Origin of the sequence: Mesorhizobium sp. WSM1293 (assembly GCF_000513875.1) — a bacterium.
In the GTDB taxonomy this organism is placed as follows: Bacteria; Pseudomonadota; Alphaproteobacteria; order Rhizobiales; family Rhizobiaceae; genus Mesorhizobium; species Mesorhizobium ciceri.
Map to the genome: position 1 here is coordinate 1 of NZ_AZUV01000038.1, position 41,107 is coordinate 41,107.

28 protein-coding genes and 5 pseudogenes are annotated in these 41,107 nt (G+C 58.3%); 17 read left to right on the top strand and 16 right to left on the bottom strand.

Translation table 11 applies throughout. From position 1 onward, the window contains the following. The 3 genes from M729_RS1000000139520 to M729_RS0129020 all read left to right on the top strand — a co-directional run. On the top strand, positions 1-372 hold a 372-nt coding region (locus tag M729_RS1000000139520), incomplete at its 5' end, for a zincin-like metallopeptidase domain-containing protein (RefSeq protein ID WP_245267660.1). Positions 373-1,235: 863 nt separating this feature from the next. Further along, the gene (locus M729_RS1000000137995; protein WP_084652754.1) at positions 1,236-1,655 is read left to right on the top strand and encodes an SET domain-containing protein-lysine N-methyltransferase; all 420 of its coding nucleotides are present in this window, start codon (positions 1,236-1,238) and stop codon (positions 1,653-1,655) included. Positions 1,656-1,734: 79 nt separating this feature from the next. Continuing rightward, positions 1,735-2,472 (top strand): class I SAM-dependent methyltransferase, encoded by a 738-nt coding sequence (locus tag M729_RS0129020; RefSeq protein ID WP_027163627.1) that lies wholly within the window; start codon positions 1,735-1,737, stop codon positions 2,470-2,472. A 1,051-nt stretch (positions 2,473-3,523) separates the two neighbouring features. Here the strand turns inward: M729_RS0129020 and M729_RS0129025 are convergent. The 3 genes and pseudogenes from M729_RS0129025 to M729_RS0129035 all read right to left on the bottom strand — a co-directional run bounded on the left by M729_RS0129025 (position 3,524) and on the right by M729_RS0129035 (position 8,432). Beyond that, positions 3,524-5,968, bottom strand: coding sequence for an FAD-dependent oxidoreductase (locus tag M729_RS0129025; RefSeq protein ID WP_027163628.1), 2,445 nt, complete (start codon positions 5,966-5,968; stop codon positions 3,524-3,526). A gap of 567 nt (positions 5,969-6,535) precedes the next feature. Then, positions 6,536-7,176 (bottom strand): annotated as a pseudogene (locus M729_RS1000000138000) (IS481 family transposase); the annotation flags it as partial. Positions 7,177-7,361: 185 nt separating this feature from the next. Continuing rightward, positions 7,362-8,432: an IS630 family transposase gene (locus M729_RS0129035; protein ID WP_027163629.1), complete on the bottom strand. Its 1,071-nt coding sequence runs from the start codon at positions 8,430-8,432 to the stop codon at positions 7,362-7,364. A 353-nt stretch (positions 8,433-8,785) separates the two neighbouring features. Between M729_RS0129035 and M729_RS0129040 the strand changes: the two genes are divergently transcribed. Further along, positions 8,786-9,505, top strand: a complete 720-nt coding sequence (locus M729_RS0129040; protein WP_027163630.1) for a LuxR family transcriptional regulator — start codon at positions 8,786-8,788, stop codon at positions 9,503-9,505. 321 nt (positions 9,506-9,826) lie between these two features. Here M729_RS0129040 and M729_RS0129045 read toward each other — a convergent pair whose 3' ends face one another. After that, positions 9,827-10,108 carry a DUF2285 domain-containing protein gene (locus tag M729_RS0129045; RefSeq protein ID WP_050596373.1) on the bottom strand — a complete coding sequence of 94 codons (282 nt, stop codon included), beginning with the start codon at positions 10,106-10,108 and terminating at the stop codon, positions 9,827-9,829. A gap of 115 nt (positions 10,109-10,223) precedes the next feature. Between M729_RS0129045 and M729_RS1000000138005 the strand changes: the two genes are divergently transcribed. Further along, a complete protein-coding gene (locus M729_RS1000000138005) occupies positions 10,224-10,457 on the top strand; it encodes a helix-turn-helix transcriptional regulator (RefSeq protein ID WP_084652755.1) in 234 nt (77 codons plus the stop codon). A 526-nt stretch (positions 10,458-10,983) separates the two neighbouring features. On the opposite strand, the gene M729_RS0129055 is transcribed toward M729_RS1000000138005, so the two are convergent. Both M729_RS0129055 and M729_RS01000000136120 read right to left on the bottom strand, forming a co-directional pair. Next, on the bottom strand, positions 10,984-11,676 hold the full coding sequence (locus M729_RS0129055) for an OmpW family protein (protein WP_027163633.1): 693 nt from the start codon (positions 11,674-11,676) through the stop codon (positions 10,984-10,986). A 146-nt stretch (positions 11,677-11,822) separates the two neighbouring features. Next, positions 11,823-13,946 carry a prolyl oligopeptidase family serine peptidase gene (locus M729_RS01000000136120; RefSeq protein WP_050596374.1) on the bottom strand — a complete coding sequence of 708 codons (2,124 nt, stop codon included), beginning with the start codon at positions 13,944-13,946 and terminating at the stop codon, positions 11,823-11,825. A 1,035-nt stretch (positions 13,947-14,981) separates the two neighbouring features. Here M729_RS01000000136120 and M729_RS1000000139525 point away from each other — a divergent pair. Both M729_RS1000000139525 and M729_RS0129065 read left to right on the top strand, forming a co-directional pair. After that, positions 14,982-15,161, top strand: a pseudogene (locus M729_RS1000000139525) (DUF6499 domain-containing protein); the annotation flags it as partial. A 112-nt stretch (positions 15,162-15,273) separates the two neighbouring features. Continuing rightward, positions 15,274-15,789, top strand: coding sequence for a DUF2285 domain-containing protein (locus tag M729_RS0129065; RefSeq protein ID WP_027163634.1), 516 nt, complete (start codon positions 15,274-15,276; stop codon positions 15,787-15,789). Between the two features lie 1,412 nt (positions 15,790-17,201). On the opposite strand, the gene M729_RS0129070 is transcribed toward M729_RS0129065, so the two are convergent. From M729_RS0129070 to M729_RS0129085, 4 genes are all read right to left on the bottom strand, one after another. Continuing rightward, entirely contained in the window at positions 17,202-17,996 is a 795-nt protein-coding gene (locus M729_RS0129070) for an HAD-IIA family hydrolase (protein ID WP_027163635.1), read from the bottom strand. A 507-nt stretch (positions 17,997-18,503) separates the two neighbouring features. Next, positions 18,504-19,979 carry an NAD-dependent succinate-semialdehyde dehydrogenase gene (locus M729_RS0129075; RefSeq protein WP_027163636.1) on the bottom strand — a complete coding sequence of 492 codons (1,476 nt, stop codon included), beginning with the start codon at positions 19,977-19,979 and terminating at the stop codon, positions 18,504-18,506. A 973-nt stretch (positions 19,980-20,952) separates the two neighbouring features. Further along, a complete protein-coding gene (locus M729_RS0129080) occupies positions 20,953-22,338 on the bottom strand; it encodes a pitrilysin family protein (RefSeq protein WP_084652756.1) in 1,386 nt (461 codons plus the stop codon). A 1-nt stretch (position 22,339) separates the two neighbouring features. Continuing rightward, positions 22,340-23,644, bottom strand: coding sequence for a pitrilysin family protein (locus M729_RS0129085; RefSeq protein WP_050596375.1), 1,305 nt, complete (start codon positions 23,642-23,644; stop codon positions 22,340-22,342). A 766-nt stretch (positions 23,645-24,410) separates the two neighbouring features. Between M729_RS0129085 and M729_RS0129095 the strand changes: the two genes are divergently transcribed. Beyond that, positions 24,411-24,623 carry a cold-shock protein gene (locus M729_RS0129095; RefSeq protein WP_008874821.1) on the top strand — a complete coding sequence of 71 codons (213 nt, stop codon included), beginning with the start codon at positions 24,411-24,413 and terminating at the stop codon, positions 24,621-24,623. Here the strand turns inward: M729_RS0129095 and M729_RS1000000138010 are convergent. Continuing rightward, complete coding sequence (locus M729_RS1000000138010; RefSeq protein ID WP_084652757.1) at positions 24,594-24,929, bottom strand: transposase; 336 nt, start codon at positions 24,927-24,929, stop codon at positions 24,594-24,596. The two genes, M729_RS0129095 and M729_RS1000000138010, sit on opposite strands and share 30 nt — an antisense overlap. Positions 24,930-25,650: 721 nt before the next feature. On the opposite strand from M729_RS1000000138010, the gene M729_RS0129105 reads away from it, so the two are divergent. The 6 genes from M729_RS0129105 (at position 25,651) to M729_RS01000000136130 (ending at position 33,017) form a co-directional block, all read left to right on the top strand. Then, positions 25,651-27,231 carry an ABC transporter substrate-binding protein gene (locus M729_RS0129105; RefSeq protein WP_027163639.1) on the top strand — a complete coding sequence of 527 codons (1,581 nt, stop codon included), beginning with the start codon at positions 25,651-25,653 and terminating at the stop codon, positions 27,229-27,231. A 20-nt stretch (positions 27,232-27,251) separates the two neighbouring features. Then, positions 27,252-28,190 carry an ABC transporter permease gene (locus M729_RS0129110; RefSeq protein ID WP_027163640.1) on the top strand — a complete coding sequence of 313 codons (939 nt, stop codon included), beginning with the start codon at positions 27,252-27,254 and terminating at the stop codon, positions 28,188-28,190. A gap of 1 nt (position 28,191) precedes the next feature. Then, positions 28,192-29,085, top strand: coding sequence for an ABC transporter permease (locus M729_RS0129115; RefSeq protein ID WP_027163641.1), 894 nt, complete (start codon positions 28,192-28,194; stop codon positions 29,083-29,085). Then, the gene (locus M729_RS0129120; protein WP_027163642.1) at positions 29,082-30,101 is read left to right on the top strand and encodes an ABC transporter ATP-binding protein; all 1,020 of its coding nucleotides are present in this window, start codon (positions 29,082-29,084) and stop codon (positions 30,099-30,101) included. Before M729_RS0129115 ends, M729_RS0129120 begins: the two co-directional genes overlap by 4 nt. Further along, positions 30,098-31,096, top strand: coding sequence for an ABC transporter ATP-binding protein (locus tag M729_RS01000000136125; protein ID WP_032809533.1), 999 nt, complete (start codon positions 30,098-30,100; stop codon positions 31,094-31,096). The genes M729_RS0129120 and M729_RS01000000136125 overlap by 4 nt, the downstream gene beginning before the upstream one ends. A 169-nt stretch (positions 31,097-31,265) precedes the next feature. Continuing rightward, positions 31,266-33,017 carry a CocE/NonD family hydrolase gene (locus M729_RS01000000136130; RefSeq protein ID WP_032809535.1) on the top strand — a complete coding sequence of 584 codons (1,752 nt, stop codon included), beginning with the start codon at positions 31,266-31,268 and terminating at the stop codon, positions 33,015-33,017. Between the two features lie 210 nt (positions 33,018-33,227). Here M729_RS01000000136130 and M729_RS0129135 read toward each other — a convergent pair whose 3' ends face one another. Next, positions 33,228-34,451 (bottom strand): acetyl-CoA carboxylase biotin carboxylase subunit family protein, encoded by a 1,224-nt coding sequence (locus M729_RS0129135; RefSeq protein ID WP_027163643.1) that lies wholly within the window; start codon positions 34,449-34,451, stop codon positions 33,228-33,230. Positions 34,452-34,679: 228 nt separating this feature from the next. Here M729_RS0129135 and M729_RS1000000138645 point away from each other — a divergent pair. Next, a pseudogene (locus M729_RS1000000138645) lies at positions 34,680-34,899 on the top strand (ISNCY family transposase); the annotation flags it as partial. A 66-nt stretch (positions 34,900-34,965) separates the two neighbouring features. On the opposite strand, the pseudogene M729_RS1000000139530 reads toward M729_RS1000000138645, so the two are convergent. Next, positions 34,966-35,900: pseudogene (locus M729_RS1000000139530) on the bottom strand (transposase); the annotation flags it as partial. Between the two features lie 10 nt (positions 35,901-35,910). On the opposite strand from M729_RS1000000139530, the pseudogene M729_RS01000000136145 reads away from it, so the two are divergent. Continuing rightward, positions 35,911-36,307: pseudogene (locus tag M729_RS01000000136145) on the top strand (transposase); the annotation flags it as partial. Positions 36,308-36,885: 578 nt separating this feature from the next. Here the strand turns inward: M729_RS01000000136145 and hemN are convergent. Together hemN and M729_RS0129160 are read right to left on the bottom strand one after the other, a co-directional pair. Then, the gene (hemN, locus tag M729_RS0129155; RefSeq protein ID WP_027163646.1) at positions 36,886-38,223 is read right to left on the bottom strand and encodes an oxygen-independent coproporphyrinogen III oxidase; all 1,338 of its coding nucleotides are present in this window, start codon (positions 38,221-38,223) and stop codon (positions 36,886-36,888) included. Positions 38,224-38,429: 206 nt separating this feature from the next. Beyond that, the gene (locus tag M729_RS0129160) at positions 38,430-38,897 is read right to left on the bottom strand and encodes a MucR family transcriptional regulator (RefSeq protein ID WP_027163647.1); all 468 of its coding nucleotides are present in this window, start codon (positions 38,895-38,897) and stop codon (positions 38,430-38,432) included. Positions 38,898-39,416: 519 nt separating this feature from the next. Here M729_RS0129160 and M729_RS0129165 point away from each other — a divergent pair. Beyond that, on the top strand, positions 39,417-40,454 hold the full coding sequence (locus M729_RS0129165) for a cytochrome-c peroxidase (RefSeq protein WP_027163648.1): 1,038 nt from the start codon (positions 39,417-39,419) through the stop codon (positions 40,452-40,454). A gap of 221 nt (positions 40,455-40,675) precedes the next feature. Here the strand turns inward: M729_RS0129165 and M729_RS0129170 are convergent. Next, positions 40,676-41,107: zinc-binding dehydrogenase (locus M729_RS0129170; RefSeq protein WP_027163649.1), on the bottom strand; the 432-nt coding region annotated here is incomplete at its 5' end.

The following is a 41,107-nucleotide window of genomic DNA, read 5'->3' on the forward strand; positions in this document are numbered from 1 at the left end:
CACCCGACGCGCCTTGCGCGCGACCTCTCCGGCTCGTTCGGCTGCAAGGCCTATGCGCGCGAGGAACTGGTCGCTGAAATCTGCGCAGCCTTCGTCTGCAGCACGATCGGCATCGAGCCGACCGTGCGACATGCCGATTATATCGGCTCATGGCTGACAGTGCTGCGCGAGGACAATCGCGCCATCTTCCGCGCCGCCAGCCTTGCCTCGAAGGCCTTGACCATCGAAGCGATGCGCACAGCTGAGATGTATCCAGCAGGCAGCGTTGGCGGCGAAGTCGGGTACGTGGTTCATATGCTCGCCTCCAAACGAAAGGTGGATCCGAACATGAAGATAGCACCTCCTCGCAAAGCCCAGGGGCTATCTCGTTGATCAAGAAAAACGTTCACATTGTAGTGCCCAGCCGAGCTGTGGCCGGGGCTATGCTCTCAACTTATACGGCGGAGCGCATTCTATTTGGCCGGTAGGCCGGATAGCCAGACGACTTTGCTGGAGGCTTTTGAACAGCACCAATTGCTGGCCAGGAGCAGCGGTGCCGGCGAGTATGAGCATTTGTCCGGAATCCGACGATCGCACCTAAACCGACTTTCTGCGCCGCGGCAGGCGTGCGTCGAGCCGACCGCCCCTTGACAAGGGCTCGCCTACCTCGCCAGAGCACGGTGGCATCGCCAGGCACCGGGGCTGAGCATCGTGCGATCGGCAGCTGTAAGGTCCGGGAACTCGCCTGGTTCGATAGGGCCAATCGATCGCCGTTTGGCCCGGATGCTGAAAAATGCCCGTTTCCGTACCAAAGCTCGCACTCGTATTGGGAGGGGGTCTTTCACGCGTTGCCGATCAGTTCCCATTCGAGCATCCGGTCATGGCTTTGAGAAAGACACGTGAGCCGGTTGGTTAGTCTAGAACGAAACGTAAGAGAAGAGCCGAGCAGCTAACGTCACCCACTCACCTTGGTAGGTATGACGGGGTTGAGGATAAGCTATGTTCGCCCACTGAAAAGTAATTCTGGAACGAACTGTTAGAGTCCGTCCCTTCGAAGCGCGTGCCGATCTAACCGATGTGCCTTGGGGGAAGGGATGCCTTGCCAGCGATGGGGTGCGAAGCGGCTAGGTTGTACTTCGGTCTGCATTAAGCCGCGCTCGATGGACAAGCCCGCCGCCGACCTCTTCGAAGTTAGTACGCTGGTGACAACTCAACGAGTGCCATAATTCAAGCTCAGCATCAAGAAGGTACACACTATGCTCGATAGGGTTTTTGATCGTAGCGACGCTTTATATGTCAAAAAAGTCCCCCAAAAAGGTCGTGGTTTATTCGCCAATATTCCGTTCAAGGCCGGAGATTTAATTGAGCGTGCCCCTACATGGGAATTTGATGATAAGCAAGCAAGTCTCATAGATCTTACAGGAATACTAGAATACTATTTCGTGCGAGGAGGGAGAAGTCAAAAAGGTGACGCCACAGCACGTTACGTCGTGTTTGGGCTTGCCTCGTTGGTCAATCATTCCTTGAGCCCTAATGCAAAAACGGTTTGGGCTGACGAAGAATCCGGCGCGTGGGCCACCTTAGTGGCAATCGATGACATAGAGGTCGACGAAGAAATAACGCAGAAATACACAAATCTGTCCGATTATCCTAAGTCTATAAATTTTGTTGAATGACGATCGAGATAGTCTGTCGAAAAGACAGTTGGAAAAAGGGGGGCTTGAATGGCAGCTTCAACTCATAATCGGAGATTCAATGACTGAAAATTTTGCTTATGATGAGAATGTGGCTTCCACATACGAAAAGTTTACCAAATTATTAGGGAAGGTTGCGGAGGCGGACGAAACGGTTGCCTTCCTCGGGCAACTTTCCAAAGGAGGCGTTGCCCTTGAGCTCGGTATTGGCAATGGGCGCGTGGCGGTGCCGTTGAGCGAGCGCGGGGTCAAGGTCGAAGGCATCGACAATTCGGACCACATGCTGAAACTACTCGCGGAACGTACTGATCTGGTTAAAGGCTGGAAGGGCGACATTGCCCATTTCAATGCAGAAAAACGCTACGATCTGGTCTATTGTGTTTATAGCACATTCACTTTGCTCTCCAAACGTGAAGAGCAAATAGCTTGCCTTCGGTCGGCTGCCGAGGCGCTAGAGGAAAATGGTCTTGTTGTGTTAGAAGTTCGTGTTCCACCCTTGGACGGTGTTATCGGCGGTCAGAAAACGACCACTACGTTCGTTGATCATGAGAATACCTTTATTAATGCGGTAATCCATGACCCTGTAAATCAGAATTTGACGTCAACAATCCTCTGGTTTTCTGGTGCGTCGGTCAGTCGTTTACCACAACGCGTTCGGTACGTTTATCACCAGGAACTCGATACCATGGCCGAATGTGTTGGGCTTCAGCTAGCGGAGCGTTGGGGGGATTGGGCGAGGGGAGCGTTCACCAACGAATCCAAAAGTCATATCTCTGTCTACCGTCGAACCAACGTATAGTCCCTGCCCCTTGCCTCTGAAGCCTCGCCGGGCAGCTTTTGCGCCCAGACACCGGTTGGTCGGAGCTGCCTGCGGCATGGCTGGAGTTGCGAGCAAGACCACCCAAGTCAAGCGCAACTCCAGAGAAAGTGAAGCTTTTTTGCATCCGGAGTGCTTCAAAACAAAGAGTTAGAGTGGTTCGCCGTTCCGTGAAACGGTGAACTGCGCCACGTCCGCGCCTCGCTCAACCGAACACGTCTGATGAGTTCACCCCTGCCATAATCTAAGAGACCTGGCCAAGACCGACACAATGCCTATCACGCCGGGTGCGACCTGGCGAAGACAGATTTCCCGAAATGCAGAACTCTCTAGCAGCCGGCGAAGTCGATTTCGATGCTCATGTCTAACCGTGGCGATCTTAGGTCAGGGGCAGCTCATTATCTGACGGGCAGTCGGGCTGAGACACAGCGGGGCTGAACCGGGCGAAAAGGTCGGCTTCAAGCGGGCACCTTTCAATCTGGCCCTGTAGCGATGCTGAACCGGGCGAGTTGTGTGACCCGGGAGATAGAAACGCACTCTGCTGATCCCACTACAACTTCCAATGCTCCACTGCCAGACGTATTGGTGCTGCAGTCTGGCCGGACGAGGGCTGATTCATAGGCTGTCTAATTTGCTCCGGTTGCCGTACAGCGCGCGAGATTTGCTGCTTTTCAAGCGTGGAAAGCTCATCCTTCTAAAAGCCTATATCCGGCGGCCTCACGTCGAGCCGCTGTCGACCGCGCACCCGGTAACCATGCCAACCAACCTTCGCATCGTCAGTCGGCTAGATGAGTGATACGATGGAGTTCTTCTCGACTTTGGATGGGAGGCCAGCATTTCGACGTGCCTGGAATTAGCCCGATCCCTGGCGTGTGTTTCGGCCGGCGTCGATTGACACCCAGCGGCGCTTGAGCTGGATTCAGGCAACAGATGACACTCCGTGCGCGCCTGCGCCTTCGACGTTCAGACGGGGCGGGGTGCGAGTTTGATACCTGGAATGCCGCGGTGGATGCCGAACGGCTCCGTTCGTAAGTCACGCCCGCATCCGCTCGCCCTTGGGGTCATACATGGGTTTGAGGGAGACTTCCGCAGCATAGCGCTCGCCGGCGATTTCAATCTCGTATGAAGAGGAGAGTAGAGTTGCCTCGCTTTCGTCCTTGCACGGTATATAGCCAAGGCCGATGGCTCCCCCGAGCGTGTGTCCATAGTCTCCGGAAGTGATTGTTCCAGCCATCCGACCGTTTCGAAAAATGACTTCGTTCTTATGAAGCAGGGGGACAGGATCTTTAAGGCGGAACTGAACCAACCGGCGGTTGACGCCCGCCTTGCGTTTTCTCAGAACCGCATCTCGGCCGATGTATCCGGGCTTTGCCGTATTCACAGCGAAGCCCAGCCCCGCTTCGAGCACATGATCGCCGCTGCCAAGATCATCGGGAAGCTGACGATGTGCCTTCTCGATGCGGCACGATCCGATGGCATGACCTCCACACAGCTTGAGTCCGACATCGGCGCCCTTCGCCTCGATTGCTTCGAAGACATGCGCGGCTTGATCAGTCGGAATGTAGATCTCCCAACCCAGTTCGCCGACACAGCTCAGTCTGTGGGCCCGTGCCAGCGACATGCCGATCTCAATCTCTTGCCACGTGCCGTAAGGATTGCTTTGGTTGGAAAAGTCATTGGGACTCACTCTGCTGAGCAGTTCGCGGGAGTTCGGTCCCATCACTGCCAGGACGCTTTCCGAGGCCGACATATCATTGATAACGACGAACTCGTCGCCTAAATGCCGCCTTAACCACGAGAGACTGGGTTGTAATGAGGGGGCCGATAAGACCAGCAGGAAAGCACTGTCCGCGAGACGACTCACCGTGAGATCGCTCTCGACGCCGCCCCGATCGTTCAGCATCTGCGTATAGACGATCCGGCCAACCGGCACGTCGATATCGTTGGAGCAAAGCCGCTGGAGGAAGCTGATAGCGTCTCGGCCTTCCACTCGAATTTTTCCGAATGAAGTCAAGTCAGAAAGAGCGACCCGTTCACGAACCGCTATATGCTCGTTGCGCTGGTTCTCAAACCAGTTTTGGCGGAACCAGGAGTATCGGTATTCGCGCTCCTGGCCCTCCCATGCAAACCAGTTGGCGCGCTCCCAGCCTGCTATCTCACCGAACACCGCCCCGCGTGAATTTAGATGTTCATGAAAGGGCGAGCGTCGAATGCCTCGTGCTGTGGTCATTTGACGAGCGGGGAAGTGGTCGGCAAAGGAAAGTGCCACTACCTCTGAAACCCGCTCCCTTAGATACGACCGGTTCTTTTGGAACGGCATCATCCGACGGATGTCCACACCCGACAAGTGGAAGGGCGGCTCGTCGTCATTCATCCACTGTGCCAGCGCTAAACCCGCACCTCCTGCGGCAGCTATCCCTGTACTGTTGTAACCACACGCTACCCAATAGCCCCTGACGTTAGGAGCCTCACCCAAATGGTATTGGTCGTCCGGAGTGAAGCTCTCTGGCCCGTTAAAGAAGGTACGAATCCCGGCTGACGCCAACATCGGAATTCGCTTCACAGCCTTCTCCATAATAGGTTCGAAATGCCCAAAGTCCTCGGGCAACTCATCGAAACAGAAGCTTTCCGGTATTCCGGTCATGCCCCAAGGTTTGGCCTCAGGTTCCACCGCGCCTAAAAGAATTTTTCCTGCATCTTCTTTATAGTATGTATGTTCGTCAAGAACGCGTAGGACCGGTAACCGAGTGAGCCCCTCGATCGGTTCTGTGACCAGGTAGAAATGTTCGCACGCGTGTAACTGAACCCCGACGTTGCTTTTGGCGCCGAATTCACGTGCCCACATCCCAGCACAGTTTACGGCAAATTCAGTTTCAATCAGCCCTCGCTGCCCTTCCTTCTCCCATGTTACGCTTGAGACCCGACCGTCCCTCACCTGAACACCGGTTACCTTCACTCCTTCAAAGATTGCGGCGCCGCGCTGACGTGCGCCTTTGGCAAGCGCCATGGCAACGTTGGCTGGATCACATTGTCCATCATTAGGGAAATGAAGGGCAGCAGTGACATCAGACACGTCGACGTGAGGGTACATGCTCTCGACTTCTCGCGCCGAGATTTTTCGCGCCTCCACGCCGTAGGCGGCTGCGAGAGAGAGTTGCCTGTATAGCTCGTGCTTGCGCTCCTGGGTCAGCGCGATGGACAATGAGCCTACGCGGCGAAGTCCGGTTGAAATCCCCGTCTCTTCCTCGAGGCCCGAGTAGAGTTGCATTGAATACTTGGTCAAGTTTGTCATATCGCTAGACGGGCGAAGCTCGCTGAGCAATCCGGCGGCGTGCCAGGTCGTGCCGCACGTAAGTTGCTTACGCTCAAGCAGGATCACGTCCGTCCATCCCAGCTTCACTAAATGATATGCGGCTGAGCATCCTGACACACCGCCTCCGATTATGACAGCTCGCGCTTTGGAGGGCAGTGGCTTCATTTCGCATACCCCAACCCGGCAAACTCTGTTGCGACCATGATGTAAGCTCCTGTTCAGTGTCTATAGGGCAGCGCGCCTACAGACGTTCCGGATGAGTGGTGAGCCTGGCGAGACCACGAGGCCACCGCAGACGGCTATCCCTTGTTGCCCCGCGAAGAGTGCCCAGCCAGAGCCGCATCGCGGGTAGAAAGGGGTTGCTGTCGGATTTACGTTCGTGCTCAAGGTTTTCCGGCACTGTCTAGCTATGGCAAAGCTCGCGATGTGAGGTGGCCGCGTTATTCCATGCAGATTGGAGAGCAAACGCACATTCTTGCGTCGAGGGAACGCTCAGTGTCGCGGCGGCGAACGCATCTTCGGCGAGCATGATCATAGGATGGGTCCATCGGGTGGCGGTGCTTTAGCAGAGCGACAGCACGTGTCATGCCAACCGAGAAAATCATGTCCGAACACGAGTCACTCTGACCGGACTTGTCTCATGTACGACATCTGCAGAGATCCGACGACAGTGCAACTTAGCTCCTCTGATTAGTCTCCTGTGCGAGCCCGCATGTACTCAATAGCCGTGCGATCCTGGTCACGGTTCTTGAACTGGACGCAGTTGTCGGTGAGGGTCGTGTGAATTTTGTATGGAACCGGCTGGATGAGGTGGAACACGAACCCGGCTGCGACCATTTTCGCGGCTCGCTTGTGTAGCTCGACATAGGCGAAATTTCTGGCCCGATCGATGGCCACGAAGAGATAGAGCTTGCCTTCAGCCGTCTTCACTTCGGCGATGTCAACATGGAAGTAGCCGATCGGGTAGTGCTTGATTTTTTCGCCGGCCTGTCGCCTTCCACTTCGGGCAAGCGGCTGATCATGGCGCCGCAGGATCGATGCAGGGACGAACGCGTCAGGGTTGGCATCGTCGGGTGCAGCGCGCGCAGGCAATCCTCAAGCGGCAGCAAGGTGTGCCGCCGGTAGGCGACGCTCACAGCCTCCTCCTCGGTCCTAAGCACCGTCGAGGAGGGGTTTCTCGGCCCCGTCGGCACATCGGCGACCGATGTCCGACCTTTCCACTTAACGGCGGTCTTCTGGTTAATCCCATAGCGCCTCGCCAGCACTCTCAGGCTCTCCCGACTATTTTGTATTGCGCGGCGGACTGCCTCTGTCGTCGTGGCGCTGCCGTGTAGAACCTGGCCAAGTGCCTCCTTCCATTCGGAGAAAAGAATGCACGATCAAAGCTTGGGATCAAACAGCTAGGCCCCTGCATTCGTCACCGTTGGCGTGCTGCTCCCAGTGAGTCGACTCGGCGCCTATTTCGGCCACTGCAGCCGCCCTCATAGGCCACGATGATGATGCAACTCAGGCGGCTGGTCTTTGAAGCGTCATGCCTGCGGGATCTAGTCATCTGAATCTAAAATTCGCTGCATAAGGTCTGTTCGGCCTTTTGGCAGAAGCGCTTGACTGATGAGAGGATGTCGTCGGCGGATTTGACCCAGCGATAGGGCTTTGGGTTCTCATTGTGCCGCTCAATGAAGGAGCGGATGTCGGCTTCGAGTTGGCTGGTCGAGGTGTGGACGCCGCGGCGCAGCTGCTTGCGGGTGAGTTCGGCAAACCAGCGTTCGACCTGGTTGATCCAGGATGCCGATGTCGGCGTGAAGTGGACATGGTAGTGCGGCCGTCGCGCCAGCCATGACCTGACCCGCGCGGTTTTATGAGTCGCGTAGTTATCCATGACGATGTGGACGTCGAGGTCCGGCGGAATACTGGCATCGACCTGCTTCAGGAAGTCCAGGAACTCTGTGGCCCGGTGCCGTTTGTAGCACTTGCCAATAACGAAGCCGGAGGCGACGTCGAGCGCTGCAAACAGCGAGGTCGTGCCGTGCCGGACATAGCTATGTGTCCGGCGCTCGGGGATGCCCGGCATCATCGGCAGCACGGGCTGCTCACGGTCGAGCGCCTGAATCTGGCTCTTCTCGTCGACGCTGAGCACGAGCGCCCTATTGGGTGGCGACAGGTAGAGCCCGACGAAGTCGCGCACCTTGTCGACGAACAGCGGATCGCTCGACAGCTTGAACGTCTCCGAGCGGTGCGGTTGCAGCCCGAAGGCGGTCCAGATCCTGCAGATCGTCGTGTGCGAGAAGCCGGTCGCACCGGCCATCGATCGGATCGACCAATGGGTGGCATCGCTGGGCGTGGAGCGCAACGTCCGCTCGATCACGGCGGCGACCTGATCGTCATCGATCGTCCGGGGCCTGCCTGGCCGGGCTTCGTCCAGCAGACCCTCCACGCGATCCTTGAGGAAGCGGCGCCTCCACTTGCCGACCGTATGCTCATGCACCCCCAGCTCAGCCGCGACGGCCTTGCTGGGAATGCCGTCGGCGCAACGAAGAATGATCCGGCACCGCTCGGACATGGATCGCGCCACACGCTGCCGACGCACCTGTCGTTCCAGATACTCGCGCTCTTCCCGCCCCAGAACCAGAGGCGCCGTCGCTGCGGTTCAGAGTCGTCACCTTAAACTAAAGGATCAAATGTACATTGAGCTTTCGACCGAATGGAGCCCTTCAGGCGGGCGGTCGGATCCGCAAAGATTCCTCAGGTTGGGCTCGCAGCAGCGTCTACAACGAGGCTGCGGTCCGGTTGGGGAATACCATCCCGATTAGGTGCGGTGGGCAATATATGCAAGCAGTTCATTTGGGCGAAAGTCTGAGGCGCCGACGCGGGCTGCCGCAGTTTGCGGCAATGCTCTCGCACTGCGGCATGGACCCGTTCCGCTCGTAACCTTTCAAATGACACGTTGCCGGAGCGCCAGGGGAAGGACCTGAAAGGGCAGAGATGCAGACTGTCTTCGAGAGATTCTTGGAACGGCTTTCAGAAAGCGTCGATGAGGCTGATCTCCGCGGCGCCTTGGCCGATGTCGCCTCTGGACTCGAACTAAGCACGTTTGCCTATCTCTCATTACCACCGCGATCAGATGGCAAACCCACGCTGATCTCGAATTATCCGACGCGTTGGACAGCACATTATCTTCAGAACCGATATCAGAGTATTGACCCGGTCATAGTGCGCGCACGCAGTGGCGGATGTCCGTTTCGTTGGGGCCCCGATCTGAGCGGCAAGGAGGCTGCAGGGGCTCAGGTTTTCGAAGAAGCGGCGCAGTTTGGCATCTGCTGCGGCATGACCATCCCGATTATCGACCGCCGAGGGAATTTTGCTGCGATAACCTTTGCCGCAGATAAGCCCGACACTGCATTTTTCCATGCCACAGAACGCCACGTAGAAGGTCTCCCGTATATCGCGACCTGTTTTCACATGTTCGTTCGCTGCAAACTGTCTGCCGATCGAGCGATCGATGGTGTTTTGCTGACGCCGCGCGAATACGAGTGCCTGCAGTGGGCAGAACAAGGCAAGTCTGATTGGGAGATCGGCTGCATTCTGGGGATCACGCAACGAACGGCCGCCTTTCATCTGGGCAACGCTCGCCGGAAGCTTGGGGTGACGACCACCAAACAGGCAATTGGGCGCCTGGCCCGTTCCCTCTTTTCGGTTCACTGACAGGTTAGCTTCACGTGCGGCGGCGTTGAAGGTAGCCGTGGGCTCGAGTGCGCCTTTAATTGCTGCGAATTGCCTGCCCGCCTGTTCCCGCCGGAAAACGGCCGCCCGATTGACCGTCGTTCTGCGGCGCTCGAAGATCGCTCGCCGGACCTTGACATCGCGAGATCGTCGAAGTGCTGATCGGTAAGGCGTACCCCCCGTTGATTGGACGGATTGCGATCATCTCCGCGACCGCATTAGGCGCGTGTTTCTCGGCCCCTGCGCTCAGGAATGGGACCGTCGTGAGTTCCTTGGCTGGAAAGGTGACAGTTCAGCCGTGAGTCAGCCGCCGAACAGTTCCTTGTAGCCGGTCGTTATCATCCAGTTCGCCCGGTCGATATGGCTGCGAACAGCCTTGCGGGCGCGCACCGGTTCAAGGACGGGGTCGATGCCGAGAATGAGTTCGGCCATTTCGTCTACGCTCGCATTGTCGGCGCAGGCGTCCAGGACGCGCAGGTAAATGGCGGAATGTTCCCTGTCATAGCTCGTGATGCTGTCTGACCATGGGACCTCATCGTGCAGTGTTGAGCTTTGAGCCCCGTCCGTTCCCGTTGTTGGATTCATGTCTGCCGCGAACCTCGCATGTTGATCGCTGGTTTCAAGACAGAATATCCCAAAATGGGATTATCCGGAACCGGGATTAGTGGCTGAGCCGGTCTTTACCCGTCCGGTTCGCCTAATGCCAAAATCTCTTCGATCTCCCCGCCACCAGAGATTTCTGAATCAGCTGAGATCACTGCGCAAGGCGCAAGGCCTGACCCAGGAGCAGCTGGCCGAAAAGCTTGGCCGTCGCCAATCCTTCGTTGCCAAGTACGAGGGTGGAGAGCGGCGTCTCGATGTCATTGAGTTTCTCGACGTAACTGCAGCGCTTGACACTGACCCGTGCGAGATTCTGTTGAGCCTGCGAACGTAGCTGGGCCAGCGCGCCTCCCGGAGCCACCGGTTGCCGGGTCACCAACCCCGGTTTTCTTCGCAATTCCAGGCGTCCCAGCCATTCGCCTCCTTGGCGCGGATCTCAGGCGCGCGCAGCTCTTCTTTGTTGGCCTTCCGATGGCGCGTACCCTACCGAGCTGGAGCCCTTACTGTGTGCCGTGCGGAGGGCGAAGGGCGGCCGTGAGCTGCCGAGGTTCCCAGGCCAGCTACCGAGCCTGCAGAAAAGAACCGGCACCTCTTATCAGCGCTGAAGAAGGCACTTGGTGTCATCGAGGAGGTCCGTAGTCGCATTTGCGCAGACACATAACCTCAGAACCAACGTTCGAGGACACCGGTGCCGCAAAGAGTTGCCGCATTCGGGCGCCAGTTTCGGGCCACGTTAACCAGGAGTACGCTGGTGGAGGCCGGGTCCTCGACAACGGCTTCTTTAAAGTCGCCCGGGACGACCGCACAAAGGGCGCACGAGGCGCCCTTCATTCGCGGCTGTGATCGCCTTCGCCCCGTTGTCAGAAACGGTAGGTGACACCTGCGCCGATCAGCCAGGGATCAAGCGCCGCTTTCCCGGTCAGCTTGGCGCCGGCCACCGTAACTTCGAAGTCTGGCTTGAGAAAAAGCTTCTTCACGTCGAAGTTGACGCCCCAATGCTGGTCCACCATGTAGTCGAACCCGACCTGCAGTGCGGTGCCGAACGTGTTCTTGACCTTGAGATCATCGGCGCTGCCCGCCTGCTGATGATAGAAGATCGTGTAGTTCACCCCCGCCCCGACATAGGGTTTGAAGGCGCCGAAATGGGTAAAATGGTATTGCAATGTCAGCGTCGGCGGCAGCAGCCAAACCTTGCCGATATTCTCCAGGCCGCTGATCGAGCCCTGGCCTGCAATGTTGGCATAGGTGGTGCCAAGGATAAGCTCGGTGGCGATGTTGTCGCTGAAGAAATACGAAATATCAAGTTCAGGCGTCACCGTGTTCGAATAAGAAAGACCAGAGCCGGGCACCGCATCAACGTAGCCCGAATCCTCAGTGATGACCCCCAACGCACGCAGCCGAATCTGCCAGGGGCTTGGCCATTCCGTGACCGAGGGACCTTCGTCGGGGTCGCACGGTTCTGGAAGGTCTGCCGCGACCGCCTGCTGCCCGATCAGCATCAGGGCGACAGCCGCTGTTGCTGCCCGCGCCACTTTCATCCGCTTTATTAACATGATATCTCCTTTACTCTTCAGAAATGTAGACTGAACTCGTGTATGGTCAGGCTGTATTGACCGAGAGCGACAGAGCGATGACGCATTTTGCGCAAGCAGTGCTCGCATTTTAGCTTTGCCGCAGTCGTGAACCTGCACTCACTCGCTCACTGTAGTTTGCTCTTATCTGGCTCCCCGCCGTCTACGACGCTGTCAGCGTGCCAGCCAATCGCGCTGCGAAGAAAATTGATGCCAAGGCTGATGAACGCTGCGCGCTCGCGATTGTCCTTGCCGTAGCCGTGCCCACCGGCGCTGGGCTCGTAGAAGTAAGCGGGATAGCCAAGAGCTTGCAGTTTTGCTGCCATCTTACGCGCATGGCCCGGGTGGACGCGGTCGTCGCGTTTCATGGTGGCGAGCAGGATAGGCGGATAGGGCTGTCCCGGCGTGGCAGTGTGATAGGCGGAGATTTCCCTCAGGAAAGCCCAATCGTCAGCCTTGTCGGGATCGCCATATTCGTCGATCCAGCTCGCGCCTGCCAGGAGCTTGCTGTACCGTCGCATGTCGATAAGGGGAACTGTGCAGAACAGCGCGCCGAATTGCTCGGGATAGCGCGTTAGCATGTTGGCGATCAGAAGGCCGCCGTTCGAGCCGCCCTGCGCGGCAATCCGCCTCGACAGTGTAATGCCCCTCCGTACCAAGTCGGCGGCAACGGCGGCGAAATCGTCATGGGCGAGACGTTTGCCCTGCCTGCGCCCGGCATCGTGCCAGCGGGTGCCGAACTCGCCGCCCCCGCGGATGTTCGCCACCACACAGGTGCCGCCGCGTTCGAGCCACAGCTTGCCGAGCGAGGAGTTGTAGGAGGGCAGGAGCGATACGCCGAATCCACCATAGGCGGAAAGGTGAACCGGGGCATCACCCTTCCCGTTCCGTGGACCGACCTGCGTGTAGGGGATCATCTCGCCATCGATCGACACTGCCTCATGGCGCGTGACCACCAGTCCGGATGCGTCGAAATTCTCCGGGCTGCGCTTTAGGACTACCTGAGCGCTGAGAGGCGGCGCGGCTTCGAGATCGAACAGGAAAAGCTGGGGCGGAGTGGTCGGGTCCTGAGCCAAGACCAGAAGCTCTCCATTGCTCTCGTGAACTGCGGTATCGAGTGACCAAAGGTGAACAGTCCCTTGCGCTGGCACGGTGTCCAGCACTCGGCGCGTCCATTCCTGCGGGCCTGGGATAAACATCTCAAATTTTCGGGCGAGGTTCGCCAGGTAGGTGATGATGAGCTTTCCATCAGTCCAGAAGAATGATTGCAGGCTGCGCCGCTCGGCCGGTTCAAACAGGGTACGAAAACGTCGCTCGCCGGCGATGAAAGAGGAAAGCGACATGCCGATCAGCGCGTCGGCGCAATAGGTCGTCCCTGCAACCGTCCATGCTTTGCGCGGCCGCACCGCGAGCCAATCGCCAAAGTTAACCCACCTGGCATCCTTGGGAAGGTCGATCTCAATGTTCGGGCCGCTTCTGTCCCCAATGCGTACCAGCTTCTCGAAGCAGCCCAGTTGCTCGACGAACCATAGGCGCTCGGTCGCGGCGGTGCGGTCCAGATGGCCAGACACACCGAGGTTTTCGTAACCGGTCTTGAAGATTACCGGCGCGGTGAGGGGATCCGCGCCACGCTTCCACAGCCGCACGGTGCGCGCATAGCCGGAGCGAGTTGCCATGCCCTGACCAAGCGCACTGGAAAGCAGAAGGGTGTTGGGGTCGAGCCAATGAACGCCGCCCTTGGCTTCGGGAAGATTGAAGCCGTCGGCGACAAAGCTCAGAGAGCTCAGGTCGAATTCACGATGCACAACTGCGTCGCCGCCGCCGCGCGACAAGCGCAGAACGGCTCTTTCCCGTACCTCGGGCTCGATCGACGCGCCGCCCCAGATCCAGTCCTCTCCGTCGCTAGCAGCGAGGGCGTCAAGGTCGAGCAGCAGCTCCCATCGGGGATCCGCCTCCATATAGACAGAAAGGGTGGTCCGGCGCCACAGCCCGCGCGGATTTTCGGCATCCTGCCAAAAATTGTACAGGTACTGACCGCGGCGCGTGACCAGGGGCATCCGATCTGGGTGGTCGAAAATCACTGTCAGCGCCGCCCGGTCGCGCTCAAACTGCCGTCCACCGAAATGCTTCAGGGTCTTTGCCGACTGCCCCGCCGTCCACGCAAGTGCCCGTTCGCCTTCTACATCTTCAAGCCAAAGGTGCGGGTCATCGTCGGGTGCATTCACAGTTGGCCGGAAATCGAACTCGGTCATGTCCCGATAACCGGACGAGTGAAAGCGCAATGGTTTCGGTCTGCTCGGGAATACTCAGTGTTGGCGGGCGCGCCAGCATCTTCGAAAAGCGTGATCATCAGAGGGTTCTTCTCAGTTAAGGCGCCAAGTGCTCTGCGGACAGGGATTGCATCTGTCGTGCCAACTGTGAAATCGTTCAAAACAATGGGATGACTCTAGTAGCGCTGTGTCACATGGCCGACATAGTCAACAATCCGACAGGGAGCGCACCCGTAGTCGCCGCATCAAGCTCCGCCGGCGAGTTCGGCGACACAGTCAGAACTCAGGCACCTCAAAATGACTTGGCTGGACCGCTACATCTTCGCGCCGGACCGCTTAAACGCTTCCGGATCCAATTAGCGGACGACACCACGACTCGATGGCAGCCATGAAGGAACGAAGCGGCTGTGGGTCTAGACACCAGAGCGGGAAAAAAAATCGAGGCCGAGGGCCGTTCGGCGGCTTTGATGGTTAGGCAAGCCCCTGCCACCGCGCGCATCCCGACCGCGTGCTCCAGGTGCAAGAAGCTCCCAAAGGCCCGGCGTGAGCACCACCGCAAAGGAATTGCCCACCTCGCCGTTCGTGTTTTGAGGTCCGCTAAACAGTCGGCTTACCTGTACACCTATACAGGCTGCCATAGCCCGGAACTTGGCCTCCAATGGCGGGAGCTTCCCCTAGGAGACCTCCCATGACTACGCTTACAACGCCCGCGCTACGACGACCTGCGCACAATCAACGTACCCACCGCCGCAGCACGGGGTCTTCAAGGAACGTTAGGAACGTGGCAAAGGAGCCGACCACTGGCGTCCAACCAACTCACTTGGCCTGCTCGGGCCATGCTGGCTGCGCTGGTTCGATCAAGTCGCCGCTATTTGCCTGCGTGAACTGCCCCGAAGGGTGCCGACCCCACACGCTTCAACGAAACACATCCATCGGGGGCTGGTTGCTCGGGCGCCGGTGTTTCGCCAATCGGCCTGATGTTTCGACCTGCCTGGGGGCGGGCAGGGGAGCACAATAATGCCTGCAGTTCCAGCGAAAGGCGCGGACGAGGCGGATTGGCGCGATGAAAGATCATACGATTACACTCCTGGTCTGGCGCCGCGCGAGTGGGCCTGGGAGTTCTTACGTCGCAATCCAGCATTCCAGCGCGACGTGATCGCTGCAAGCCAGCACGCCAGTACCTTGTCCTTTGGACCCTCTCTCGACGTAGTCTCGTCGACCGGTAACCTGTCACGGTGGGGCGTCCTGTTTCGCCGAGTCTTACGGGCGCAATTCGGTCGTATTCTGGTCTCCGCTATGGTGCGCTCATGTGCTGCCGGTGATTGCAGAACAGCTGTCTGCTTGCTCGGCGACAGGGCCGTTCGAGCTCTCGGCATTGCCATGCCGTGCGACGGTCATGCTGGCGCCAGACAAGGGCCAGCATGTTCTTCTTCGCAAGGCGGAGCATACGCTTCAGATCGCCGTCTCCGGCGCGGATATCCTGCACCCCGTTTGCCTCCGGACCGAGGCCATTTGGCCCGCGACCCTTTCGAAGCACCGCCTGAGGGCGCTCAAGTGCCTCAATGCCCTAAACTTGGGTCAGCACCTGCCCGCCCGCTTGTTTCCGCCGGAAAAACGCGGTCCCCGTTTGACCTTCGTTCTTCGTGCGCTCGACGGATCGCTTGCTGGGGCGTCACATCGCGAGCTCGCTGAAGCGCTGATTGGTCAACGGCGCGTCCATGCCGACTGGAGGGATCCTCGCGATCATCTGCGCGACCGCATTCGCCGCGCTGTCACTCGTGGCCGCGCCCTCATGCATGGAGGGTACAGGGATTTCCTTCTTTGAAAAGGGATAGTCCGACTTGTACATCAGCCGGCGAACAGTTCGAAGCTACAACTGGTCACCGCCAGTTCGTCAGTCGACTTGGAGAGGAACGGCCTTAGAGGTGCGCTCTGGTTCAGGCGTCGGTCGATGCTGAGAGGCACGTTAGACATGTCCGATAGGTGACAATGTCGAGTACGCAACAGAGAAAAAAGCTATCGCGTCGGGTCTTTTAAAACGATTTTTTGCCTTGGCACGGAACATGCACGCTAGCAAAACGCGCGGACTGAGTGGTTCCCCCCTCCACGAAGGTCGCGGACTTACGCCACCTCCCAAGGCGTACCCGGCCCGGCAGCGAGCTCAGTCTCCTGCCGGGCATGCGGGTTCAGCCGTGCTTGCATTCAGGACTTTAAAATCAGAGACGCAATGTTTCGCTTCCGGCTATGCGGGCTTGGTGCCGAAAGTTGAGGTGGCGGAACTTGGCGCTGCGTCTGACATGATTACGTGAATGAAGCGCAAGGCCTAAATAAATTGTCAGACTTCGAGCGCGGTCGTTGTGGCTCCGTGTTCACGGCAGCGACTATTTTGGCCGTTGCCAACCCGAGATCCGCCTTTGAAGTAAATGCTGAAAGGCTCACTACGCAGCGTAGTCTTGGCACCTCATAGCTGATCCTCGTCAGCACACGCGACGGAGCGTGAGCGCGGCAGGCGAACCTGTGGAGAGACAGGTTTCGCGATCGCATCGGTGTCACACCATGAATTGGTCAAGGAGCACGTATTTCGAAGGCGCGATGCTTGAACCCAATACCTGCGGCAGGCGATTGCTCAATTGAAAGTTGTCTTGAAGCGCTTCGATGCCGCTCACTACCCGCAGCCGCCGAGCCGCCTATTCCTCGGCAGTCCGTCGGCTGCTGCGCTATTCAGCAGCCGCGCTGTTGCCCGTCCTGTTCACCACAAAAGCGAGGCGCAACCACTCCCTAATGAGCAACGCGCCCACGCCTGACGGGCTGTGGAATTTATGCGCCAATGGGTGAGCAGATCGACTTCGACAAACTCGTCTGTCAAAGCGATGCGCATACGACCAACAGCCTGCGTGGCGTCCACGTGTAGGATCGCCTCCGGAGTGATAAAACTCCAGTGGTTGAACGACACTCGTCGCGCTGTTCAAAGCCATGACAGAAACGGTCGGGCGTGAGTGTCACAGCGAACGCATCTGGGCTCGATCGAACCTGACGCATTCGCTGGACGCAGTCTACTTCTGCGCTCGAGAGTCTTTGGCCGAAGACTCTCGCTTCATAGAGGTCAGGACCGGCATGCATTGGACTACATGGGTGTACTTCGACTAAGTTGTCACGCTTATCACTTTCTTTGCGGCCAGCTGTTCCTCCAAAATTGCCCAGGTTCAACGGCCGACATTCGGAATGTAGCGGGAGCGTTCAGTCGTGGTGTCGTTCTGCTTGTTGAGTGACGATGATCTGGCCCAGATCGGCAAGGCGCTCGACCACGTAGCCGGGTCTGAATGGAAACCGCTCTATGTCTGCCAGTTTGGTCACCCCAGTGAGCACAAGGGCTGTTTTCAGGCCCGATTCCAGGCCTGCGAGCACGTCGGTGTCCATGCGGTCCCCGACCATGATGGTATCAACAGCTCGCACTCCTAGCCGGTCGAGCGCGTCGCGCATCATGAACGGGTTCGGCTTTCCGACGAAATAGGGCTGACGGCCGGTGGCCTTTTCGATTAGTGCCGCGACTGCCCCGCACGCCGGATGGGACCCCCGCTCGGTCGGGCCAGTCGCATCCGGATTGGTGGCGAGAAAACGCGCGCCCCTCGCCACAAGCTCGGCGCCAGTCGCGATCTGTTCATAGTGGTACGAAATTGTGTCCCCGAGGACCACGAATTCGGGGGCAACCTCCGTTATCCGGCAGCCTGCCTGCCGCAGGGCCTCGACGAGACCGTGGTCGCCGATGACATAGGCAGATGATCCCTGCTTTTGCAGTTCCATGAACCGCGCCGTGGCGAGCGCCGAGGTGTAGATGTGCTCTGGCTGCACGGCGAAGCCGACCGCTCTTAGACGCTCGGCATGATCTTCGGGCGTGAAGCGCGAGTTATTGGTGAAGATCTGAAACGGCTCACCCCTGGCGATTAGCCCGGCGACATAGCCGACGGAGCCAGCAATCGGTTGACCGCCCCGGACCAGGACCCCGTCCATGTCGAGCAGATGCGCTGTAATCATTGGATCTCAACCCTCAATGTCTTTCGTGCATGCACGGCCTGGGCACGTCTTGTGTCACTGAATCTTCTCCAGGCGAGAATGCCGGCGACTGTACCGATTGAGAGCGATGCGCGAAGGGCGCTCAGTTGGCCGTGCGGCAATAAGGAGGCTGCGGCGTAAACGTGTCGGTGGCACCCGCTGACCGTTCAGACGCCCTGCATCGTCGGCTTAACGACATTCGCTGCGTCAGCGCAGCTGATGGACGATCGCGTTCTATTTTCTGTGAACCACTAGCCTGGCGAGACGTGCCGCGCTTGGATAGGATGAGCAACCTGCAGTCTGCTAGCGGCGCCTTTGCCTCCTCGCCGTAGAGGCGGTTCAAGGTAGCTGCGCGTCTAGATCTCACTTAAGGCGCACAGGCCGCAGGTCGCGGTGAACGACCCCGAAACCAGCCGATAGAAGGTTCGCCAAAGCGCTCGATCATGCCTTTAGTTCATTTTGCGCCTGAGGTATTCATCCACATAGAGATCAGATGCCGCCCATGCAGAGGTATTTCATTTCGAGGTAGTCTTCGAGCCCGTGGCGGGATCCTTCTCGCCCAATGCCGGACTGCTTGATGCCGCCAAAGGGCGCCGCTTCCGAAGACATACGCCCGGTGTTGATGCCAACCATGCCGTATTCCAATGCCTCGGCAACGCGCCAGACACGCTTCAAATTCGAGGCATAGAAATACGCGGCGAGACCGTAGATCGTGTCGTTGGCCTCACGCACAACCTGATCCGCATCATGGAAGCGAATGATCGGGGCCAGCGGCCCGAAAGTCTCCTCTTGCGCAACCGCCATAATGCTGGTGATTTCAGTGAGGACTGTGGGTTTGAAGAAGGTCCCATCCTTGCCGATGCGTTGGCCACCGCATCGAATTGCGCCACCCTTGGCAACGGCATCTGCGATGTGGGACTCGATCTTGGCCAAAGCATGCACGTCGATGAGCGGTCCGACGTCCACTGCCGGAGCGAAGCCGTCGCCAACCGACAAAGACCGAACTTTCTCCACGAATTTTTCAACGAACTCATCGTGAACGCTCGATTGGACGTAAAGACGGTTCGCTGAAACACAGGTCTGCCCGGCGTTGCGGAACTTCGCCTGGATCGCGCCGTCAACCGCAGCGTCGATATCGGCGTCGTCAAAGACGATGAACGGCGCATTGCCGCCGAGCTCGAGGCTGACCTTCTTGATCTGGTCCGAACACTGGCGCATGAGCAGCCTGCCAACCTCGGTCGAGCCTGTAAAGCTGATCTTTCGGACCTTCGGGTTGGAGCAAAGTTCACGTCCGACGCCATCACCTTCAGACGCATAAATTAGGTTCACCACGCCGGCGGGAAAGCCGGCTTGGTGGGCGAGGGCGAACATTGCACCTGCCACGAGCGGCGTCTGTTCAGCAGGCTTAAGTACGATCGTGCAGCCCGCCGCCAGGGCCGGCGAGATCTTGCGCGCCACCATCGAGGCCGGGAAATTCCATGGCGTAATCGTGCCGACCACACCGATGGGCTGCTTGATCACCAGCATGCGACGGTCTGTCGACGGTGCGGAGATCGTCTCGCCATAGATGCGATTGGCTTCTTCGGCGTACCATTGCAGATACGCGGCCGCGTGCGAAACCTCCGACTTGGCTTCGGCAAACGGCTTGCCCATCTCTGCAGTGAGTATCGCGGCAAGATCATTGGCGTGGTCAATGATCAGCTCATGCCATCGCCACAAAACGTCACTGCGTTCTCGGGCGGTCAGCGCAGCCCAACCAGGCTGCGCTACATAGGCCTTGTCGATCGCAGCGCGTGTCTCCTCCACGCCCATGTCGGGAAGTGCCGCCAGGACCTCACCGCTCGACGGATTGAGGACCTCGAATGTCCGCTCGCTAATCGGCGTGCCGAGCGCCGGCAAGCGATCAATGGCGCCAAACAGGCCCGGGGATTTCAAGTGGCGGATCATCGGCAGGCACAAGGGCAATACCGGATTCCTCTCAAATTCGGCTGATATGACAGGGCGTCGATGGTACTCCGCACCTTCGGGTTGCTTATAGGGCCTCGGTCAGACGGCTGGTAGACCATTGCACTCAGCTCGCAGCGAGAATTTTCAATTCTTCTGTCGATGACTCGCGGTTCTCGACAGGTGCAACCTGAACAACAGGCATCGGCTTCCCCACCGCGGCCAGCGCTGCGGATCAAGATCGGAGTCCTCGGGTCAATGCGAAGGTGAGGTTGGACATCATAAATCACTGAGCAATAACTGGGGTCGGAGCTTCCTTCCAAAAGTTGCTCTGCACGGTTCCTCCAAGCTTCTCATCGGCACCGTTTGAGGCTCGTGTGGAAAGATCGATCGGTCCACCGGCCCTAGTAACTAGTAAAGTGGCGACTCCGAACGGAAGCCGGCGCCATCGTGGTTTGTGCGAACAGAGCACTGGCCTGCATCGCACATGACCTTGAACGAGTGAGAGAAGCGGCTTTCATACAATAAAGGCCCATAAATACCCAACGAAACGAACTGCCATGGTTGTGGGGCTGTGGGACGGCGGGCGAGCGCGATCCTTACGGACACCGAACCGCAAGGGTGCGCTTCGGCCACAGCAGGTGACGATCCCGAGTTGGAAAACAGCACTTCTCGTCGGGGGCCGTGGAGTCCCGTGTCCCGCCATCTGCGTGTGGCACTTCGCCGGCTGCCGTCTTGACCGATCTTGTCATTGCAGCCGGCCCGTGTCTCGGCCCTTTGCCTGGGCGCAAACGCTGACGCTCATTGGGCTACTTCTTTTCCCTGCCAAGAGCTCCTTCGATCTCCCGACCGGCTCCCACGTAAACAGAGATCCCAACTTCGCGTCTTACGGGAAAGTTGGAATCCCTTGCTTGCCAATGGTTAGCCAATCGGCATTTACGCAGTTCCGAAGACGATCAGCGCGGACCCTGGTAGAGCGCGAGACTGCTGGTCGTCACGGGGCTGGGGCAAGCCCCGGGCCAATGCCCAAAATGGCGGGCTCGGCCGAAAGCATTTTCTTCGCCGCCGCCCTGACCTGGTCGATCGTCACTTGTTGGATGAGGGCCTGGCGCCGTTGAATGTAGTCTATGCCGCGCTTGTCAAGTTGCAACGCGAGAAGCGTGGCTGAAATAGATCTGGAGGAACCCAGATGGTCGATAGTAAAGGCGCCGATCAGATGCTTCTTGCTCGCATCGAGCTCGGCCGCTGTTGGGCCCGTGTCCGCCAGCTCCTTGATTATCTGTCTTATCAGGCCGAGCGTCTCGGCCGCCTTGTCGGCGCGCGTCGATGTGGCCACGACAAGCGTGTTGGAATGCTGGTGGCTTCCCAAGCTAGAGGAGACACCATAGGCAAGGCCACGCTGTTCGCGTACTTCCCGGTACAGCCGTGAGGTAGATGACCCACCCAATATATCGTTTATCAGCTGCGCAGCATAGAATTCCGGCTCGGTGCGCCCGATGCCGGGAAAAGCCAGCCGGAGCGAAGTCTGGGGCAGGGCGTATGCGACCCAGGTCAACCGGCCGAGCTTCGGCGTGACATCAGGCACCGGCGCAAGCGTCTGGTTCGGGGGCAAATCGCCGAACAACTCGTCGAGCCTTGCGCTCAGGGACTTGGCATCTATGTCGCCCACGACCGCGACGTGCAGCCCGCCGCGGGCGAAAGCGGCCTTGTGGAAGGCGCTTAGATCGGTGGGCGTAATGCGGGTCAGGCTTTCCTTGGTGCCCTCGGGCGGCCTCGAATACGGGTGCGTGCCATAGATACTGCGCCGCCAGGCATCCTCGCCGATAGCGTGAGGTTCGCGCTCGTTGGCGATGATGCCGGAGAGAAGCTGAGCGCGGATTCGATCAAAGGGTTCCTGATCGAAGCGGGGCCTGTTCAACGCGAGCCTGATGAGATCGAAAGCGGCGTCCTGGCGCAGGGAAAGCATGCGCACCGAGCCATGGATGCCATCACGCCCCGCGTGGAAGCCCATCTCAGCGCCGGCATCATCGAGCCGCACCTGAAAGGAGTCGCCGCCGTAATCGCCTGCGCCCTCGTCGAACAAGCCGGTCATCAAATTGGCTAGCCCCTCCTTACCGGCCGGGTCCTGGCTGGTCCCACCGTCAAACACGAACTGGAGCGTGACGAACGGCAGCGTATGGTCTTCCACCAGCCAGGCGGTAATCCCCTGTTCAGATTTCACGTCCTGGATGTTCAGGGCAGCCCGCGCGGTAAGTGCCGGGAGGACGAGGAACAAAATAGCAAGGCACAGCACAGCCAGCGAAGAGGCGAGGCGCCAGCCCTGTCTGAAAGGAGAGGGCAATGCTTTTGGAATGGCCCTGCGGTAGACGTTCGTCATCATATCAATTTTCCTTGGGCAGGAGATAGCCGGTGGTCGAATGGTCAGACAAGAGGTAGCGGGCGGCCACGGCCTTAACCTGATCGGCGGTGACCTTGCGGATCCGGTCCGGCCATTCCTCGAGGTCTTGCACATTGCCGCCTGTGGCAAGCGTGGCGCCATACATGCCGGCGACGGAGCCCTGCTCGTCACGGGCGAAGATGAACGAGCGGATATAGCGGTTTTTCGTCTGCTCCAGTTCGTCGCTGGTGACGCCGTTGCTGGCGATGCGCGCTATCTCGGCGTCGACGCCAGCCTCGACATCCGCAAGCTCGGCGTCGCCGCGCGGCCAGCCTCGAATGCTGAACTTGCCAGCATCCAGCATGTTGCCCTGGAAATCAGCGTAGGCCGTGGCGGCTATGCCTTGCTCGACAACGAGCTCCTGGTAAAGCCGGCTTCGGTTGCCGCCGCCGAGGATCTCCGCCAGGAGGTCCAGCGCCTCGGCTTCGCCAGGCTCGGCGGTGCGATAGGACGGCACCACCCAATGTCTGGAGAAGAGGGGGACCAAAACTCGGTCGTCGCTCAGCGTCAATACGCGCTTGGTGTTCTGCACCGGCTCAGAGGCGCGCTCACGCGGCGGCAGCTCAGGTCCACGCGGGAGCTTGCCATAAGTCCTCTCGGCAAGCGCCCTCACGCTCTCCGGTTCGACATCGCCCGCCACCACCAGCACGGCATTGTTAGGCCAGTAGTATTTGTAATAAAACGTGACGGCGTCGCTGCGATTCAACTTCTCGATCTCGTGCATCCAGCCGATCACCGGGATGCGGTAAGGTTGGCTCTGCCAAAGCGTCGTGACGACCTCCTCATCGAGAAGCGCCTGCGGATTGTTGTCGACCCTCAGGCGACGCTCCTCGCGGACCACGTCCCGCTCGGTCTCGATGACGTCATCTGTGAGGGTGAGATTGCGCATGCGATCAGCCTCGAAACCCATCATCTGTTCCAATGCCGAGGGCGGCACCGTTTCAAAGAAGGCGGTGTAATCGTAGGAGGTGAAGGCGTTTTGCGAACCGCCGATCTCGGCCACCGCGCGGTGCAACTCGCCCGCGCCGTGATTGGCCGTCTCTTTGAACATCAGATGCTCGAAGAAATGCGCGATGCCGGATTTGCCCGGAGGCTCGTCGGCGCTGCCGACCTTGTACCACAGCATATGTTTGACGATGGGCGCGCGGTGATCGGGTATGACGACAACCTCCATGCCATTGTCGAGCAGGAAATTCGTTGCCTTGATGCCATTGGCGGCCGCCGCAGGCTCGGTCGTCAGAAATGCCATCGCGGTCGCAAAGAGTGCGCCCCGCAGACAGACAAAAGGTCGCTTCGGTTTTGGTGACGGGGCGATGGACAAGGCTTGAACGGGAGTGAGTTGTCCGTCATTTTCAGGGTGCTGCGTCCCTGGCGCCCTCACGGGGAGAAGGCGGATCGGTGGGCAGCGCCGGTCCAGACGAGCCCTGACAATGCTGCTAGGCCCCGCCCGGGTGTGAATTTTGAGTAGGTCGGCGAAAGGTGGGGCGGCATTTTTCTGTTTGGGGATCATGGGACGACTCTCCTGCGCGTTTGCATGAACCGCGCACGAGCCGTGCCAGATGAGGAAAGCCGTTTCGGCGATGCGATCCACCGGAATCTGTGTTGCGTACCTCTGACATTGTCCGACGTCAGACACCGCCGACGGGGAGCGCTTCACGTTAAAGCGGTTGCTAGGTGCAATACCCTTCGTAAAGGGGCGCGAACATGGTGACGTTAGCGCGCGCGTAGTTGCTTGCTCTTGCTAACATCGGCCGATCGGAGGTCCCCTCACACGGCTCCGAACCGGCGATAGACACGGTTCTTGAAGTTACCGGAGCGTTGCAGAACTTATGTTTGCCATTCGGAGCGCCAGCGCGGGAGACGCTTCCGTGACAGGCGGTCATGATGGAGCTCTCGAGCCGATTTACGATTTGACCGGGGATTTTGCTATTTTCGCTTTTGCTGTCCCTAAAATCTCGGATATGAAGCGGACCTGGCTTATAGCCTGTCTACATTAATGATTAAAGGAATACGTTATGGCGACTGGAACGGTGAAGTGGTTCAACAGCACCAAGGGATTCGGTTTTATCCAGCCTGACAACGGAGGTCAGGACGTTTTCGTCCATATTTCCGCTGTTGAACGAGCGGGCCTTTCGACCCTTAATGAGGGCCAGAAGATCAACTACGAGGTCGAACAGGATCGCCGTACCGGCAAGTCCTCAGCAGGCAGTCTCAGCAAAGCTGGCTGATCTTTTTCTGCTTCTGCCGGCAAGAGCCCAGGGCCATCGCATATGAGCGATTGCCTGTATGAGATAGTCCTCATTCCAGGTGCATTTCTTAATGCAATGGGGACTTTGTCGATATCGGCGGCCTGAAGGATATTTCTGGCAATGCGGTTGATGGGGGCGGTGTTGGCGGGGGGCATTGCCCTTGCGGGCACGGCTGAGGTCTTCGTGCAGATGAACGTCAAGCATCCAATGCAGTGCGTTCTCGATCTGCCAATGCGCTCTGGTGAGTTCGATCGCCTGTTGCGGCGACAGCAGCGTTGAGGCCATGAACAGGCGCGTCAGCGGCTCGNCCCGATCGCGCAGACTGGTGATAGGGATCAGGGCCTTGTGCCCAGCATCAGCGCGGATCGGGCGCCACCACGACCTCTGCCTGCCGCCGTTTGCAAGTGAAGAGAGCCGGTCCCAGCCCTCTCAGTTTCTGCAGCAGATGCGGTTATCAGTTCTTCCCTGTTGACCGAAACACAGCAATTCACGAAGCTTGGGCCGACTGCAGCGGCTATCGCCAGCTTCGTCATCGCGTTGTTCTTTCTCTCCCATGCCCTAAAATTGATTCCCCTAGTGAGGCGCTGCGCTCCAGTTCCACCGATTATTTTGTAAGAGCTGTTTTTGACTTGGCGGAGCCCTTCGTTGCCATCGCCGGCTGCTGGAGCCATCGGATCCAACAGCAGGGCAGCGTGACTCAAACGACACGGCCTCCTGAAAACCAGGAGCGCTTCACAAGCGATCGTCCCTTGCCTTTGGACCGCAGTGATCACCGCAATAACATCGAGAAAGCCGATGTCAGCCTCGAATTATATTCGTTAGTTAAATATCGTCCGTTGGTATACTTCCAGTTATGGGAACCTGTTTGGCAGCGATAGTAGCAGACGCGGCCCGCGCTGACGGCCTGTAGAAGTGCGGCTCGCGATCTCGCCTGGCGTGCTGGATTAAGCAGTCCGAAAACGGCCTTTTCCGCGAAGAAAAAGGCTCAAGTAAGGGAGGAGCAGTCTTGAATAACACCGCATGCAATGTGAGCAGAAGGGCTTTTCTTAAGACCGGCGCCGCGCTCGGTGGGGGTCTCATCGCCGGGATGCCATTGTCGCAGGCCATCTGGGCGGCCGAGGGCAAGGTGCTCAAGGCGCGCGGCCTTCAGGACCTCACAACGCTCGATCCGGGCTTTTACACGGGTAGCAACGAAATCGACGTTATGGCCTGCATCTATTCGAAGCTCACGCGCTACAAGCCGGGCTCCGAATGGGGCTGGGAATTGGAGGCGGCAGAAAAAATCGAGCAGGTCGATCCCACCCATATCCGCTTCCATCTCAAGAGGGGGGTCAAATTTACTGGCGGCCATGGCGAGATAACCGCCAAGGACGTCAAGTTCTCTTTCGAGCGCGTGATCAAGCACAATTCCCCGCAAAAGCCCGATTGGGGGCCGCTCGATCATGTTGAGATCGAAGATGACTATACTGGCGTTGTCGTATTCAAGACGCCCTTCGTGCCGGTCTGGAACGTCGCTTTCCCTTATGGGGTTGGCCATATCGTTTCCGAGGATGCGGTGATGAAGGCAACCGGTGATGGCAGTAGTTTCGGCATGAAGCCGCCGGCTTTCTCAGGGCCATATGTGCTCGCCGATTTTAAACAAAACCAGAATGTACTTTTGACGCGCAACCCGGACTGGTCGGGGCCAAAGCCGGGCTTTGACGAAATCCGCATCGTTCCAATCAACGACGACAAGACAGCGGAACGCGCCTATCAGGCAGGCGACACCGATTTCACTCGTATTAGTCTGGATTCGCTCGCGACATTCAAGAGCAATCCGCCCGCCGATACCAAAGTCGAGGAACATCCCTCGCTCTATTACTACTGGATCGGCATGAATATCGATCATCCAAAGCTGAAGGACATCAATGTCCGCAAAGCGATCCAGTGGGCGATCAATGTGCCGCAGATCCTGGATGCCGCGTATGCCGGACAGGCGGAGGTCGCGACAGGCACCATTCCTCCAGGTATTCTGGGCCACCGCGAGAAGGCGCTAGTCCCACCGGAAGGCGATCTGGAAAAGGCCAAGGAGTTCTTGGAAAAGGCTGGCGTGAGCGATCTAACCTTAACCATCGATTGCCTGAACGAGAGCTCTTCTTCGACCATAGCCCAGACTGTGCAGGCGCAATTATCTCAGATCGGTATCACGGTCGAGGTCAATGTCCAGGATTCCGGCTCGTTCTGGACACTCGGCATGGAATCGGAAGGCGATCGCTGGAAGGAGATGCAGCTTAGCGTCATGGGCTTCTCCAGCGTGCCCGATCCGTATTACGCAACATCCTGGTTCGTGCAAGCTCAAGTGGGCGTTTGGAACTGGGAACGCTTCCGTAGCGAGCGTTTTGACGAGCTCAGCGCAAAGGCGGTCACGGTCAGCGATCCGGACGAGCGGGCGAAGCTTTACTATGACATGCAGGCCCTCATGGAGGAATCTGGCGCCTACCGGTTCCTAACATATGGAGGCAATCCAGTGATGTATCGCACCGCGCAGACGCAGGCAGCAACTCGTCCGGACGGGTACCCACTGTTCCTCGAGTTCAAGCCGGTTTAGGTCCGGGCGGCTTAGAAAATATGTGGCTGTACCTCCTCAAACGTATCGTCCTCGCGATCGCAATAATTGCGATCGCGGTGACGCTACTATTCCTTATGATCAGGGCAGTGCCCGGCGATCCTGCCGCGGTTATGCTTGGCCCGCGGGCGACGCTCGAAATGAAAGCGCAGCTTCATCAGCAGATGGGACTCGACAAGCCACTCGTTGTGCAGATTGTCACGTTCTTCGGTGGGCTGCTCCATGGCAATCTCGGCTTTGACGTGTTCAGTCAGAGACCTGTAGCAGAAATTGTTTTCGAGCAACTGCCTTTTACATTAGAACTGATTTTGATCTCGATTTTCTGGGCGGTCGTGATAGCCGTGCCGCTCGGCTGCTACTCGGCGATGCGGCGAAACTCCCTGGTGGACCAGGTGGCCGGCGTCGTGACGGTGGCCACGATCGCAATTCCCTCCTTCGTAATGGCAGTCTATGCGCTGCTGATTTTTGCCGTGACCCTACGCTGGTTGCCAGCGATCGGAGCCGGCAATGGCCTCTGGGATGGACTTGTCCATCTCATCCTCCCAGCTTTCGCCATAGGGATTGGCTGGGTCGGCTACATCTCCCGGCTGGTACGGGCATCCATGCTTGAGGTCCTCGGCGAAAATCACATACGCATGGCCCGCTCCTTCGGGATCTCGGAATGGCGCATCGTTGCGCGCTACGCGCTACCGCTGGCGATCCTGCCGACCGTGACCATACTTGGGGTGGGCATCGCCTGGCTGCTTTCGTCCGCGGTTTTCATCGAAGTGGTTTTTGCCAGACCTGGCATTGGTGCTTTGATCGTGAATGCGGTCAATACGCGCAACTATCCGATTGTGATGGGTGTGGTATTTGTCACAACGTTTCTTATCGTTGCCGCCACGACGCTCTCCGATGTGATCAACGCATTGCTCGATCCGCGAACCAGGGAAAAGCTCTGACATGGTAAGCGTCGAAGCCATCCGTCGCGAAGCCAACGATGCCACGACTGTCGGCGCCTTTCGCACCTTTTGGGGGCAATTTCGCAAGAACCGTCTGGGCATGCTCGGAGCAGTGCTTGTCGCGCTTACAGCAGCAATTGCGATCTTCGCTCCGCTGATTGTCACGCATGATCCGGCCCGAATTATGGTCGGACCGCGTCTGGCCGCACCGTCGCTGGATCTTCTGCTGGGCACGGACCAACTGGGCCGCGATACGTTTTCTCGCACTATCATGGGCAGCCGCATTCCCCTCTTCGTGGCTTTCGCCTCTCTCGGCAGTTCACTGGTAGTCGGGCTAGTCCTTGGCTTGATCGCGGGCTTCGGTCCGCGCTGGCTTGACAATTTGCTTCTGCTTTCCTTCGATACGATCCGCTCCTTCCCAAGTATCATTTTCGCGCTGGCCTTGATCGCACTTCTGGGACCAAGCCTAGCGAGTGTCATTCTCGTCATTGCAATAACGTCCATGCCCATTTACGCGCGTGTCGTGCGTACGCAGACAGAAGCGCTGCGTAGCAGTGAATATATCGCCGCAGAGCGTAGCATGGGGGCTGGCACAACACGTATTCTGGCCGTGCACATCCTCCCTAATGTTCTCGGACCGCTTCTCATTTTGGTAAGCATGGACGTGCCCGCCGTCATTGCCGTAGAGGCGGGTCTCAGCTTCCTCGGAATGGGCGTGCGACCGCCAACGCCCGATTGGGGAGCTATCCTCAACGATGGCTATAGCTACATCGATCAGACGCCCTGGCTTGCGTTTGCAGGCGGCGTTCCGATCGTCCTCGCGACGCTTGGATTCACGTTCTTGGGTGAGGCGCTACGCGACATCTTCGATCCCAAGCTGCGGAAAGACCTATGAGACGCGACGATTCGAGACCGCCGCTCTCATTCAGTCGCCCGCTTCTTGAAGTCCGTGACCTAAGTCTCGATTTCGGTACGCCGCGTGGGCGCATCCACGCGCTGCGTAACGTTTCTATCGACGTTCCGGCCGCACAAGTGGTTGGCATTGTCGGCGAGAGTGGATCTGGAAAATCAACGCTCGCATATACAGTAATGGGCCTCCTTTCTGAAAATGCAGATGTGACCGCCGGCAGTATCCTGTTTGAGGGTAAAGACCTGCTCAAAATGCCCGCTCAGGCGCGCCGGAACTTGCTCGGCGATCGTCTCTCGATGATCTTTCAGGACCCGATGACCTCACTCAATCCGGTGCGGACCATCGAAAGCCAGATGATCGATATTCAGCACCACGAACAAGGAAGCCGCAACGAAAAGCGCGCTCGTGCCCTCGAGATGCTTCACCGGGTCGGAATTCCCGATCCCCAAAGCCGTATCGGCGCCTACCCGCATCACTTCTCTGGCGGCATGCGTCAGCGCGTCTGCATTGCCATGGCGCTGCTGGTGAAGCCGGCGCTCCTCGTCGCCGACGAGCCAACCACCGCGCTTGATGCCACCTTGGAAGTGCAGATCATTCATTTGCTCAAGGATCTGCAAAAGGAGATCGGCTGCTCGATTCTGTTCGTCTCCCATCACCTCGGAGCTGTAGCTGAGTTGTGTGACCGGGTAGCCGTCATGTATGCTGGCGAAGTGGTGGAGCAGGGCGCCGTTCGGGACATTTTCCACAATCCTGCTCACCCCTACACGCGCGCGCTACTTGAGTGCGATCCCGGGCGGATCAAGAAAAGCACGCGCACTTTGCGCACCATTCCGGGTGAGGTGCCGAGTCTCCTCGGCAGCAAGACGGGATGCATCTTTTGCACACGTTGCCGACATGCGTCCGACCGCTGTGCCCAAGAGAACCCGGTAGAGTATAGCATCGGCGTGAACCAAGTCGCCCGATGCCATCTCCTCGACAAAGAGAGGCTGGTTTCGGCATGAGCGCGCTGCTCCGCGTTCAGGACCTGCGGGTCCGCTTCCGCACCATGGGTCCGCTGAAGGCGCTTGCTGCCGGGACGAAAGCCCCTTTCATCGACGCAGTATGCGGTGTGTCCTTCGAAATCCGCAAGGGCGAGACACTTGCCCTTGTCGGTGAAAGCGGCTCAGGCAAATCCACCATCGCACGCACGATAATCGGCTTGCAGCGGGCTGTGAGCGGCAGCATCAATTTCGACGGACAGGCAATTGAAGAGATCAGCGGGACCGAACGCAAGCCCTACTTGCGGCGCATGGCGATGATGTTCCAGGATCCCGTCGGCTCACTCTCGCCGAGGCTGACGGTGCGATCGCTTCTCACAGAGCCCTTTCGCATCCATGGTGTGAAGGAGCGCGATGCCGGCGGTGAGGCGGAGCGCCTGCTTCGGATGGTTGGCTTGCCGGCAGATTTTGCTCGTCGCTATCCCCATCAGCTGTCCGGTGGTCAGGCCAGGCGCATCGGCATCGCGCGTGCTCTTGCGCTGAATCCAGTCTTGATTATTGCCGATGAGCCGACCGCAGGCCTCGATGTTTCGGTCCAGGGCGAAGTCCTCAATCTTCTCGCGCGGCTTCAGGATGAACTGGGCATGGCCATTCTGATCATCACGCACAATCTCAACGTGGTGCGCCATATGACCGATCGCATGGCTATCATGTATCTCGGTCGCTTCATCGAGGTCGGCTCGACCGAGCGCATCTTCGACCAACCGCGCCACCCCTATACCGAGGCGTTGCTTGCAGCCAATCCCGAGCCCGACCCGGATGCAGTGCTCAACAGGATCGAGCTAAAAGGAGAGGTGCCGAGCCTGATGAGGCGGCCAGCCGGCTGCGAGTTCCACACCCGCTGCCGTTACGCACAGGATATCTGCAGCCGCGTCTTCCCCGAGCCTTCAGCAAGCCCGGATGATAGGGACCACAACTTCAGATGCCATTTTCCCATCGGGGGCGAAACAGCGCCGTAAGCGCGGCCACCGCTGTCTTCGCCGAACGAGCTCCATGACAACGGGGCGGCAGCCGGTATTTAGGAAGAGCAACATTTCCGAGTTTGCGATGTCCTGACTTTGCGAAAACCTTCTCACGATGAACCCTCCCCTGAAGCGACAAAAACTTGCGTAGAGAAAGGAGAACGACATGAACTATGTGGAAACTAAAGTTATTTGCGACGTAGCTTATGTGCCCATGAGAGATAGCACACGTATCGCTTATGCTTCTTACCGTCCTGGGGTCGGCCGGCATCCGACCATCTTCATTTACAATTGCTACAACGCCGACGCTCTACCATTCGAAGAAGCGAAGCCGCTTCTAGATTCTGGTTATGCTGTCCTCGGCGCAAACTGGCCCGCTACAGGGTGTTCGGAAGGTATCGTCGACCACTGGTTCCCAAATCGCGTGGTCGGGGCTTATGGTGCGGAGGTCATAGAATGGATCGCTGAGCAGTCTTGGAGCGACGGCAACGTGGGGATGGTGGGAAATTCCTATTCGGGATCGAGTCAACTCTGGGTCGCTGCGGAGAGGCCTCCTCACTTGAAAGCCATTGTGCCCACTGCGATCGCCGATGGTTTCGAAACTATGGGTTACATGGGTGGTATGCTGCAGCCCTATTTGGCGACTTGGGAAGCCTATACCCAGAACATGCACTCGCTCGGGATGGAATGGCGGATCAGCCGCGGCGATATCGAATGCGCTAAGGTCCGCGGAAGTGCCCGGCAGTTAGTCAAGAACAAATATTTCGACGTCATGCGAGAGCACAAGTTCAAAGATGCATGGTGGGACAGCGTCGATGTAACACGTGCTGAACTCGTGGGCCGAATCAACGTACCAACGATGATCATAGGCGCGTGGCAGGACGAAGATGGCGGCGCTGCGAGAGAAGGCGCACGCATCTTCAGCCAATTGGTGCCTAACTTGTTACACAAACGACTGCTTTTGACCAATGGTAGCCACAGGACCACATCGTTTTGGAGAGGCTATCCCTTCATCGCGGATGAACAGATTAAGTTTCTAGACCACTGGGTCAAAGGGGTCAGAAATGGTATCGAGAGCGAACCAGCCGTAAAGGTGTTCTGGGAAGTCAGCGCGGCCGAGGGCGATCCGAAGAAAGCGACTGCAGGTTGGACAACGTCCCACGCTACTTGGCCAGAACCTTCGGTGCAACGACGGCCCTATTTCCTTACGGCAGACGGGGGCCTTTCAATCGAACAAGCCTCGTCGAGCCCCAAGGAAGGCGTTCGTTCATATCTCTATCCAACTGGAGTCGAGCTCACCGGCAGCGATCAACAATTTGCGCTCGTCCCTTATGCCTACGGGGTACTAAACTATCGAACTGAGCCGCTAGTCGAGGACATGACTCTGCTCGGGAATCCCGAAATAATCCTGTTTCTTAGCATCGATAGTGGAGACGACGCCGATGTAGCTATCACACTGAAGGATGTCAGTCCTGATGGTACTGTTCTTTTTCTGCAGTCTGGCCTGCATCGTGTATCCTTTCAAGAAATTAATGAGGAGAACAAAGAGTCAGAAGAAGTTTTGCATACCTTTTCTAGGAGTGAAAAGCTTAAGTCGAAAGATATATATCAAGTGAGGATGTCTTTGCTCAATCCATTTGGTCATGTTGTACGAGAGGGACATAGTCTGGAGCTAACAATTGGGGCGCCCAATCCTATTCCGCACCACTTGACGGCGAGCATTCCAGCTGGCTCGCCATCCATCAATCGGATTCAGCATTCTGAAATGCACTCTTCCAGAATAATACTGCCGATTCTCCCAGGTGCGATTGCGCAAGCCCCAGCGCCCGCAAACGGTACACTTCTTAATCAACCAAGTCGCAAGGAACACGAATTTGTAGCTGGAGGCTTCCAATTCATTAATCCAAATGAATTTTGAGCCTCCGATTGGGATTCCGTCTGACCAGTGCGCATGCGAGTCTCCCGCATGCGCATAAGGATGCTACTATCTTTTCGCCCGGCGACCGCGCGCCATCTCGTAAATTAAACACGCGCCTACGCTGGCGCTTTCAGACAGTTGTACCAATCTTCGGCCGTCAGCTCTTACCTACGGATTTGCTCTGGAGTACCAGTAGCAGCAGATTTGTTCCTATTCACTAAGGTTCGGAAATGGTGTGATCGACCAATCGATCAAGTCTGCCGCTCGCTGCAGTGTTGCCTCGGTTTGAGCACGGCTGGGTGAAGCGGCTATGACATGTCCGATCGTGTCTCGGAAGTCGCCTTTCCTGACGATCGGCGTCTTGGATTGGACGTAGAATTTGACCTCGGCGACACCTGACACAGCTGCTGCTTGACTGTCGCCACCGATCCAGGCGAGGACGCCATCGCGATCAGCAACGAGAAACCGTGCGGCCGCAGTGTGCGAATGCCTTCTGTGCAAATCCCATTCGTCGCCAATCACAAGCTTGATATGTTCCGTGACTAGATCAACACCGTATGCCAGCTGAACCAGTTGGGGATCGGGCGTGCCACCCATACGCGGATTGACTTCAATGACGACTGGGCCGCCCGTTGTCCACCGGAATTCAATGTTCGTTGGTCCCCATCCAAGGTCGAGAGCTCGCAAGCAGCTCAACGAAACATCGATGAGACGGTCATACTCCTCATCAGTCAGCAGAGCGGGATAGGTGAACTGTCTATAGACAAAATGCGGCGGAGGGCCGAACTCGCCGGCGCCAATTCCAATGACCTCATGTCCCATTATATCCACAGTATAGTAAGGACCTTGTGCGAACCCTTCGACCAGTATGCTCGGCGTGGACCGCCATGTATGCTTCCCGCTCCACAGATAGGCCGTATGCGCGGCTACCTCGTCGAAGTCGCGGCATAATCGGACTCCAATACTGCCGCCGCTTACAGTTGGTTTTAGGACTACCGGCAGTCCGATCTCTGCAGCATACCTTTTAACGCGGTTCGCACTTGTTGCCAAGAGATAGGCAGGCATTGGAACGCCCGCCTCTGTAAGGAGTTGGCGTTGAGCGAACTTGTCTTCGCATCTCGCAACAGCCGCGGGGTTCGGTCCTGGTAGATCGAAGTGCCGGCAGAGTTCACCAACCTTCACATAGACCACAGCTTCGCCCACAATGCCAGCAATGTCATAGGTCGCACGTATCCGGGAACATTCGCGGATTAGCGAATCGAGATCACTTGTATCAACGCGAATTGCCTCAGCATCCTTCACAAGGTAGCCGTCGCAAGTTGCACCAGCCGAAAGGATAATTGGATGAAGCCCAAGCCGCTGCGCCGCTTGGACGTATAGCTGAGAACAGCCCCATGCACCACCTTCAACCATGATGAGTGCTCTTCTTCTCATTGCTGTCGACTTCCTGTGGCGGGCCATGCGGCGGTCAGAGTGTATATCAGGTTTGTAGTCGTGCCTTCTCTTAGACTCAGACTTGCGGTGAAGGTAACATTGTCGACGCTGTGCGGCCGCAAAGATTGTGTAAATTCAGTTGAAGGATCTGTTGCAAACGGTTACCGGCGTGTGTGACCCGCAGCCAAGATTAGCGGAGCCTCTACCTGTTCGATCTGAGACTTGGGAGACAGGGCGCTGCCGTCGGGCGGCGGGCTGCAGGCAAAGCTGGAAGAGAGCGCGGTCTGCGGCTGGACAGCATCGTGACCGCGGCGCTCATGCACGAGCCGAGCGACCGCAGGTTGCTTTGGGATGCGGTGCGGGTGATGGCGCGCCTGCTGAAGTGGGCAGATACCTGGTCTTCGGTGCCGGCTCATGGCGCGGCCATTGCCGTGCAGCCAAGAAGCGCGTCTGATCGCAATCACCGGCGCGACCGGGACTGTCAGGAATTCTGTGCGCGAGGCCGGTTTCGTCATTGGCTGACGAACCTTTCGCCGAACACGACGGCGAACTGGGTCCTGGCCTCGAACCATTCGCGCGGCGGTCGTTTCCATTCTTCGGCCGCGTGGTTCAGAACCAGATATAGCAGCTTCATTGCCGCGTCGTCATTGGGGAAATGGCCGCGCGTGCGGACGGCGCGGCGCAGCTTCCAGTTCAGCGCCTCGATGGCGTTGGTGGTGTAGATGATCCGGCGCACGCTCTCAGGGAAGGCGAAGAACGGCACAACGTGCTGCCAGTTGCGCCGCCAGCTCTGCGTGATCGCCGGATATCTCTGGCCCCAATAGCCGGCGTCGAACGCATCGAGCGCGGCCAGGCCGGCTTCTGCGTCCTTGGCCCGGTAGATCGCGCGCAGCCCCTTCAAGCCATCGACAACGGCAATGAGAATGTCGGCGACGCCCCGGTTCTTCAACTCGTTCATCACCCTCAGCCAGAACTTGGCGCCCTCGGTCTGCTCGATCCAGATGCCGAGAATCTCCTTGGTGCCATTCGGCAGAATGCCGAGCGCCGGCACGACGGGCTTGCGGTCCTTCCACGACACGAACTCCAGCGAATGGCGGATCAGATGCACGGATACAGGTCTGGAAGTCTGAGGGAAGACGGCGTTAATCGCCTCGGGGAAGCCTTGCGAACGAAGCCTTCGTCCCTGATCTTGACCCGGATGGCATCGAAAAAGACCAGTGGATAGCAGATGTCGAGCGGCCGGTTCTGCCATTCGGCCACTTCGTCCAGGACGGCGTCGGTGATGGCCGAGATCAGGTCCGGCGACACCGCGATGCCATAGAGCTCTTCGAGATGACCGCGGATCTCGCGAACCGTCATGCCGCGCGCATACATCGAAACGATCTTGGCGTCGAAGTCCGGAAATCGGCGCTGATATTTGGCAATCAACTTCGGGTCGAATGTTCCGGCCGCCCATCCCTATCGGCCGTGGGTCGAACGCGTCATCAGACAGAGCGAGCGGCGCGTGCTGGACGGGGAGCCGGTACCGGGCAACGAGAAGCTAGCCAGCCTGTTCGAAAAGCATGCCGACATCATCGTCAAAGCCGGCCACCGAATACGGTCGCAAACTCAACCTGACGACGGGCAGGAGCGGCATGATCCTTGATCTTGTGATCGAAGCAGGCAATCCGGCCGACAGCGACCGCTTACTGCCGATGCTGGAGCGCCACATCGACATCTATGGTCAAGCGCGCGGCAAGCAGCGCCGATGGCGGCTTCGCCACGCGCAACAAGCTGGCCACGGCGAAGGGGGCGTCTGCGACATGGCCTTCCACGAGAAAGCCGGTCTCAGGATTGAGTACATGGTCAAAAGCAAGTGAGTGTATTGCAAGCTGCGCAACTTCCGCGCCGGCATCGAGTCCGGCATCTCGTGGCTCACCTAGCTTTTAGATGAGTGCACTTACCCTTCCCACTCTCTCACGACTTCTAATGAACGGAAGCGACCAATCGGGCCACCAACCTCCGAACGCGCAAGAGCTGTCGGCCATGCGCTCTCGCGAGAGATGCGTTTGGCAAAGGACGGCTGCGTCGAGTCATTCGGCGGCCCGATCAGCGCTAGCAACTGATGCTGACAAGCCGTCCTGGACGTTGTCGACCTAGTGAAGCTGACCGCAGTTGCCTCGCTGCCCTCAAGCTCGTCGTAATCCGCATCTGGTGACGATCTTTCGTCCGACCAATTTCTTGCCTGCAAAAAGGGGGTATTCATATGCACAGATGTCGACCGGCGCGCATCTCGCAAAACCAGTCACCGTTGTACGACTGTGATGCTGCGGGACCTTGCCGAGGGAAGGTCAAACACCGCGCAGGGTGCCGTGACGGGGGCCTGCGGCGGTTTACTAGCAGGCCGTTTGGCACGGCCTTCTCGCATTGGCCCCCTCACGCTGCTTGGCTGTGCTTATGGGACAACCCGGTCGAGAAAAGCATCGAATGCGGCAGCAACAGCGCGAACCACAAAGCGATGCTCATGCCGCACCCGGATGCAATCGGTTTCGATGCCCACGATCCCATCCTCGGCCAGCTTCACCAGGCGACTAGCAGCCGAATCGAGAAGGCGAGTTGGATCGAATCCATACGCCGCACAGATTGCCGGCACATCGGCCTGCAAATCGCACATCAGCCGCTCGATGATGGCGGCTCGCACGCGGTCTTCGTCTGTCAGCCGGTAGCCTTTTGACGTTGCCAGACGGCCAGCTGCTATGTGCCGGCTGTAGGACTCACGTGTCACCTCGTTCCGGACGTAACCCTCGCCGACCCGCCCGATAGAGGACGCGCCGAAACCGATCAGGGTTTTGCAGGTGTCAGCCGAGTAACCCAGCGAGTTACGCCGTAGGCGACCGCTGGTCTGCGCCAGCGAAAGTTCGTCATCCGGCAAGGCGAAATGGTCGAGGCCGATCTCACGGTAGCCGGCCGCAACCAGCGTCTCTGCCACGGCGGCAGCCTGTTCGGCGCGGGCGACGCTGTCAGGCAGCGCAGTCCTCTCGATCAGACGCTGATTCTTCATCACCGATGGAATGTGCGAGTAGGCGAACACCGCAAGCCGGTTGGGACGCATGGCGACAGTCGCCACCGCAGCCTCGACGCAGGACTCTACCGTCTGGTGCGGGAGACCGAAAATGAGATCGAAGTTGATGCCGCTTACGCCATGCCGGCGCAGCTTTTCGACGGCAGCGGCCGTCTGCGCTTCGCTCTGGACCCGGTTGATCGCTTTTTGAACGATCGGATCGAAGCTCTGCACCCCCAGACTCGCGCGGCTCACGTTCGCTGCTCCCAAAGCTTCGGCGATCTCGGCCGTGAAGGTGCGCGGATCAATTTCGACGGCGATCCTAGCGGGTTCCCTAAATGCGAAGCGGCGGCGCAGGAGTTCTATGGTGGCCAGGAACTCGGCTGCCCCGATCAGGGTCGGGGTTCCACCACCGAAATGTACGTCGTTCACGACCAGCTCCTGCTGCACTTTCTCCGAGACCAAACGGATCTCGTTACGCACAGCGTCCAGATAGTTGAGGATCGGCCCCTGATTGCGGGCGATCGTGGTCGGGAAACCGCAAAACCAGCAAATCGATTGGCAGAATGGAACGTGGAGATAGAGCGACACCGAATCGTCAGCCGGCAGACCTCTTAGCCATTCCTCATAGCTATCGGCCCCGACGCTGGTGGTGAACTCCGCTACAGTCGGATAGATGGTGTACCAAGGCAGGAGAGCCTCGCGATATTCTTTCAGGATAGAGGTCTGCAACGGTTTCCGTCCCAAGCTGAAAAGTTGGTCCTTTTACCCCTGCGGTCTCCTGTGTCTCTGCGCTATGTCAGTTCCATTCCGCTTCGCGGCGTGTAATCACACCGTGCCAAGGGAAAAGGCGGGATTTTGATCCCGCCTTTTCGAGTGTTTCGCTCACATCTTGCTGATCGAGCCGCCAGCCCCACAACGGGTCCGGATGGAGGAAGTCACGCTGGTACCTTCTTTCTAGACCGCTTCTCGGGCGTCGAGACCTCAGGCTCTTTCGGTTTGCGGCCGAGTCCCATTGTCTTGGCCAACGCAGAGCGCGCAGCCGAGTAGTTCGACGCGACCATGGGATAGTCTGATGGCAGACCCCATTTGGCGCGATATTCGTTGGGGGTCAGCCCGTAATGGGTCGCCAGATGACGCTTTAACGATTTGAATTTCTTGCCGTCCTCAAGGGAGACAATGTAGTCCGGTGTCACCGATTTCCTGATCGGGACGGCCGGCGTCAACACCGTCGGCTCTTGTGCCGAGACGCGACCGGATGCCGTGCGTTTCAAAGCTTCGTGCACTTGGCCGATCAGGGTAGACAGTTCGCCCACCGGCACGGGATTGTTGGAAACATAGGCTGAGACAACATCCGCGGTAAGGTCGATGAGGTTGTTGGCGTTTTCAAAGTCTTCTTCTGGCATGAAACTCTCCGGTGGATTGGTCTGCGGAGCGGTCGCTTCTAGTGGTGATTTCCGATGAAAGCAACAAATCTCGCCACAGGATTGTTCGTTGTTCGTCCAACATTGAGGTCTATGGCGCCACTTCACGCTGTCGTGACCTGATCTGCGCGGTAATCGCCTTCCATAACTGCGCCGGTATCCGCCGTTCAGCCCCGATCCCGTCCGTTTGAATCGCAGGCGAAGACGTACAAAGCTTGTAGACCATGAGCCGTGCACTCGATGGGGCAGCTTGCGCGTATGGGTTGGCGTTGCGGCAGCATGTGGCGACAGGCCACAGAACCGACCAAAATCTCAGGCGAACACAGCGATTGCGCGCACCCACCATTAAAATCCGCCGTGGCGATGAACCGCAGTCACTGTTCCCGCCGCTCGATTGGCTTGAACGGCAGACACGATTCTCTCGATCCGCTGATCTAGCGCAGGGCGTTCGCAAGCCGCATGTGGAGAATGGGTTCCGTGCACATCGTAAGGACTCCATCTATGAAAATCCTATTCCCTGCGATAGATGTTGCGCTGGTCGCAGCCACGGCTTTTGCTGCGCAGTCCATTCCACCAGACCTCAGAGAAACGGCACTGGCCATCTTCAGGCCCTTGCCATCGATACCGGAAGTCACCAACAACCCGAGCACGCCGGAGAAGATTGCCCTCGGCAAGGCCCTGTTCTTCGATCCACGCCTCTCGTCCTCAGGCGTTTTCTCGTGCAACTCGTGCCACAACCTGGCCACCGGGGGCGACGACAATCGTGAAACTTCGATTGGCCATGGTTGGCAGAAGGGGCAGCGCAACGCGCCGACGGTGTTTAACTCTGTCTTCAACAAATCGCAGTTCTGGGACGGTCGCGCCGAAGACCTGAAAGCTCAGGCCAAAGGGCCGATACAGGCCGGTGCCGAGATGGCCAACACATCGCACCAAGTGGTCGAGACGTTCAAATCGATGCCGCAATATGTGGAGTGGTTCCGTTCAGCTTTCCCGCGGGAGGCCGAACCCATCACCTTCGATAACCTAGCCACCGCACTCGCGGATTATGAGGCGACGCTGGTCACGCCGGCCCCCTTCGACGCCTACCTCAATGGCGATGACACCGCCATCGGCCCCGAAGCGAAACAGGGCCTGGCCCTTTTCATCGAAAAGGGCTGCTCGTCCTGCCATTCCGGTGTCAATCTTGGTGGGAATGGTTATTATCCATTCGGCCTCGTTGAGAAGCCTAGCGCCGACATTCTGCCGGAGAACGACAAGGGACGATTTGCCGTCACCAGCGTACCAGAGGATTCCTATGTTTTCCGCGTGCCGTCGCTGCGCAATGTAGCAATCACCGCGCCATACTTTCATTCGGGCAAGGTCTGGGACCTGAGAGAGGCGGTCGCGATCATGGGCACCACCCAGCTTGGCCAAGAGCTGACCCAAATCGAAATCGATCGGATCGTTGCCTACCTTCATTCGCTGACCGGAAAGCGACCGGAGATCACATATCCCATCTTGCCGCCTGAAACGCCCAGGACACCTCGGCCTCGATCCTAGGCATTGGGAAGCAGACGATGGGGCCTGTGAGCATTCCTTAACCGATCTGGGCGAATTGCTACGAGCATCGTCCGATTGGTCCGCCTACGTCGCCGACATTGAGCGGCGCACGTTGGGGAGCAGCCACTGTTTGCACCAGCCATGCTCCCGCGCGGGGAGATCGACGGCAGGCCAGGGTGGTGTCCCGTCACCACCTTCGCAAAATCACGCCGGCCGTCGCCCTACCAGTCCATCACCACCTTGCCCGAACTGCCGCTGAGCATCGCATCGAAGCCGGCTTGGAAATCGTCGATGCCGATGCGGTGCGTGATAAGCCCGGAAACATCCAGCGGCCCCTGCACCAGCGCGATCATCTTGTACCAGGTCTCGAACATCTCACGGCCATAGATGCCCTTGAGATGCAGCATCTTGAAGATGACCTTGTTCCAGTCGATCTCGAATCCGGTCGGGGCGATGCCCAGAATGGCGATCTTGCCGCCGTTGTTCATGGTGTCGATCATGTCGCGGAAGGCGGGGGCTGCGCCCGACATTTCGAGGCCGACATCAAAACCCTCGGTCATGCCGAGTGCCGGCATGACATCGCGCAGCTTTTCCTTGGACGCGTCGACGACATGCTGGACGCCGAGCTTTTTCGCCAGCGCCAGCCGCACCGG

Bases quoted from the DNA above. Each gene is read 5' to 3' on its own strand.
- M729_RS1000000137995 (WP_084652754.1), top strand. From the start codon at position 1,236: ATGCTCGATAGGGTTTTTGATCGTAGCGACGCTTTATATGTCAAAAAA.
- M729_RS0129020 (WP_027163627.1), top strand. From the start codon at position 1,735: ATGACTGAAAATTTTGCTTATGATGAGAATGTGGCTTCCACATACGAA.
- M729_RS0129025 (WP_027163628.1), bottom strand. From the start codon at position 5,968: ATGAAGCCACTGCCCTCCAAAGCGCGAGCTGTCATAATCGGAGGCGGT.
- M729_RS0129040 (WP_027163630.1), top strand. From the start codon at position 8,786: ATGCAGACTGTCTTCGAGAGATTCTTGGAACGGCTTTCAGAAAGCGTC.
- M729_RS0129045 (WP_050596373.1), bottom strand. From the start codon at position 10,108: ATGAATCCAACAACGGGAACGGACGGGGCTCAAAGCTCAACACTGCAC.
- M729_RS1000000138005 (WP_084652755.1), top strand. From the start codon at position 10,224: ATGCCAAAATCTCTTCGATCTCCCCGCCACCAGAGATTTCTGAATCAG.
- M729_RS0129055 (WP_027163633.1), bottom strand. From the start codon at position 11,676: ATGTTAATAAAGCGGATGAAAGTGGCGCGGGCAGCAACAGCGGCTGTC.
- M729_RS01000000136120 (WP_050596374.1), bottom strand. From the start codon at position 13,946: ATGACCGAGTTCGATTTCCGGCCAACTGTGAATGCACCCGACGATGAC.
- M729_RS0129070 (WP_027163635.1), bottom strand. From the start codon at position 17,996: ATGATTACAGCGCATCTGCTCGACATGGACGGGGTCCTGGTCCGGGGC.
- M729_RS0129080 (WP_084652756.1), bottom strand. From the start codon at position 22,338: ATGATGACGAACGTCTACCGCAGGGCCATTCCAAAAGCATTGCCCTCT.
- M729_RS0129085 (WP_050596375.1), bottom strand. From the start codon at position 23,644: ATGGCATTTCTGACGACCGAGCCTGCGGCGGCCGCCAATGGCATCAAG.
- M729_RS0129095 (WP_008874821.1), top strand. From the start codon at position 24,411: ATGGCGACTGGAACGGTGAAGTGGTTCAACAGCACCAAGGGATTCGGT.
- M729_RS1000000138010 (WP_084652757.1), bottom strand. From the start codon at position 24,929: ATGGCCTCAACGCTGCTGTCGCCGCAACAGGCGATCGAACTCACCAGA.
- M729_RS0129110 (WP_027163640.1), top strand. From the start codon at position 27,252: ATGTGGCTGTACCTCCTCAAACGTATCGTCCTCGCGATCGCAATAATT.
- M729_RS0129115 (WP_027163641.1), top strand. From the start codon at position 28,192: ATGGTAAGCGTCGAAGCCATCCGTCGCGAAGCCAACGATGCCACGACT.
- M729_RS0129120 (WP_027163642.1), top strand. From the start codon at position 29,082: ATGAGACGCGACGATTCGAGACCGCCGCTCTCATTCAGTCGCCCGCTT.
- M729_RS01000000136125 (WP_032809533.1), top strand. From the start codon at position 30,098: ATGAGCGCGCTGCTCCGCGTTCAGGACCTGCGGGTCCGCTTCCGCACC.
- M729_RS01000000136130 (WP_032809535.1), top strand. From the start codon at position 31,266: ATGAACTATGTGGAAACTAAAGTTATTTGCGACGTAGCTTATGTGCCC.
- M729_RS0129135 (WP_027163643.1), bottom strand. From the start codon at position 34,451: ATGAGAAGAAGAGCACTCATCATGGTTGAAGGTGGTGCATGGGGCTGT.
- M729_RS0129160 (WP_027163647.1), bottom strand. From the start codon at position 38,897: ATGCCAGAAGAAGACTTTGAAAACGCCAACAACCTCATCGACCTTACC.
- M729_RS0129165 (WP_027163648.1), top strand. From the start codon at position 39,417: ATGAAAATCCTATTCCCTGCGATAGATGTTGCGCTGGTCGCAGCCACG.